41 protein-coding genes (2 of these 41 running past the window's edge) are annotated in these 57671 nt (G+C 46.7%); 16 read left to right on the forward strand and 25 right to left on the reverse strand.

The features are described 5' to 3' along the window. The 6 genes from ACFVS2_RS11060 to ACFVS2_RS11085 all read right to left on the reverse strand — a co-directional run. A protein-coding gene (locus ACFVS2_RS11060) for an Ig-like domain-containing protein (RefSeq protein WP_390233724.1) crosses the window boundary here: on the reverse strand, positions 1 to 3137 show its 5' portion. Its footprint begins 6922 nt before the window's first position; only the first 3137 of its 10059 coding nucleotides appear in the window; the start codon lies at positions 3135 to 3137; its stop codon lies beyond the left edge, outside the window. A gap of 700 nt (positions 3138 to 3837) precedes the next feature. Continuing rightward, entirely contained in the window at positions 3838 to 4179 is a 342-nt protein-coding gene (locus ACFVS2_RS11065; RefSeq protein ID WP_390233727.1) for a hypothetical protein, read from the reverse strand. A 282-nt stretch (positions 4180 to 4461) separates the two neighbouring features. Next, positions 4462 to 5004, reverse strand: a complete 543-nt coding sequence (locus ACFVS2_RS11070) for a hypothetical protein (protein WP_144616818.1) — start codon at positions 5002 to 5004, stop codon at positions 4462 to 4464. Position 5005: 1 nt separating this feature from the next. Continuing rightward, positions 5006 to 10825 (reverse strand): polymorphic toxin-type HINT domain-containing protein, encoded by a 5820-nt coding sequence (locus ACFVS2_RS11075; protein WP_390233729.1) that lies wholly within the window; start codon positions 10823 to 10825, stop codon positions 5006 to 5008. A gap of 62 nt (positions 10826 to 10887) precedes the next feature. Next, entirely contained in the window at positions 10888 to 18630 is a 7743-nt protein-coding gene (locus tag ACFVS2_RS11080; protein ID WP_390233731.1) for a S8 family serine peptidase, read from the reverse strand. Between the two features lie 182 nt (positions 18631 to 18812). Continuing rightward, positions 18813 to 19706 (reverse strand): PhzF family phenazine biosynthesis protein, encoded by an 894-nt coding sequence (locus ACFVS2_RS11085; RefSeq protein WP_390233733.1) that lies wholly within the window; start codon positions 19704 to 19706, stop codon positions 18813 to 18815. A 127-nt stretch (positions 19707 to 19833) separates the two neighbouring features. Here ACFVS2_RS11085 and ACFVS2_RS11090 point away from each other — a divergent pair, with 127 nt between their 5' ends. Further along, positions 19834 to 20703 (forward strand): LysR family transcriptional regulator, encoded by an 870-nt coding sequence (locus ACFVS2_RS11090; protein ID WP_390233735.1) that lies wholly within the window; start codon positions 19834 to 19836, stop codon positions 20701 to 20703. 18 nt (positions 20704 to 20721) lie between these two features. Then, entirely contained in the window at positions 20722 to 21099 is a 378-nt protein-coding gene (locus tag ACFVS2_RS11095; RefSeq protein ID WP_056497658.1) for a DUF3899 domain-containing protein, read from the forward strand. Positions 21100 to 21150: 51 nt separating this feature from the next. Here the strand turns inward: ACFVS2_RS11095 and ACFVS2_RS11100 are convergent, their stop codons facing one another. The 9 genes from ACFVS2_RS11100 to gmd all read right to left on the reverse strand — a co-directional run bounded on the left by ACFVS2_RS11100 (position 21151) and on the right by gmd (position 32721). Beyond that, complete coding sequence (locus ACFVS2_RS11100; protein WP_390233738.1) at positions 21151 to 22101, reverse strand: ABC transporter ATP-binding protein; 951 nt, start codon at positions 22099 to 22101, stop codon at positions 21151 to 21153. After that, entirely contained in the window at positions 22098 to 23120 is a 1023-nt protein-coding gene (locus ACFVS2_RS11105) for an ABC transporter ATP-binding protein (protein ID WP_173618990.1), read from the reverse strand. Before ACFVS2_RS11105 ends, ACFVS2_RS11100 begins: the two co-directional genes overlap by 4 nt. A gap of 20 nt (positions 23121 to 23140) precedes the next feature. Beyond that, positions 23141 to 24076: an ABC transporter permease gene (locus tag ACFVS2_RS11110; protein WP_390234517.1), complete on the reverse strand. Its 936-nt coding sequence runs from the start codon at positions 24074 to 24076 to the stop codon at positions 23141 to 23143. A 9-nt stretch (positions 24077 to 24085) separates the two neighbouring features. Continuing rightward, the gene (locus tag ACFVS2_RS11115) at positions 24086 to 25018 is read right to left on the reverse strand and encodes an ABC transporter permease (protein WP_390233742.1); all 933 of its coding nucleotides are present in this window, start codon (positions 25016 to 25018) and stop codon (positions 24086 to 24088) included. Positions 25019 to 25033: 15 nt separating this feature from the next. Further along, positions 25034 to 26467, reverse strand: coding sequence for a dipeptidase PepV (gene pepV / locus ACFVS2_RS11120; protein ID WP_390233745.1), 1434 nt, complete (start codon positions 26465 to 26467; stop codon positions 25034 to 25036). Beyond that, positions 26464 to 28539: a sigma-54 interaction domain-containing protein gene (locus ACFVS2_RS11125; protein ID WP_390233748.1), complete on the reverse strand. Its 2076-nt coding sequence runs from the start codon at positions 28537 to 28539 to the stop codon at positions 26464 to 26466. The genes pepV and ACFVS2_RS11125 overlap by 4 nt, the downstream gene beginning before the upstream one ends. A 75-nt stretch (positions 28540 to 28614) precedes the next feature. Then, positions 28615 to 30285 carry a peptide ABC transporter substrate-binding protein gene (locus ACFVS2_RS11130; protein WP_390233751.1) on the reverse strand — a complete coding sequence of 557 codons (1671 nt, stop codon included), beginning with the start codon at positions 30283 to 30285 and terminating at the stop codon, positions 28615 to 28617. An 81-nt stretch (positions 30286 to 30366) separates the two neighbouring features. Then, positions 30367 to 31392: an asparaginase gene (locus ACFVS2_RS11135; RefSeq protein ID WP_390233754.1), complete on the reverse strand. Its 1026-nt coding sequence runs from the start codon at positions 31390 to 31392 to the stop codon at positions 30367 to 30369. 360 nt (positions 31393 to 31752) lie between these two features. Beyond that, entirely contained in the window at positions 31753 to 32721 is a 969-nt protein-coding gene (gmd, locus tag ACFVS2_RS11140) for a GDP-mannose 4,6-dehydratase (protein ID WP_390233756.1), read from the reverse strand. A gap of 201 nt (positions 32722 to 32922) precedes the next feature. On the opposite strand from gmd, the gene ACFVS2_RS11145 reads away from it, so the two are divergent. Continuing rightward, a complete protein-coding gene (locus ACFVS2_RS11145) occupies positions 32923 to 33330 on the forward strand; it encodes an adenylyl-sulfate kinase (RefSeq protein WP_390234518.1) in 408 nt (135 codons plus the stop codon). Here ACFVS2_RS11145 and ACFVS2_RS11150 read toward each other — a convergent pair. Further along, positions 33261 to 34148, reverse strand: coding sequence for a DUF4915 domain-containing protein (locus ACFVS2_RS11150; RefSeq protein ID WP_390233758.1), 888 nt, complete (start codon positions 34146 to 34148; stop codon positions 33261 to 33263). The two genes, ACFVS2_RS11145 and ACFVS2_RS11150, sit on opposite strands and share 70 nt — an antisense overlap. Positions 34149 to 34218: 70 nt before the next feature. Here ACFVS2_RS11150 and ACFVS2_RS11155 point away from each other — a divergent pair, with 70 nt between their 5' ends. Further along, positions 34219 to 35013: a glycosyltransferase family 2 protein gene (locus tag ACFVS2_RS11155; protein ID WP_390233760.1), complete on the forward strand. Its 795-nt coding sequence runs from the start codon at positions 34219 to 34221 to the stop codon at positions 35011 to 35013. Here the strand turns inward: ACFVS2_RS11155 and glf are convergent, their stop codons facing one another. Next, complete coding sequence (gene glf / locus ACFVS2_RS11160; RefSeq protein WP_390233763.1) at positions 35014 to 36135, reverse strand: UDP-galactopyranose mutase; 1122 nt, start codon at positions 36133 to 36135, stop codon at positions 35014 to 35016. A 106-nt stretch (positions 36136 to 36241) separates the two neighbouring features. Between glf and ACFVS2_RS11165 the strand changes: the two genes are divergently transcribed. The 7 genes from ACFVS2_RS11165 to ACFVS2_RS11195 all read left to right on the forward strand — a co-directional run bounded on the left by ACFVS2_RS11165 (position 36242) and on the right by ACFVS2_RS11195 (position 44914). Further along, on the forward strand, positions 36242 to 37987 hold the full coding sequence (locus tag ACFVS2_RS11165; RefSeq protein ID WP_390233766.1) for a phospho-sugar mutase: 1746 nt from the start codon (positions 36242 to 36244) through the stop codon (positions 37985 to 37987). A 124-nt stretch (positions 37988 to 38111) separates the two neighbouring features. Continuing rightward, positions 38112 to 38981 (forward strand): hypothetical protein, encoded by an 870-nt coding sequence (locus tag ACFVS2_RS11170; protein ID WP_390233769.1) that lies wholly within the window; start codon positions 38112 to 38114, stop codon positions 38979 to 38981. Between the two features lie 126 nt (positions 38982 to 39107). Next, a complete protein-coding gene (locus ACFVS2_RS11175) occupies positions 39108 to 40079 on the forward strand; it encodes a GDP-mannose 4,6-dehydratase (protein ID WP_390233771.1) in 972 nt (323 codons plus the stop codon). Positions 40080 to 40121: 42 nt separating this feature from the next. Then, entirely contained in the window at positions 40122 to 41357 is a 1236-nt protein-coding gene (locus ACFVS2_RS11180; protein WP_390233774.1) for a glycosyltransferase family 2 protein, read from the forward strand. Positions 41358 to 41387: 30 nt separating this feature from the next. Beyond that, positions 41388 to 42344, forward strand: coding sequence for a GDP-L-fucose synthase family protein (locus ACFVS2_RS11185; RefSeq protein ID WP_173619006.1), 957 nt, complete (start codon positions 41388 to 41390; stop codon positions 42342 to 42344). Next, positions 42341 to 43447 carry a glycosyltransferase family 4 protein gene (locus ACFVS2_RS11190; protein WP_390233776.1) on the forward strand — a complete coding sequence of 369 codons (1107 nt, stop codon included), beginning with the start codon at positions 42341 to 42343 and terminating at the stop codon, positions 43445 to 43447. The genes ACFVS2_RS11185 and ACFVS2_RS11190 overlap by 4 nt, the downstream gene beginning before the upstream one ends. A gap of 27 nt (positions 43448 to 43474) precedes the next feature. Beyond that, positions 43475 to 44914 (forward strand): FkbM family methyltransferase, encoded by a 1440-nt coding sequence (locus tag ACFVS2_RS11195; RefSeq protein ID WP_390233779.1) that lies wholly within the window; start codon positions 43475 to 43477, stop codon positions 44912 to 44914. A 52-nt stretch (positions 44915 to 44966) separates the two neighbouring features. Here ACFVS2_RS11195 and ACFVS2_RS11200 read toward each other — a convergent pair whose 3' ends face one another. The 6 genes from ACFVS2_RS11200 to ACFVS2_RS11225 form a co-directional block, all read right to left on the reverse strand. Beyond that, on the reverse strand, positions 44967 to 45854 hold the full coding sequence (locus ACFVS2_RS11200; protein WP_390233782.1) for an NAD-dependent epimerase/dehydratase family protein: 888 nt from the start codon (positions 45852 to 45854) through the stop codon (positions 44967 to 44969). A 36-nt stretch (positions 45855 to 45890) separates the two neighbouring features. Beyond that, the gene (locus ACFVS2_RS11205) at positions 45891 to 46484 is read right to left on the reverse strand and encodes an FkbM family methyltransferase (RefSeq protein WP_390233784.1); all 594 of its coding nucleotides are present in this window, start codon (positions 46482 to 46484) and stop codon (positions 45891 to 45893) included. Positions 46485 to 46498: 14 nt separating this feature from the next. Continuing rightward, positions 46499 to 47278 carry a glucose-1-phosphate cytidylyltransferase gene (gene rfbF / locus ACFVS2_RS11210; protein WP_390233786.1) on the reverse strand — a complete coding sequence of 260 codons (780 nt, stop codon included), beginning with the start codon at positions 47276 to 47278 and terminating at the stop codon, positions 46499 to 46501. Positions 47279 to 47302: 24 nt separating this feature from the next. Beyond that, the gene (rfbG, locus tag ACFVS2_RS11215) at positions 47303 to 48394 is read right to left on the reverse strand and encodes a CDP-glucose 4,6-dehydratase (RefSeq protein ID WP_390234520.1); all 1092 of its coding nucleotides are present in this window, start codon (positions 48392 to 48394) and stop codon (positions 47303 to 47305) included. Continuing rightward, on the reverse strand, positions 48387 to 49790 hold the full coding sequence (locus ACFVS2_RS11220; protein ID WP_390233789.1) for a sugar phosphate nucleotidyltransferase: 1404 nt from the start codon (positions 49788 to 49790) through the stop codon (positions 48387 to 48389). Before ACFVS2_RS11220 ends, rfbG begins: the two co-directional genes overlap by 8 nt. 113 nt (positions 49791 to 49903) lie before the next feature. Further along, the gene (locus ACFVS2_RS11225) at positions 49904 to 50749 is read right to left on the reverse strand and encodes a hypothetical protein (RefSeq protein ID WP_390233791.1); all 846 of its coding nucleotides are present in this window, start codon (positions 50747 to 50749) and stop codon (positions 49904 to 49906) included. Positions 50750 to 50956: 207 nt separating this feature from the next. Here ACFVS2_RS11225 and ACFVS2_RS11230 point away from each other — a divergent pair, with 207 nt between their 5' ends. Beyond that, entirely contained in the window at positions 50957 to 51805 is an 849-nt protein-coding gene (locus ACFVS2_RS11230) for a DUF1698 domain-containing protein (protein ID WP_390233793.1), read from the forward strand. A gap of 123 nt (positions 51806 to 51928) precedes the next feature. Beyond that, the gene (locus ACFVS2_RS11235; protein WP_390233795.1) at positions 51929 to 53116 is read left to right on the forward strand and encodes a glycosyltransferase family 2 protein; all 1188 of its coding nucleotides are present in this window, start codon (positions 51929 to 51931) and stop codon (positions 53114 to 53116) included. A 4-nt stretch (positions 53117 to 53120) separates the two neighbouring features. On the opposite strand, the gene ACFVS2_RS11240 is transcribed toward ACFVS2_RS11235, so the two are convergent. Further along, the gene (locus ACFVS2_RS11240) at positions 53121 to 53468 is read right to left on the reverse strand and encodes a DUF1360 domain-containing protein (RefSeq protein ID WP_390233797.1); all 348 of its coding nucleotides are present in this window, start codon (positions 53466 to 53468) and stop codon (positions 53121 to 53123) included. 95 nt (positions 53469 to 53563) lie between these two features. Between ACFVS2_RS11240 and ACFVS2_RS11245 the strand changes: the two genes are divergently transcribed. Beyond that, positions 53564 to 54661 carry a peptidoglycan-binding protein gene (locus ACFVS2_RS11245; RefSeq protein WP_390233799.1) on the forward strand — a complete coding sequence of 366 codons (1098 nt, stop codon included), beginning with the start codon at positions 53564 to 53566 and terminating at the stop codon, positions 54659 to 54661. Between the two features lie 55 nt (positions 54662 to 54716). On the opposite strand, the gene ACFVS2_RS11250 is transcribed toward ACFVS2_RS11245, so the two are convergent. Next, positions 54717 to 56087, reverse strand: coding sequence for a hypothetical protein (locus tag ACFVS2_RS11250; protein ID WP_390233801.1), 1371 nt, complete (start codon positions 56085 to 56087; stop codon positions 54717 to 54719). Positions 56088 to 56223: 136 nt separating this feature from the next. On the opposite strand from ACFVS2_RS11250, the gene ACFVS2_RS11255 reads away from it, so the two are divergent. Both ACFVS2_RS11255 and ACFVS2_RS11260 read left to right on the forward strand, forming a co-directional pair. Further along, positions 56224 to 57108: a glycosyltransferase family 2 protein gene (locus ACFVS2_RS11255; RefSeq protein ID WP_390233803.1), complete on the forward strand. Its 885-nt coding sequence runs from the start codon at positions 56224 to 56226 to the stop codon at positions 57106 to 57108. A gap of 108 nt (positions 57109 to 57216) precedes the next feature. Next, positions 57217 to 57671 carry the beginning of a BMQ_0737 family morphogenetic spore coat protein gene (locus ACFVS2_RS11260; RefSeq protein ID WP_390233804.1) on the forward strand. Its footprint extends 748 nt past the window's final position, so the window shows 455 of its 1203 coding nt (coding positions 1–455); the start codon lies at positions 57217 to 57219; its stop codon lies off the right edge, out of view.

Consider the following 57671-nt stretch of genomic DNA (forward strand, 5'->3'; position numbering starts at 1 on the left):
GTAAGACTCGTACTTCCTTGGGCTAGAGCCGCGACCAAGCCATCTGTGCTCACCTTTGCGACAGAAGAATTCTCTATGTTGTATAGGGCCAGCTTGGTGACATCATGACTGCTCTGATCCTCTAGTACTGCCATGACAGTAAACTGATGCGTTTTTCCTTGAGGAACGATTAACTCTGTAACGTTTGCCTTTAATCCTATTGCTGGTAGCAAGGTAACGACTTGTATCGTTCTGTTCCCCAGCATTACCTGATTTCCACCCTTGCCTGTTCCTCTAACAGAAAGAGTATGTGTGCCTTCCCGCAATTGTCCTGTATCGAGATTATAGTGGAACCCTACGTTTCCATCAGGTTTAGAAGCATCCATGATTTCTATTTCCGGACGAGAAATGCCATAGGTTGCTTCACCACTTACGGCTCCATCGACCAGTACTTCAATCTTTTCAACACCATTGGAGTCAATAAACCAGCCTGTGACAGGGTAAACACCGCTGATTAATGCGTGGTCTGCGGGACTGTCAATGCCTCCCCGAGCCAGACCCGCTACTGCTTTGACCCAGACAGGTATCGTAAGCGTTTGGTCCTGGTATTTCACGATGATATTTGCTTGACCGATTTCAATTCCCGTAACGATACCTTTATCTGAAATGCTAATGACCGAAGGATTCTCAACCGTATATTGAGCCTCTCTCGTCACATCTTTCGTTTGTTGATTCAGTAAAACAGCAGAAATGGATAATTGCTGTGTATTCCCTTGTATTACATCTACTTTGCTTATATTTGCCACAATACTTGTTGCTGGTTCTGCACGACCGATGAAAACAGCTCGCTCTGCTAGAACTTGCTCAGCGCCTTCTTTCGTAACAGCCGTTACCTTAATCGAATGCTGCCCTTCCATTAGCTGCGTTGTATCTAAACGGTACTCAAATCCGGCTTTAGCATTCTGATATTGGGGATAAGAAGATTCAATATCAGGGCGGGTATGCCCATAAGAAGCTTCCCCTACTACTGTTCCATCCACATGAACCTCTATCTTGGAAACACCTGATGGATCTAGGTACCAACCTTTGATGAGTGTGACGCCTGCCATCATGGAATTATTTGTTGGCGCCTCTAACTCCCAACGCGGTATCAGTGGCTCATCCTTTTTTATCGTAACGGGGATCATGATTGATTGACCTTCATATCGAATGGTAACAATCGCCGTTCCATCCCCCATTGCTTTTACAAGCCCAGTAGAATCTACTGTAGCGATGCTCTCATCTGATGAAGCATATTCAGTAAGACTTGTAACGTCTTTCAGGGTGTTATCTTCTAAAACCGTAGATACCACCAACTGATGTGAGCCTTCATTCGTTAATTCCAGCTTGGTGACATCGGCATGCAGACCATTCACAGGCTCCATGTTACCAATGTAAAATGTCGTTCCTTCTATCATGGTTTGTTGACCATTAGTTTCTTGAACTTCCACAGTAATCATATGAGTGCCTGCGGTTAAATTCCCAGTGTCCAGTTGATAGTGAAATCCAGCATTGCTATTCTGATAAGCTGGATATTTCGCTTCAATATCCGGTCTCGGGTCGCCATAAGATGCTTCTCCCACATTCATACCATCAATCAGGATACTGATTTTCGATACTCCCACTGGATTGAGATGCCATCCCTTAATGGTATACGTACCACTGATTAACTCGCCCTTTTCAGGGGTGTCGAGCCCACCTCTTGGTATCAGGGGCGCTCGCTCCGTCACAACTATCGGAATCTCAATCGTTTTGTCACCCAACGTGGCGATCAGTTGTGTGTCTCCCATTCCACTTCCGGTGACTAAACCTGAAGGTGTAACCGTAGCAATTTTTTCATCCTTACTCTTATAAATAACTTCCTTACTGACATCTCTGGTGTTGCCATCTGTCATGTTCGCCGTAATTTTCAGTTGATAATTCTCACCTTCGGAAAGTCGCAATTCGTTAGGCTTGGATTCCAATGAGATAATCTCAGCGGAGTCTTCATCCCCTAGTCCCAACGCTTTCTCTAGGTTTACAAGCCCTTTTCCGTAAAACCGCGATTCCCCTAAAGGTGTTGCATGATCGACTAAACTATCACGCACTTCGCGATTCGTGGCTCCACCCTTTTTTGACCAAATAACAGCTGCTGCACCGGCTACGTGAGGAGCTGCTAAAGAAGTGCCTGAACGTTGCTCATAGTCTCCATGGAGAGATGTACTTAGAATATCAACCCCAGGAGCCATCACGTCTAACCCACTACCAACGCTTGAAAAATCAGCCCGTTGATTGTCCTGATTAATGGCACCAATGGACAATGCCTCTGGATATTTCGCAGGATATAACTGGGTATCCTCACCCATTCCCTTATTTCCTGCTGATGCAATAACCAGTATCCCTTGTTGATTCGCTCTTTTAATCTGGTCGTGTAAAGCTTGACTGTCAATTCTACCACCAGCACTAATGGAAACGATGTTCATGTCATTCTGTATCGCCCATTCTATCCCCTGAATCATGCTGGAATAAGTACCGTGACCTTTTTCATCAAGGACTCTAATTGCATAGATTTCAGCTTCTGGCGCAACACCAACGATCCCAACATCATTATCTTTACCAGCGATAACGCCAGCCACCGCAGTTCCATGCCCGTGCTCATCATCAAAATCTGATTTTCCTTCTACATAGGAAATGCCTCCTTTTACTTGGAGGTCTTCATGATTGGATATACCTGTATCTATAATTCCAATTTTGATGTTTTGGCCTTTGTAATTTTTTTCGTGAGCTTGATTTGCCTTTATGTGTTCAATTCCCCACGGGATTTTCTGCTTTTCTGATAAGTTTGTTTCTGCTAACTCTATTTCACTATCTTCCTCAATATAGGCTACATTCTCATCCTGAGACATTACCTCCATTTCACTCTCTGTTAATTGAGCAACCATCACTTTCGTGCTAAGTTGCTGTACCGATGATCTTTGAATAGCCCTTACTTTTGCTTTCTTGTTTTCTTTAAAACCAATTAAATACGTCTTACTATTAGCGCTTGCGATAGCATGCTCAGGGACAAGTTGTAAAAACAGTAAAGCAAGCAGTAGGAATAGATTGAAACTACTGATTGAGCGGATGAATCTAGGGTTCATTCCTGTAACTCCTTGTCATAATTGTCATGAACTTTGGTATCATTCCCTTTTTAAAAATAATTCAACGTGCGCCAGTTACTTTTCATCTCCTTCCCAATAATAAGTACAGATAAAAAATGTAAATTTTACCTAAACAGCATTTAGAATTATAGTGAATTCCTTATATTGGAGCAATAGGAACTTACCTATAAGTTTTGACTAACAAATTACTAGTCAGCCAATATTGATGATTATCAGAAGTAATTTCCAAGTTAAAATATGTTTGGCTCTACCTAGTATTTTCTTCCTACTTACAAAAACAAGACTGTCCCTTGTAGTAGATACCTCTACCAACGAGACAGTCTTGCTCTAGTTCTTCAGCTCTATTGTTGTACGGTTAACCATTACTACTCATGATTCACTTCGGAAAGAGCTTTTTTGTTTGAATTGCTTAGCGTTTAGTTTGTTGGTCGTATTGTACGATCTTTTACCGAAAGTAAACCTAAGGCAATCGATTAATCGTAAGCAATAAATACCCTGGGAGCGTAACTTGTTTGCCAAAGCATTGGCATACAATTGGCGTAGAAAAACTGGTAGTCCTTGCCCATCATCCGGGGATTAAGGGCAAGTTCTTCGGTATGTGCAGCCCGATTAAATCAACACTGGTGGAGAAAAAAAACCTTGGGGACATGGCCCCAAGGCATAATTCCAATGACAATACTTATTTATACATCCCAAAATATTCATCTGAAAACTCACCATCAATTGTATACTCAATATCATAGTAATACCATTGAATCTCTGTTTCTGGATGAAGTAATTCAAGGCAAACTCTAAAAAACGGATATATTCTATCGTGGTTATTAATAAATAGCTGTGTGCACTTATAACGTATAATAAAATCTTTTAGTTTCATGTTAGTTGGTAATTTGTCTTCTTCTTCCTTCAGATAATTTGAATCACTATTTAAAATTAGTTTCTCCAGTAATTGGACAGACTTAAATTTTATATCTTCAAAAAGATATGCTTCATTAAAATTTTTCTCAATATCTAATAATTTCATTTTTTAACTCCTTTCTTTCCACTTGTAATGTAATCAACTAGTAAATTACCTTTATCATCTATCCTCACATTTACTCTCACATGATTGGCGGCATTGGCGGCTTTTAACTTATATGTGTATAAGTTACCTCTGTGTCTTACTTGTTCATTTTCTTTTGGAAATAATTCCATCATCATTTGAACTAGGATTAGCTAAACTTTTTTTATCGCTGTCTGGTTCATTCTACACTTGTGGAGGGGAAAGAAAAACCCTGAGAGATTTTCCCCTCAGAGTTATATAGTGTTAGTGTTTTCCTTTTAGCACATCGAATACCTCATCACAATATATCGGCTTGGCTATTATACCGATTGGTAAGTCGAATGTAGAATAAAACTTCTCTTTCTTTTCTTGAAACTTCTTTTTGCTTCTCATCAACTGAAGCTCATTTCCAAAATCCAGTATCTCTTGCAATTTCATATCTAAAACATTCATATCAAGTTTAATTGCTAATTCGTTACATATCTCTAGAGCCTTTTCAAATGTGCCCTCCGGATTACATACAGCAAACCTTACTGAAATTTCATCAACTTCTTCCGCCATTACTCCCAAGCCAATCTGAACTTCAATAATGCTAGTTTCATCACTATATGAGTAGTAGCATTCTGCATCGTCAGTCGCCCACATATCTTTTGGAGTGTAAGGAAGAAAATTTAACATAGAGTCTAGAACATTTTTCACATTAGTGAACAGAACTGACTCCTCACCAAATGTCTCCCAACCTTCATCAGTGAGGCTGGATTTGTTCTTTTTGGGGTAAAGTAAAAAATTATACGATTCTAACCCCATTTTATCTGCCCCCTGCTTCGTAAGTCTGTTTTAACAAATCATCAGGCGTTACTTTCCATGTATGTTTTAACTCTGCTTCTGTAATATATTCGACTGGCACATTTTTAAGCCCTGCATGTTTTGCCGCCGCCGCACGATGATGTCCATCAACGATAATTGTCTTTCCATCAACTACATACGCTTTGATTGGAGGACCGTCCCAACCATTTTGTTGCATTGATTTAGTCAACTTTTTAATTTGATTTTTACTCATTTCATCCCTAGTTTGACGTCCTATCAAATCAAATGGACTTAGTACATCACAACCAGTATTATGAACCCAAATGCCCAAGTCACTTACAAAGTACGTATGGAAGTCTGCAACAGTAAAGTTATACACCTTAACTTTTTCATCATGTTTAACAATGTTAATGCTGTCAATCCTCAAGGTATTTCCATTGCTCTGCTGTAACTTATCCCCAACCTGCAAGTCAGCCACGAGTACCCAACCTTTTCCTTCAACCCAAAACGGATGATTATCGGTAGTCTCAATGACTTGGTCTCCTACTGTAAGTTCATAGATAATTTTCTTATCATTTCGATACAGGTGCGTAACTTCCTTGTATGCCTGCTCACCAGTCTCTTCATTTTTCGAGAGAACCCTATCTCCGACTTCAATGTCTTCGATATTTTTCTCCCCTTCGTCTGTTTGAACCTTTGTGCCTGCTGTAAAGCAATTACATCCAATAAGGTTTTTCACTAACTTCGTCTCAACAGTTTTAACTCCTGCTTTTGCCGCTTTACTAGCTGTAGCTTTTACTACCCCACCAACACCAGTAACGTAAGTAAAAGGATCTTCATACCATTCTGGCTCTCGTGTGTTTCCATTAATTTCTAACCGAATTTCCTCTGGGACTTCATCAACAGAAGCATTCCTATAATAATCCCAATAGACATTACCTTTACCGTCGTGCGTCCTCAAAACACCGTTAGAGTCTTTCCGAATTCCACCGTTACCCCACGGTTCACTGACCGTCCGCCCACTTGGATCAACAAACCGCAACGGATTATTATGTGTATACGTATACCTATTCAAGCTCAACGGATTATCCACTTGCCCCTTATACGTATCCTCCGAAATGAACCTCCCTATCTTAGGATCGTAGTATCGTGCACGCAGGTAGTAAAAACCGCTCTCCTTGTCATACATTTCCCCTGCATACATAAACGGGTTAGAAATCGTTTCCTTGACCTTATCTGGGATCAAGTTACCCCAAATATCATAGTCATACGTATTCAAGACGTTACCGTTCGAATCCTTGATCTTAACAACATCCCCGTGGCTATTGTAATAGTAATTGCCTTCAAGATTCGACGCATAGTCTTTTCGCCAGATCAACTGATTTCCAAACACATTCCGTGCCTTCACTCTACCATCTTGCGTCAGCTCTTCAATCACTTGCCCATTCAGATAGACGTAGTTGGTCGTGTCGGTCACGCTGCCAGTCTGTTGCTTCGACGCCCGCAGTCCACCTGGGTAATACGTGTACGTCGTTGTCCCTTTCTCGTCCTTGTACTCCTGCAAACGATTAAACAAATCGTGCTTCATTTCATAGGAGCCCAAGATATTTGCCGGAGCATTGGCATACACTTGGCGGTTGCCGCGTTTGTCGTACGCGTATTGCTTGACGTTTCCTTCGACCGATTCTTCCTTAATCCGGGAAAGCTTGTCGTACACAAACAACCCATAATTGGTCCCAGCGCGCTTTTGACTGGTGATATTGCCAAACAGATCGTAGCCATTTGTCTCATTCCAGCCGTCTGCGTGATTCAAGGCTGTTTTTTCACCAAACGAGCTGACCGATTGCTGCATGGCTGTCGGTTGTCCCGGATACGATATAGCATTGGTTTCCCCTGTATTGCTGATATCGTACGTGTACGTGGTCGTTCCCACTCCTGGAATCGCCACCGCGTTCAATCTGTTCGCGTTGTCATAGGTGTATTCGACTCTCATCGATGGGGCTGAACCAGATACTGCACCTCTTGCTGGGTAAACAAGAGTATCCACCGTATCATCGCTGTCTGAATAGAGCAGTTGGTAGTCTTTGCCCATCATCGTCTGGCGATTCTTCCGATGGAATCCATCGTAGCCATAGCTGATGGCGTTTCCGGCGTTATTATTTTCGCTCAAAAGCAGACCAGATTGTGGATCATACACGCGCTCTTCATAGAAGGCAGTACCGGAAGAAACTTTCGTCAGTTCATGGAAAGGCGAATAGTCATAGTTGAACATGACTCCGTTTTTATCCTTGTAACTTTTCACAAGGCCGCTTTTATCGTAGGTGTACGTCTCTGCTCTTGTTTCCGGATTCTTCTCCGAGAGCTTCCATGCCAAACTGTTGTAGGTATACTCTGCCGTAGTCGTCCCATTTTCCAAAACACTAGTGAGATTGCCTAGCGTATCGTAGCCATATACGTTTACGTTATTTTCTGGGTCCTGCAAATATACTAGATTGTCGTTATGATCGAAGCGCATACTCCACACTTGGGAAGTCTTGCCGTCAGAGATTTCCTTGTTGGTTACTTTCCCAAATCGATCCGTCTGATAGGTTGTCACTCGATGGTGACTGCCGCTTTGGGTCGTCTCCTCTGTGCTCTCCACTTTTCCATACAAGTCGCGGTAAGTGGTTACGATGAAACCATTTGGAGAGAGCGTTTGTTCCGTCAAACGCGGCAAATATTTCGATCCATCTGAGTAGGCATTGTTTCGATGGTTTTTAATGGTTCCCAGGGAATTCGTAGCTTGGTACAGAAATCCGTCCCAGTCATATAGATACGAGGTGCTTTCCCCCTGCTTCCCGTAAGGAACCGTGCGGCTGATCTCCAATCCATCCGGCGTGAACTCGTTTTCTATCAAAGGACGTTTCGCACCTGTTGTGCCTACCTGCTCTTGATAGGCGGTATCTCCATATGGCGTGTAGTAGGTGATGAGTCTCGATGAATCCGGTGCAATTTTCTCAACGATTCCCGGTCCATCTGTCGTCGCCCCAGAACCTTCACCGTCCCGATAGACATACGTAATGGTTCGTTTTGCACCTTGATTGTGAAAAGTCTCCGATAGAGGTCTTCCTAATTCATCGTATTCATACGTAGCCTTACTTCCATTCGGATAGGTCTGGCTTTTGATTTGACCTTTGTCATCGATGTCGTAGGAAAAATTCAGCACATCCGATTTTCCGCTTTCCAACTCCACTCCAGCGAGTGCAATCTGCGTGGGCTGAACTCCGTATTGATCATAAGCGGTAAAGGTCTGCGTCCGTGTCTTTCCTGCGCCAAAGTTCTCCGTTATCGAATAAAGCTGTTTGTTTGTGTACTCGTAGGTTCGTTCAACCGATTGACTCTTGGGAGTATTGATTAAATTGGCAGGGAACGAGTTGATCTCCGTTTCCTTTCGGAGCAAATATTGATCGTTGTACTCAAAGGTGGTATTCGAATAGTAAGGATCACCAGAAGCTGCTGTTGACTGCGTTCTGGCTGCCTTCAAAACGGAGAAGGTCCGGAACCCCCATGGATTCAGCGCCACCTCATCATATGTCCATGTGCTCATAATCCCGTCTGGCGCAATCTGCTTGATCAGTTGTCCATAATGGTTGTATTCCAGGTACGTCTCTTGTGCGTAATTGTTGATCTTGGCAGCATACTGTGCGCGATTGGAAACATTCGGGTCTTTCAAATAGTGATTGTATACATCCAGATCGCTAACAGCCGATGTCGGTTCGAGGAAAACGTACTGATACGTCGGATTCGTATTTCGACCGGTGTAGGCGTAGCTCGTGTAGGTAGTTGGATTATACTCGACCCGATACTTCGCGCCAGATACATTCGTTCCGCCTTTACTAATACCTGTTGTCTTCTCACTTCTCAGCAAAGGATTTCCGTCTTGATTGACCTTGTACCGTTTATTTTTCGTGTAACGGGATGCCTCTGATTCGGTGACATGAATGGTATCCCCATGTCGATCCGCAAAATTCTTCAGTCTGGGCAGCTGTTCTTTTGGCACCTTCCATATCTCACGGAAATTGCCGTTATCTGTATAGCTTTTTTCCAGCTTATACGTATTCGTACCGCTCGGTGTTTTCTGCGTATAGCTGTACGATACTTTATTGACAGGATGGTAGGATACATAGCTCAAGGCATACTTGTCTTGAAAAATCCGTACGAGTCCGTCATTGAAGGTATTCTGACCTAATTGATAGGGACGGTAATCGTAATTGATTTTCAAGCCTTGCAAAGGATAAAACGCTTCTTGCATGAGCAAGTAATCGATTTCCGCGCGCTTGGCTACATCGGACTCCCAAAACTTCGCTGAATCCTGTAGGGTTTGATCTGTAGGCAGCTTTTCCAGCGTATAGTTTTTGTTTAAATTGAAATAAGCAATGCCCTTCGTTTTTGGATCATGATAGGCATACCGCGCGACTGTATATGCGCTGCTTCCGCTTCCTGCTGTCGGCAGGACTTCTACGCGAACAAGCTGATGGTAACCGCTCAATGCGAACTTTCGTTCAAAATGGTAGCGAATGTGCTTGAGCACAGTAGTCTCGGTCTTGTCTTTATAGACAATCAAATCCTGCGTGGTGTCGTTTTGCTTTCGTTTCAGCACCACATAACGGCCGACACTGTCTTCAATGCTGACCGGCTCTCCGTCGCTATTCAGGTTGTACTTGATCGTGTCCCCATAAATATTGGATTTGACGACCGTTCCCAACGTGACATCAAACTCGTACTTCAAATTACGGTAATGCAGCGTGTACTTCCGATTCACTTCGTCAATCGTGAAGAAGATGTCTTGATACGGATAATTCACAAACTTGTTGAACCGGTATTCTAAAGATGTGCCGTCCTCTAAAGTAATGTAATACCGATTACTCGATGGATCCTTATCTACTTTGGTAGAGTAAATTTGTTGACTTGGATTATTGGGGTCGTCCCTTACCGTTACGGCCTGCTCCCGTGTGACGATATCCAATCTCGGCATATTAAAATCCCAGCCGGTTGCAAATTTCTCATTGGCCTTCAGTGCTTCATTCTTGGAAAAGTCCTCATCCCAGTTTGGCGCACTGATTTTACTGCTCAGGGAGTGGTATCTGCGCTTTATGTCCAGATCCAGTCCATGCTTTCCTGGCAAGTAGAGATCTTGCTCGACCAGGTTCGCAGCACGGTATAGATCATCGACGGATTGCTCTGTTTTTGATCGAGCAAATCGAAACTCCTGATCCTTTTCGGTGTATTTTACCGGAGGAGGCGTAGTGGATTGGACCTCCATCTGCTCGTCCAGTTGCTTGATTTCATTGATTTTAGATAGAACGAGAGGGGTTAACCGCTGTAAAAGATCTTTGCTTTCCTGACTGAGATTCTCGAATTGGGAGATGATCTGCTCAGAGGAAAGGCGTTTGATTTCCTCTTGTTCTTCTGCTGTTAGTAATTGCAGCAGCTCGGAATAGAAATAAGCTGCGAATTTTAACAATGCTCTGTCAAAACTGCGATGAATTTCAATAACAGTGCCAGTCTCTAGCTGCGTCCATGTAAGAGAAGAAATATCCGCTTCCGTGTACTCGGTCGGATTTTTTGCTTCTCCTTTGTCATTGGTGATTGGCTCGCCCATGGATTGTTGAATCTCTTCGATTGCCGTGTCAGGAGTTGCTGCTTTCTCACCTGAGGTTACATGAGAGATGGACACGGGGGAGGATTCATTTGCGAACGTCGTTCCAAGCGGCAGCATCGTCGTACATAATGCAAGGCAAAGCACAACGATCATGAGTGATTTTATGGAAAAATGTTTCATAATGCCTCCGTTAGAGATATTCGTCCCCCCATGATGCGAAGGAGGGACTGCATGAACATGGATTAGGGTACAACCGTAATCGTTATCGTTTTAAACTGTCCGCCGTAAAACACCCTAGCCTCTGTTGTTCCAGGGTTCATCCCATGCACAACGCCTTTCACGATAAATCCAACCCTAGAATCTACCACCGAGTAAATGCCTTGTGCTGTTACATCCAGCGTACTGCCGTCCTCCAATGTTGCTGTGACCTTAATCGGTCGTGTGCTGCCAGCTCGTACCTCCACCTTTTCCATATCCACATGTAATACGGTTCCTTTTGGTGGAAGCGTCACTGCATGCTTGACACTTTTTAAAATGTTTCCATTATCATCATGAATGAACGTTACGGATTCTACGCCATTTTCTTTAATCGCCTTTATCCGATTGTTTTGATCGTAAACGTACTCATAAAGAGTTCCACCAGGGAGGGGAGCAAAAACAGTAAAGGAAACACTCACCGGATAACTTTCGGTATTGGTCAATTTGATCGTGTAGCTGCCCATCCCCAGCTCATAATTGATTTCGGAAGGAGTTGGCGTCTCTTTTGGTGTTACAGCATTTCCATTAGACAGTACCGTGACAACCGGATATTTATGTGTCTGATTTTTCAATTGTGTCACCATGCGATACTTGCCAGGAATGGTCGTATTCATGGCCATCTCTACCGTTTGACCAGGCTGAAGCGTAATTTCCTTTGGTTGGTTAAAGGTAAAGGCCTCTCCTCCCGGCTTTGCCAGAAGCGTAGCGTAGAAGGAATCCTTTGCGACAATCTTTACATAATAGGTTTTTCCTGCAACAAATACGGGGTTGACTCTTCCATTCGCTCCCGCCGCAATCTCCTCATGTGGCTGCAAGCTGGCCGCTTTATAGACGGAGAGCGTTGCATTTGCAGGTGAACCCGCATCGTTATTTAACGTGAATGAATAGCTTCCATTTATTCCTGCAACGATTTTCATGTATTTCGCCTCATTTGCAGGGAAATACATTCGCACTGGGCTATTCTCGACCATTCCGTTAAAATTGCCTTCTGCTGGTTTCGTTTCAACCGTAATCGAACTGCTGTAGCTGCTAATCCCGGCTGAAGTATACGCCCAAAGTCTGATGGTATAAACACGAGCAGGCTGAAGCCCCGTGATCGTATGGTTAGTGACGTCGCCCACTTTTTTGATACCGCCGCCATCGACTTGGACTCCGTAGTCAATGGCACCTACAGATGGGCTCCAATAGATTTTGAGTGAATTCGTTTCAGCCTCCGCGTTCACGATACTTGGAGCATCCGGCTTGTCTTCTACTGTTAAGCTTCCGTAGTAGTAGACTACAGTCGGCTCTGTCACTTGGATACTTTCGTACGTACCTGATCCGATTTCACGCCCCGTCCAGTTCAGCTCCCACTGACCGGCAGTTCCTGTTGTCGTGAATTTTTTGGCAGGATCAGAGAGGTCGACCTTTGCTGCAATCATTTCTCCGGAGGTAAGCTTCGTGTATGTTCCATCCAATGTAAAGGTGTCATCAAGGTCCATGACTCTTTTGGCAACCGGCGTGTAGATCACGATTTTCGGAAGTGCCTCTTCCAGTCGGACGGAATAGTTAACAGCTGGTGTCCAAGCTCCCCGGTTATCCTGCGCCTGCACTGTCCAGTAAATGGTCTGGTGCAGCATATCTTTGGTAAGGGGGAAGGAATATCTGCTAACAACCTGTCTGTTTTGGGAAGCCTCCGGGATCAGCTCTTCCTTTTCACCAAGCTCGTTTCCACCTGGCGTGAAGCCTACCCGTAATTTTGTCGCAACGATTTTGTCCGTGACATCATTTTCATTGAGCGTATAGTTGATGACTCCTGTAAGCCCTCTGTCCAATGTGACAAACTCCGTACTTTGTACGACAGGAGCTTGATTGGCAGCCAGAACACTGAAATTCAACTTCGCAGTTCCACCATAAACATAAACAGGCGTCTTCGGCATAATCGAGCGAATTCGTGCTTCCACTCGGGCATTTTTCTCGATCACACTTGTATCAAACACGTAGGAACGTGCTGTGCCTGTCAATTTTTCGCGGATCGTTGAGGTGACATGCCCACCTTCGCTAATATAAATGAGCAATTCTTGCGATTCGATTTTACTGGAGTGCCCACCGTAGCTTGCATATTCCCAAGTCAGTGAAACCTTTTCTCCTTTTGAAATTTCGGTTCCATCTTTCGGAGATTTCCACTTCGCGACAACCACAATGTCTTCCTTTTCGGCTTGCGCTCTCATGTCCAAGGTGAAGTCTACTTTTTCACTGAGTGATCTTCCGGACTTTTGATCGACTGCCCAGACACGGAGAGAATACAAAACATCCGGTTTCAGGTGATGGGTGGTCAAGTTGAACAAAAATGGTTGGTGCTTTTCCGAAGCCGTAAACCTCGTCAACTCTTGTGGATCTTCATCATCCATCTGGTACCAAATGTTTACCTGATCCCCCACATTCGGGTCCATGGCAAAACCTGAGATCGCAACAACATCTTTGCCATCGACGGTAGAGACTGCTGCTCCCACAGCGGGAGAGGTCAAATAGATTTGAGGAGCCGCATTATCCTTAACGGCATTACTCATGTAGGTAATTTCAGGTGTCCATTTTAGTAAATCGCCGATGCTATTTTCTTTTTGATCCACTTGAAACAAGAGCGCATCTCCTTGCTCTACCTCAAGTTCTTCTTGGATTTCCACACCAATTTCATCGTTGAATTCGATGGCTTGCCAGCCAGTAGCCGGCCAAATTTGATCATCGTTTTTCAGCAATCGGACGTTTACCCCATCGCCCTCATCGACTTGAATTTTGGAAATCCAACCGCTGACCTGGATTTTTCCTGATCGTGGTGCTTCCCATTTGATGACAGGGTTTGAGCTGCCAACTCTTATCCATGTATTCCCGATGGCCGTATCGTGATTACTCTTCCATTCTTCTGTTTGCTTGTTCCACGTCAAATCAGCTTGACGATCCCCTGACACCTCTTGATAGGACCAATTGTCCTTGCCTTGCTGATCTGAAAATTGCAGCCAATAGGTGTACTTGTCATGAATCGGCTTCACAATCGTGATCGCCTTTTCCATACTGGTCTGTTTCCCGTCTTTTTCCGTTACTAGCACAGTCAGCTGATGTTGACCCAAGTCGACATCATTCACTTCTAACAGATACGAAAAACCGGGTTTTACAGGGGGTGCCTCTGGGTACATTCGCAAAATATCCGGGCGTTCCAGTCCATACTTCGCCTCACCCAATGCAACGCCATCCATCAGCACTTCGATTTTTTCCACTTCACCAGGAGTCATGAACCAGCCTGTTATGTTATAGCTTCCACTAATCTGTTCATTCTCTCCTGGAGCATCAATCGCACCTGTCGTTATCAAAGCGCCGCCTTTTACATGAACAGGCACTTGCTGGACGATGCCAGAAAAAGTGACGGACAGAACGGTATTCCCTGACGCTAGGCCCGTTATCACACCAGTTGCGTCTATTTTTGCAATGGCTGGATCTTGAATCGCGTAGGTGACTTCGCCCGTTACGTCCTTCGTACTCTTGTCGCGATAAGACGCAACAACAGTGAGAGAAGCGGTCTTTTCTTTCTCAAGATCCATTTTGGAAAGATTGGTAGTAAGCCCTGTTACCGGGCCAACTGTTACTTCTTTATCGAAAACGAGGCTTTCTACTCCCTTTTTGTTGGTTACTCGTACGGTTATTTTGTGCTCGCCTTCATTGAAGCGCATTGTATCGAGCAGATATTGAAATCCTGCATTTGCATTTTCATAGCGCGGATACAGGGCAAAAATGTCTGGGCGAGGCCCGCCATATACTGCCGTTCCTTGTAGCTGCCCATCCACCAACACTTCTATTTTGGCTACACCGTCCGGATCAAGGAGCCACCCCTGAATCGTTGTGGTTCCTCCAATTTCTGCTTTGTCTATCGGAATGTCGAACTGTCCTTTTGCAACCAGTGGGCCAGATTCTGTTTCCGTCACAACCACTGGAATGGTTAGGGTCTGACCTCCATAGCTGACTACGATCTTGGTCATTCCCACTTCGAGTCCTGTGACGATCCCCAGTGGACTCACGTGGATCACATTGGAATTCTCGTACGAATATACGGCTTGGGTAGTCACATCTCTTGGACTTTGACCGGCTGAAGTTGCGGTAATCTGTAGCTTCTGCATCGATGATTTTGCTAAGCTGATGCCCGATTCCGTATGCTTCAAACTATCCGCCGGAGCTACTTCTCCAACCACGAAGCTTTTCTCTGGCAACGGGTACTGTTTTCCTTCGCTATCCGTCACCACGACAGATACCGTATGAGGGCCAGCTTGCAATTCGGACAGATCCACCGTATAACTGAATCCTGCATGCGTATTCTTATAGTCTGGATGCAGCAAGGCAATGTCAGGACGAGCTATACCCAAATTGGCTTGTCCGACTTCTTTTCCATCAAGGAAGACTTGATAACGCGAAGGCGTAGAAGGATGCAAAAACCAGCCCGCTATCGTATACGTACCATTGATAATCGCGTCATTTGCTGGCGTTTCTATTTCGCCGATTGGGCTTAGCACTTCTGCTATTGTAATGACGACTGGTATCTTGATACTCTGATTTCCGTATTTGATTGTAAGGCTCGTATTGCCTTGCGCCAGAGCCGTAACCACTCCGTCTGGACTCACCTTTGCAACAGTTGGATCTTCTATGGTGTAAAGGGCTAGCTTGGTCACATCCTGCTTGCTCTGATCCTCCAGCTCTGCTTTGACAGTGAGTGGATGTGTCTTTCCTTGAGAAAGCTGCAGCTCGGCGATATCTACGTGCAATCCAATTGCCGGTAGCAATTCGACCACCTGAACGTTTCTTGACCCCAGCATCGTTTGATTACCATCCTTGGCTGTTCCGCGAACAGAAATGGTATGCCTTCCTTTCTGGAAAAGGCCTGTGTCGAGGCTGTAATGAAATCCAACGTTGCTACCCGGTAAAGAAATATCGGTAATCTCGATTTCGGGACGAGGAACTCCATACGTGGCTTCCCCGATTACAACGCCATCCACCAACACCTCAATGCTCGAGACACCGCTTGAAGCGATAAACCAGCCTGTTACAGGGTAGACTCCGCTAATCGTCGCATTGTCGACAGGACTGTCCATTCCCCCTTGGGAAACTCCAGCAGCTGCTTTAACCGAGATCGGTATTGTCAGCACTTGTCCCTGATAGTCGACAATCACCGTGGTCTGTCCGATCCGAACACCAGTGACGATTCCATGCTCGGAAATGCTGGCAACCGTAGGATCCTCAAGGGTGTACTTCGCTTCTCTTGTTACATCTCTCATTTGGTCATTTTGCAAAACAGCCGAAATGATAAGTTGCTGTGTATTCCCTTGTGATAGTTCGACCTTGCTTACATTTGCAGCTATACTCTTGGCTGGTTGTGCACGCTCGATGGACACGGAGCGCTCTGCCAGGACTTGCTCTTTGCCTTCCTGATTCACAGCCATCACCGTAATAGTGTGCTGCCCTTCCGTTATTGGGGCCGTATCCAAAAAATACTGAAAACCAGAAGTAGCATTTTGATAAGCTGGATACGCCTGCGCAATATCAGGTCGCGGTTGCCCGTAAAGAGCTTCCCCGACTAATTTCCCATCTATATGAACCTCTATCTTTGATACACCTGCTAGATCTAAATACCAGCCTTTAATGAGAGAGGCTCCCGTCATTGTGGAATGATCAATTGGACTCTCTACTTCCCAGCGTGGTATAAGCGCGATTTTTTCTTGGATCGTGACAGGAATTGTGATGGTCTGTCCTTCATAGCGAATCGTAACAATCGCTGTTCCCATTCCTGTTCCTTTTACGAAACCAGCTGGAGATACCGTTACGATATTTTCATCCGAAGAAGTGTATGCAGCCAGCATCGTGACATCTTTTAGCGTTTTATCTTCGAGAATCGTAGAGACAACGAGCTGATGCGTATTCCCGGCCGTTAGCTCTAGCTTGGAAACATCAGCATGGAGGCCCTCTACTGGCTGCTTGTTGCCAATATAGAACGTATTTCCTTCGATAACCGTCTGCTCTCCATTCTTGTTTTGAATGGCAAGCGTAATCGTATGCAATCCTACGCTCATTTCTCTTGTATCTAGGTTAAAATGAAAACCTGCGTTTCCATTTTGATACGCTGGATACTTGGCCTCAATATCGGGTCTTGGGTCACCATAGATTGCCTCTCCAACCTTTATGCCATCAACCATGATACTGATTTGAGGCACTCCTGCTGGATCTAGGTACCATCCTTTCATTTCATACGTACCGACAATCAATTCACCATTTTCTGGAGTATCAAGACCGCCACGTGGGGTCAAAGGTACATTTTCACTAACCACTACTGGGATTTCGATCGTCTTGTCTTCAAACTTTACGATCAATCGCGTCTCACCAATGCCAGTCGCAGTCACCAGTCCTGTTGGCTTTACTGTTGCGATTTTTTCATCGTTACTGGCATATTTTGCTTCCTCGGTAATGTCTTTGGTCGTGTCATCTGTCATCTTTGCCTTGATCTTCAATGGATAGCTTTGCCCTACGGAAATAGCCAGTTCGCTACGAGAAGATTCAATCGACTGAATCCCGATAGACTCTGTATTTCCTAGATCCAAAGCTTTTTCCAGGTTCACCAGCCCTTTGCCATAAAAACGCGGCTCCCCTAGAGGTGTTGCACTCTCTACCAAAATATCCCGCACTTCATTGTTGGTTACCTTTCCCTTCTTCGACCAAATGACTGCTGCGGCACCAGCCACATGAGGAGCAGCTAAAGAAGTACCCGAGCGCAATTCATATCCTTTTTGAAGGGAAGTGCTTAAAATATCCACGCCCGGAGCCATCAGGTCCAAACCCGTTCCTACACTGGAGGTATCAGCACGCTGGTTATCCCGATCAACGGAACCTACCGACAAGGTTTCCGGATAATGTGCCGGGAATAATTGAGTATCCTCCCCGAGACCCCGATTTCCTGCTGCTGCAATGACCAGAATTCCATGCTCATTTGCCCTTTTTATTTGGTCATGCAACGCGCGACTGTCCACGGAGCCACCCGCACTGATCGAGATGATATTCATGTCATTCTGGATGGCCCATTCTATTCCCTGAATCATACTTGAATACTTGCCATGACCTTTTTCATCAAGAACTTTGATCGAATAGATTTCCGCTTCTGGCGCGACTCCTACTATTCCAAGATGATTGTCTTTGCCAGAGATCACCCCAGCCACAGCGGTACCATGACCATGGGCATCATCATAATCCGCTTCATCTTCTACATAGGAAATGCCGCCACTCACTTTCAAATCCTCATGACGAGAGATTCCGGTATCTAAAATTCCTATTTTGATATTTTTACCTAAGTAATTTCTACTATGCGCTTGAAGTGCACCTACATGCTCGACTCCCCATGGAATCTCCTGTTTTTCTGTCAGGTCGATCTCTGCTAACTCTATGTCACTATCTTCTTCTATGTACGCGACATTTCGATCTTGAGATAATTCCTCCCTTTCACTTTCAGTTAAGGTAGCGACCATCATGTTGGAACTGAGTTGTTGCACAGACATTCCCTGGATAGCGCTCCTTTTCGTTCGTTTACTGTCCTTGAAACCAATCAAGTATGTTTTGCTTTTTTCCGTTGCACGCACCTGCTCAGGAATCGTTTGCAAAAACAGTAAAGAGAGCAATATAAATACGTTGCAAATACTAATGGAACGGATGAATTTACTGTTCATCTCTAAGACTCCCTTCCCCGTACCGGTTCAAAACCGAAAGAAAATAAGTACAGGTAAAATTATTGAAATATTCCTTAAACACACAATTCGAATTATAATGAATTCCTTATATTGGATCAACAGGAAATAAAGACAAAAAAAGACGTTCTTAGACAAGAACGCCTTCCATCTTTCCTTATTTATCACCTCATCTGCCCCGCAATCGTCAAATGCGCCTCACCTGCTACACGAATAACAGGCTCCTCTCCAGATCGATCAACCGTTACATACAGCTTTCCTGCTCGACCAATCGCATGGCCTTGCCCTACGACAAGCTGTGTCACTTTTCCAGCAGGCAGCAACTCTTCCAATGCCAGATAGCCAGCCAGTGCCCCGTTTGCAGCACCTGTTACGGGATCTTCCGCAATCCCGATCGCAGGCGCAAAATCCCTTGTATACAAGTCATAGCCTTCAGGCGCATCCCACGTAAACAAATGGGTGGTTGTGATGCCGTGTTCCCTGTTCATTTCTGCTAGCGACGAAAACAATGGCTGCGCTGCATCGATTGCCCGACGGGTGCGGACTGGAACGAGTAGATGCCTATTGCCAGTGGAAGCGAGCTTCATCGGATAGCGATCGTCCAGATCAGCCGATGTTATGCCAACCAACCTCGCTACCTCTTCTCTGTCTAAATCAATCTCCTTCACAGAAGGCTTGATTTGGGTCATTTCCACTCGCTGTAACTGACCATCCTCCATCACCAATTGAACAGGAATCAAGCCGACGTTGGTCTCAAACACGATATGGCTACCCTTTTCCAACCATCCGCGCTCTGTTGCCAATAGCCAAGCAGAACTGACTGTCGCATGGCCGCAGAAATCAATCTCAACCGAGGGAGAAAAGTAACGAATACGAAAATCGGCTTCTGGATGGTCGGACGGCATCAAAAAGGCAGACTCAGGAAGATTCAACTCATTGGCAATTTTCTGCATTTGTTGTAAAGTCAAAGTACCTGCTTCCGGGATGACACCTGCGGGATTTCCTGCAAACGGCTCTCTCGTAAAGGCGTCCACATGGTATACACTCACATGATTCATGGTTGTTTCTCTCCTTTTGTTAAACGAATGCTTCTCATGCTTTTCATCTTAAAGTGATGCAACCGCGCTGTAAAATGAAGCTTTCGCATACCAACCATGATAAAAACTTCATGAAAGGAGGAGATCCATGACTTTGTTTCAAATGGAAGTCCTTGTGGCTGTCACGAACGCTGGCAATTTCACACGAGCTGGAGAACAAATCGGATTGAGCCAGTCGGGAGTGAGTCATACCATCGGCGCACTAGAGAAAGAGCTCGGTATTTCCTTGTTCACCCGAAATCGTAGCGGGGTTAAGTTGACCGTAGCTGGCGAAAAAATCGTCGCCTCTGCCCGGACCATATTGGAAAACGTCTCGCTAATCAAACAGGTGGCTGCCGAATCAAGCGAGCATTTGGAGGCAACGCTCCGGATTGCTTCTTTTCCCAGCGTAACCGCCGAGCTTCTGCCAAAATTGCTAAAGGCGATGCAGAGTCACTATCCGCATATACAAACAAAGCTATATGAAGGAAGCTATCAAGAAATAAAAGAGTGGGTTCGCTCAGGGGTTGTCGATGTCGGTTTTCATGTGTGGCCCGATGACGAGCTGGAAGGAATCCTGCTGACGACAGACGCCCTGCATGCTGTCGTTCCAGCTAATCATCCTCTGGCAAAAGAGCGCTCTCTTACCTTGGAGCAATTAGCCCGCGAATCGTTTCTCATGCCCATGGCGGGTTGTCACTTGTTGATTGGCGCGGAGTTTTCCAAGGCTGGGCTTACGCCGAATGTTTCCTATGAAATCGCCGACAATACAACGATACTGGCCATGGTAGAAAGCGGTGTTGGAGTGACAGTCGTTCCGTCACTGACTCTACCAGCACAACTACCCGATGTCGCTGTCAAAGAAATCACACCGCCTCTCTCTCGGCAAATCGGCTTGGCTGTACGCTCACTTCGTGAAGCCCCGCCTGCCGTTCAAGCATTTTTGCGGGAAGCAGAGCGCATTGCACCCACATTATAAAAAGGACGTGCTTCTTCGTTGAAAAAATGGCTCATTCTACTACTTGCTCTCTCCGTGATCAGCAGTGTGATTTTAGGAATTACCATTCAAGCCGGTACGTTGGTGCCATTGATTAACCAGAGCTTTTTAATCGGTCTTTTCCTATTGATCGTTGGGAGTATTGCCGTCGTTACACGTTCTGGATTTTTCACTATTTTTCTGCGTGGATTCAAGCAGTTGAAAGGGATGTTTTTTCGCAAGCCGCGCATGATGGACAGTGACATCGTTCAAGCTAACGACCCTGCTTTCGAGGAAAAGAAGGAGTCGTTCGTGCGAATCGGAACCTCGCTTTTTCTCACATCAGGCACTGGACTGATTGTCTTCTCAATTGTTCTTACCTGTTTCTACTATCTATAATTGCACAAGAAAGGGCTGTCCCACCGATCGGGAACAGCCCTTCTTCTACTCTTACGACTCTATCAAATGACATGCCACCCAATGCCCAGGTTGCGCCTCCTGCCACCTCGGCACTTCTTCCGCACAACGAGGTTGTACGAGTGGGCAGCGTGTACGAAAACCGCAACCACTCGGCTTGTTGGCTGGACTCGGCAAATCTCCCTGCAAAACAATACGCTCTCGCTTCACCGTCGGGTCCGGCACTGGTACAGAAGAGAGCAAAGCCTGCGTATAGGGGTGTAACGGACGAGCGTACAGCTCATAGCTCGATGCAAGCTCGACCATTTTGCCGAGATACATGACGCCAATCCGGTTGGAAATATGTTTGACCATGGACAGATCATGCGCGATGAACAAATAGGTCAATCCGCGATCATGCTGCAAGTCCTCCAATAAATTGACGACTTGCGCTTGAATCGAGACGTCGAGTGCGGAGATCGGCTCATCGGCAATGATAAATTCCGGTTCTACTGCCAACGCCCGCGCGATACCGATCCGTTGGCGCTGTCCCCCACTGAATTCATGCGGAAAACGCTGCGCATGATCCTTATGCAAGCCAACTAGATGGAGTAGTTCCGCCACACGCTCTCGTCTCATCCCGCGATTCAAATGGTGGATGTCCAAGCCCTCTGCAATGATGTCCTCTACGGTCATACGCGGATTCAGACTTGCTTGTGGGTCCTGGAAAATCATCTGGGCATCCCGATTGAACTGCCCCGCTTCTTTTCCCCGAAGCTGATGGACATTCTTCCCTTTGTACAACACTTCGCCATCTGTATGTTCATACAGACGAATAATCGTCCGGCCTAGCGTAGACTTCCCGCAGCCACTTTCGCCGACCAGACCAAACGTCTCCCCTTTGTTGATCGTAAACGAAACACCATCGACTGCTTTCAAATCAAATCCCGTTCCAACTGAAAAATACTTCTTCAAATCGCGAACATCAAGCAAAGCTTCTGTCATACTCCCTGCCTCCCTGCTGCCACCAGCTCCTCTATTCGCGGTGCCCGTGGATCGTGGAGCCAGCAAGCTGCCTGATGTCCACGCCCGAATTCGCTCGTCACGGGCATCTGCTGTTCGCATATCTCCATCGCAAAATCACAGCGGGCAGCAAACGGACAGCCGACTGGCGGATTGAACAAATCTGGAGGGCTGCCTTCGATGGGAATCAGCCGTTGCTTTTCACCCTCATCCAGACGAGGGAGGGAGCGCATCAGTCCCCATGTATACGGGTGACGAGGATTCGCAAAAACGTCCTCAACCGTGCCTGTCTCAACTACCATCCCCGCATACATGACAACCATACGATGAGCGATCTCAGCCACTACCCCCAAATCATGCGTAATAATCACGACCGATAACTCCTGTTCCTCTTGCAGTCGCCTGAGCAAATCCAAAATTTGCGCCTGAATCGTCACATCCAGTGCTGTCGTCGGCTCATCAGCAATCACCAGCTTGGGTTGGCAAGCAAGAGCAATCGCAATGACCACACGCTGACGCATCCCTCCGCTGAATTGGTGTGGGTACTGATCGATTCGCTTTTCCGGATCGGGAATTCCTACGAGTGAAAGCATCTCTATCGCTCTCTTTCGCGCTTCCTCTTTTGATACTTGGTGACTGCGAACGAACCCCTCTACGATTTGTGTCCCTACCTTCATCGTCGGATTGAGCGCTGTCATCGGGTCTTGAAAAACCATGCCGATCTGCGTTCCGCGAATACCCAGCAGCTCTTTTTTGGGCAGGTGACTGATTTGGGCTCCTTCAAATACAACCTTTCCCCCGACAATTTTTCCAGGTGGATTGGGGATCAATCCCATAATCGCTTGAGCCGTAACACTCTTGCCACATCCACTCTCTCCTACGATGGCAACCGTCTCCCCCTTATCCACGTAAAAGGAAACGCCCCGTACGGCTTGAACCTCGCCACCATACGTCTTGAAATTCACCCGCAAGTTATCGATTGTCAGCAAATGCTGATTCATCCTCATTCCCCCTGTCGTCTCTAATCGCGTAGACGCGGATCAAGCGCATCCTGCAAACCGTCGCCGAATACGTTGAAGGCGAACATCGTCAGCGAGATCATCCATGCTGGGAAAAACAGTCGCCACCAATCGCCCGTCAAAATAACGCCCAAGCCATCGTTTGTCATCGTCCCCCAACTGGCGACGGGAGCTTGTACACCAAGTCCAAGAAAGCTAAGAAAAGATTCCGCAAAAATCGCGGATGGAATCGTAAAGGTCAAATTGACGATAATGACGCCAAATGTGTTGGGAATCAGATGCTTTAGCAAAATTCGTGAAAACTTTGCTCCCAGTACTTGGGCAGCCAGAATGAACTCTTGATTTTTCAATTGCAGGATTTGTCCGCGCACCAACCGCGCCATGCCGACCCAACCAGTAGCAGACAGAGCAATAATAATCGTCAACATTCCTGGCTCCATCACGACCATGAGCAAAATGACGACTAGCAAATACGGCAACCCATACAAAACCTCGATAATACGCATAATGATCGTATCGATGCGATCCCCTCGTTTGCCTCGTCCTGCCATATAGCCTGCAATTCCCCCGACTGTCACTCCGATGACCAGGTCGATGAATGCCGCGACAATGCCAATCGTCAAAGAAATCCTCGCCCCATACCACGTACGGGCAAACATGTCTCGTCCCAGCTCATCCGTACCGAACCAATGCTCTGCGGAGATTTCCTGATTTTTGGTCAGCAAGCTCTGATCTGAATAACTATACGGCACGAGGTTCGGTCCAATGATCGCCATGCCAACCAAAGCGAGAATAATGAAAAGGCCGAGCATAGCCAGCTTGTTTTTCAGCAGCTTCCGAATGACCTGCTGCCCATTGCTGAGACTCGGTCGTGCAATGACATTCGCCTGCGTATTTTTCGCCATCGGGCGAAATAACGGGTCCACTTTGTGCTCCATCGCCACAGTTTATCTCTCCTTGTTGGTCAGCTTGATCCGCGGGTCAATCAGGGTGTATGAGATATCAATCAGGAAAATGGTAAAAATCAGAATCGCACTGTAAAAAATAGTCGTACCCAAAATGACCGGATAGTCACGGTTGAAAATGCCGTCTACGAAATACTTGCCAATGCCTGGAATTGCAAAGATTTTCTCCACGACAAAGGTACCCGTTATCAAACTGGCAATCAAAGGTCCGAGAAAGGTGACCACAGGCAGTATCGCATTGCGAATTCCATGTCTGACGACGATGATAAAAATGGGAATCCCCTTTGCCTCTGCTGTTCGAATGTAGTTCTGGTTCATGACTTCAATCATGCTGGCACGCATGTAGCGGGTAATGACCGCAACTGGACCAAAGGCGAGCGCCAGTGACGGAAGTATCGTATGCATCCAGGTACCCCATGTCGCAACGGGAAAGAGCGGCAGCTTGATCGCGAAAAAATTGATCAAAAGCGGTGCCATAATGAAGCTCGGGATCGCTACCCCCAATACGGCAAGCGCCATGGCAACGTAGTCAAGCCATTTGTTGCGATTGAGCGCTGCGATGATACCCAATGATATTCCGAAAAGGAGTGCGATCCCGATCGCTTGCACACCCAACCACGCAGATGCAGCAAAGCCGTCGGAAATCATGTCATTGACTCCACGAGAGTCTGATTTGATGGATGGGCCCAAGTCGAGCATTAACAGATTTTTCAGATATAAAACATATTGAACAGGTAACGGCTCGTCCAAGTTGTATTTGGCGCGTAAATTATTGAGAATTTGCTCTGGCAGCTGATCCGACTCGGAGGCAAACGGATTCCCCGGAATGGCATGCATCAAGGCAAACGTCAGCGTCACGATAATCCAGAGGGTGACGAACATCATCAAAATACGTTTTACCAGATAGTTTGACATAGAAGTCCTCCTCGTTTACTTAGCCAGCTCGTAAATGGCATGCGCGTATATCGCCATGGCACGCAGCAGGTCGTCAATCTCGGCGTATTCATCAGTCAGATGGGCCATGGATTCCTTGCCTGGAAAGAGCGGCCCGAAAGCAACACCATACGGCATGATTTTGGCATAGGTAGCTCCTCCTGAGGAAAGAAGGGTAGCTGGTTCTCCCGTGTGCTCCTCGTACACCTGCGACAAGGTTTGGATCACAGGATGATCTTTGGGTACATAATGCGACTTGGATGTCCGCAAAGCAGAAATCGTCCAGCCCAGCTCTACCGTCCTTTGCTTCAATTTCTCGACGTACTCCTCACAGGAGACAGTCGCCGGATAGCGTATATTGAGCCGAACTGTCCCCCCTTCGCTGGAATCGTAACGCAAAATCCCCGCGTTGACCGTCAGCTTGCCTGACACTTCATCCTCGCAAGCCATATGTAGATGGTGAGCAAAATAATCTTCATGCAGGACATCAGCCAACATCGTAAGAAAGGACAAACAGGAGCCACCAAACGGGTACGAGCGCAAAAAAGTAGCCAACACGGTTCCCGCATTCACGCCCTGGAATGGCGCCATCCCATGAGCTGGCTTTCCTGCGAGCGTGAATTGCAACTGTCCCAGCCCTACCAGTTCCATACGACCAGTTGTGTGGTTTTCATTCAGAAATATTTCCCACTCTTCCGCCAATCGAGAAAGGACGACCTCCTGCCGTGCCTGAGAGTCCAGTCGTACAAGAGCGACTGCTTTTTCAGGAACACTGTTGCCTTGATCACCGGAGACAAATGACGCTAACTGCCATGCTCCATTTCGCTCGATTGCTTCCATCACTGGAATCGTCAATGTCGGGTTGATCTGTCCCTTCTCTGCATGTGTCATCGGGAAGGAGGAATCTGGTGAAAAGCCAATCAGCGGGATACGATCATGCCGGGCAAAATGCTTCATGCACAACCAGCCGCTCTCTTCATCTGTTCCGATGATCATTCGCACACGTTTGGTCAGTAGCAAACCTGAATCCTTGACCAGCTTCAACGCATAGTAAGCAGCCATCGCTGGGCCTTTGTCGTCAATCGCTCCCCGCGCATAGATGCGACCGTCGCGAATGCTCGGTTCAAATGGTGGGGTCGTCCAACCTTCTCCCACAGTGACGACGTCGATATGAACGAGCACACCGATCTCTTCTTCCCCGTCACCGAACTCGATTGTCCCTGCGTAACCATCCAGGTTTTTGGTCTGGAAGCCATCCAGCTCACCGCGTGCGAGCATTGCTTCAAGCGCCGCTGCAACACCTTCGCCAAATGGCTTTCCTTCTTTTGCCGTCGTCATGTCTTCGATGCTGTTAATGGAAAGAAAGGATTTCAAATCATCCAGGTACTGCTCTTTTTGCAGAAGCGCTAGCTGCCTCCAGTAATCGCTCATATGCGTTCCCCTGCTTTCATCCGATGTAGATAGGCAAGAAACGATTCACCTTTCGAGGAAATCTGACTCCCTTGTCTTCCTTTTCCCACTTGAATCAGCTCATCCTGCTGCAAAAGCTTCAGGCGATAGCGCAGCTGTTGCAACGTAACCGAGTGACCTCTTTCTTGCAACTGCGCAAGTAGCGTATAGCGTCCACCGCTTCCTTGCCCCAGCTCCTGCAAAATAGCGATGATTTCATCCAGAAATCCTCGTTTTTTATATTCAGTGACGATGCTTTCACATTCGTTGTTTAGACCATCTACAGGCAACGGTGCTTCCGGTATTTCCCGCAGAAACGGCAAATGATACGGATACGCTTCATCCTCTACGACGTGTGCTAAATACTCGATCACATTTTCGAGCTCGCGAATATTTCCAGGCCAATCGTACTCATGGAGCGCCCGCATGGCTTCATTGGTCAACGTAAACGGTGGGCGGCGCAAATCATAGGAGTATTTCTTCATAAATTGATGGGCCAACCACGGGATATCCTCCCGTCTGTTCCGCAGCGGCGGCAAATGAATCGGCAAGATATTCAGGCGATAATACAAATCAGCACGGAAGGCACCTTCCGTAATCATCCGCTGCAAATCTTGATTCGTTGCTGCGATGACGCGAATATCTGTCGGGATGATCTTGCTGCCGCCTACACGCATAATCTGGCGTTCTTGTAATACACGCAGCAATCGATTTTGAATAGCCGCGCTGGCATCTCCGATCTCATCAAGAAATATGGTTCCTTTGTGGGCTAATTCAAACCAGCCGATATGTCCACCTTTACGCGCTCCGGTAAAAGCTCCTTCTTCATAGCCGAACAGCTCGCTTTCCAAAAGAGATTCCGATATGGCAGCAAAGTTGACCCCAACAAATGGCTCTCTTCGACGTGGCGAAGCATTGTGGATAGCCTGGGCGAGCAATTCCTTCCCTGTCCCTGTTTCTCCCAGCAGCAGCACAGTGGAGTTGCTTCTTGCGATTTTGCGAGCAATCTGAATAACTTTTTGTACAGGCGCACTCTCCCCATAGAAATCATCAAATTGGTATTTGGCTACCAATCCTTTGCTGTAAAGGCGCATGCGATAATCATGCTCCAGCTTTTCAATTTCTGCGGCCTGGCGAAACAAGAGCAGACTCCCGAGAAAGCTTCCTTCCATGACGATGTGCATTTTGCGGAAAAAGTAGGTTTTGTTCGCCCAATCTACCAAAACATCCTTGTTCTCTTCACACTGCCGGATCAACTGATAAAAATTCGCAGGCAAGCAATTGGACGCCCGCTCACCGACGACTTCATTCCCTTCCATCTGTAACGTATCGATTGCTTTCTGATTGACAAAACGGATGTTTTCTTTTTCATCCATAGCAATCACTGCGTCCTCGATCCGATTGACGATGGCCTCCAAATATTTGCTCAACAGATGCGCATGCTGAATCTCGTTGTTCAGCTCTTTGGTGATATCGACCAACGATTGCATGGCTCGTGCGGTCACCTTTTGAAAATTGCCGTATTTAAAATGAGAGTAGATGGCAAGCCACGTAGATAAATCGATGATCCGATACCCGATATCGACAACTTTACGAATATGCGGAGGGACATGCTCTGCCTCTCCTGGCGTTACCGCAATCTCGATGTCAGATGGATAGTCAGAACCTGGATAGTAGGGATACAGTTCAAAATCCATCCCAGAGGCACGCAGCAATTCCACATTTTCTTCAGCAGTCTCCTTGGTGTCACTGACGAGAAGTACTTTCACGCCTTTCGGAATCTCCAGCATGCCGCGCAAATTATGGTACGGCAGCATTCGCTTGGCAATGATGATGCTGGATTCTTTCGGCACATACGGTTGTACAAGTGGGACGATGCTTTTGGTAGATACAATGACGAGGGCACCAGGCGTGATCGGGCGTAGCGGAAGCTGGTCGACTCGCATCGCCTCGACATGGATATCATCGCCGATTCCCAATTCATGATACTGACTAACGACGGACTGTAGAAACTCATCCATTCTCGCAATAAATATGATCGATTTTTTGTCCATATCAGCCGCTCCAAGATGTAAAGTGAAGACAAGAACGTTTCGAATATTCGCTCTTGTCTTCACTTATTTTACTTATTATTTATTGCCGATTTCTACCCATTTGTAATCAATCGTGCCGACTGGATGGCGAATGATGCCTTTTATGTTTGGTTGCTCCATAAACACTTTTGTCCCGAAATAGATAGGTACGAGTGGCATATCATCCATGAAAATTTTCTCCGCGTCATGCATGAGCTTGAAGCGCTCTGTTTCGTCGGCAGTGTTGCGAATCTTCTCGACCAGGGCGTCATACTCTTTGTTGCTGTAGTTGACACGGTTTCCAGGATGGTCAGTCACGAACAGTTCAAGGTAATTGACCGGGTCTCCGTAGTCGGCAGGGATCGTCGAGCGGGAGAATTGAAGACTGCGGGCACGTTGTTCAGCCAGGAATACTTTCCACTCTTTGTTTTCCAGCTTCACATCTACCCCGAGATTTTTCTTGTACATTTCCTGCAAAACTTGCGCGATGGCCTTGTGCGCATCACTGGTGTTATACGTCATGGTGACAGGCGGGAGGGTTGTCCAGCCTTCTTCTTCCATCCCTTTTTTCAGCAGTGCTTTTGCTTGCTCTACATCGTTATCCTTGAAGAAATCCCCGCCCTTTGTGCGGAAATCCGCTCCGTCTGGCTCAGGGAAGCCCAATGGCACGTGAGCCATAGCAGGTGTTTGTTTCCCTTGCACGACATTGTCGATCAAGGTTTTGCGATCGATGGCCAGCGCAAATGCTTTCCGAATGTTGGCGTTAGTGAATGGAGGCATTGTAGTGTTCATCCGGTAGTAGTAGATGGACGCTTCCGTCTCTACCTTTGCTTCTCCAGAATCAATCAACTGTTTCTTCATATCATTGGGAACGGTCTGGATCATGTCGAGCTGACCTGTTTTGTACATTTGGAATTGCGTATTTTCGTCGTTGACCATGACAAACTCGATTCCCGCATATTTGATCGAATCACGGTCCCAGTAGCCGTCGTTTTTCACCAGCTTCACTGATTGATCATGAACCCAATCTTCCATTTTGAACGGTCCATTCGTCACGATGCTTGCAGCGCCTTCCGCCCATTTTGGATTACTCTCCACGACTTTTTTATTCACCGGGAAGAAGGTCGGCTGCGTCAGGATGTGGAGGAAGTAACCTGTTGGAGCCTTCAGCTTTACCTCAAACGTCTTCTCGTCTACGGCTTTTACCAGTACGCTGTCTGCATTTCCTGTTCCTTTGTTGAACGCTTCTGCTCCATCGATGTAATAGGCGAGGAAAGCAGAAGGGAATGCATTGTTCGGATCGACAATGCGCTTAAACGCAAACTCGAAATCCTGCGCTGTCACTGGTTCACCATTCGACCATTTGCTATCGCGCAGTGTAAAGGTATACGTTTTCCCATCCTCACTCACTGCCCATTTCTCGGCCATGGCTGCTTGCGGCTTGTGATCCTTGTCCAGTCGGACCAAGCCTTCCATTGTGGCATTCAACACTTCGTTGGAAGTACTGTCAAAGCCCTTTGGCGGATCGAGAGAAGGTGGCTCGGTCTTCAGGTTGAGCTTGAGTTTTGCAGCAACATTTGCTTGTCCACCTGTATCTGTGGACGCTTGACCTGCTGTCCCTCCCCCTGCTGGCTGTGTCGGCGTTGTCGACTGACTACAACCTGTAATGGCGAGGACAGTGACAAGTGCAGCGGTACTAAGCAGCTTCCATCCTTTTCGCATGTTCATTGCATGTGACCCCCTTTTCTTTTTTAAACAACAAGTAGCCTTTGTTGCTTTATGAATAAACGGCACTGCTGGGAATGCCATTTATACACGTAAAGAAAAATCTGTCTTGGCGAGACGGAAGGAAGTCTCGATCCGTCCAACAACGTTACCACTCATGTTTGTAATGGGCGGGTTGGTATATTCCCCGAGCGCATCCAAAGGACCGTCTAGGCCGATTCCCAGTTGACGAAGCACTTCATTGACGACCGGGTTGATCGCCCGTGGTCCTCCATCCTCGATTTTGATGGCAATGCCCAATCCTGTTTCTCTATCGCCCAGGCAATACACCGACTCAGCGCCCGCCTTCCCTACGATCCGACCACCAAAGGCTGACATGAGGTCTGTGCAATATCGATGCTCGCCTCCGACCATTTCGGGATGAGCGGTCATGGCATCCGTAATACGCTGAACGGCTTTTCGTCGCTCGGGATTCTCGATCACCTCAGGTCTCGCCAGCTTGGCGAATGCCCACGCGTAATGGGCAAGCGGCAACTGATGGACAGGAACTCCACATCCATCTGTTCCGAGGTTGATTTTGTCTTTGGGGTAGCCTGTTATGTCCTCGACTACTTCGAGAATCCGCTGCTGCACTGGATGCGTAGGCAAATGATAGGTAGTCACGTCCTCCCCCATATGTGTCGCGGTGGCAATCATACCGGAGTGCTTGCCGGAGCAATTCGAGAATATAGGCGTAAGCGGCTTGCCCTCCCGAATCAGCTGTTTGTAGCTCTCCTCATGACGTGGCACATGTGTCCCGCATTGCAATGCCGTTTCTTGCTGACCTGCTCGCGCAAGCATAGAGAGCGCCCGCGTGCGATGGCGTGGCTCTCCACTATGAGAAGCGCAACAGAGCGAAAGATCAGCCGGCTCAAGACCATACCGATCTGCCGTCCCCGTCTCGATTACCGGAATTGTCTGCAACGGCTTCATACTGGAGCGTGCATATGTAAGGCGATGGGGATCACCGTACGAATAGAGCAATGTCCCCTGCGAATCAACGACTGCGATATGTCCGAGATGTGAGCTCTCTACCTGTTCTCCCCGGTATACGTTGGCAACGACGTTCATAGCAAGTCTCCTTTGAGTGCGAAAGTTTGAATGTTTGTACTTTTCTAAATAAGCAAATAGTGTGCCAATAACTGAAAAAAGAACGCAACAGGCGGAGTTTGGCTATTTTCCAGCGAAAAAGATCAGCCCTTTCTCTAGTATGGAACAAGAACAGGCTAACTCGTTGAAAGAAATAGGTTCACCTTAAAAAGTAACAGGGTGATCATTTCCATTTTCATTTCATAAAGGAGTTTTGTCAGATCACTGCCATAAGTCTATGAGCCACCGCGTTTTAGCAGAAAGTTTTATATGTGCAACAAAAAAGAAAGACGTCCCGTAGGCAGGACGCCTCGTCACTCGGTCATAGACCTTTTGATGCCGCTATGCTTTTGCCACCCGCTGCATATCCGCTTCGACCATCATATGAATTAGCTTTTCCAGCTTTGTTTTCGGTGTCCAGCCGAGCTCTCTTTTCGCTTTTTCCGGATTGCCCAACAAAATGTCCACTTCTGCTGGCCGATACAATTCCGGGTCGATCACGACGTAATCTAGGTAGTTCAACCCAACATAATCGAAGGCGATTTTGCACATCTCTTCCACCGTCGAAGTTTTTCCTGTCGCAATGACATAGTCATCCGGCTTATCCTGCTGGAGCATCAGCCACATCGCTTCTACGAAATCGCCCGCAAAGCCCCAATCCCGCTTCGCCTGAATATTCCCCAGCCGCAGTTCCTTTTGCTTGTTCGCAGCAATTCTTGCGACAGCATGCGTCACTTTCCTCGTAACGAATTCCAGCCCACGTAAAGGTGATTCATGATTGAATAAAATGCCGTTGGTGCTAAACATCTGAAAGCTTTCCCGATAGTTTTTGGTCGTCCAGTAGCCAAACAGCTTGGAGACTGCATATGGGCTTCTTGGGTAAAAAGGCGTTTGCTCCGATTGCTGTGGCTCCTGGATTAATCCGTACAGCTCACTTGATGAAGCCTGATACATTTTGATGGCTGGGTCCGTTTCCCGAATCGCCTCCAGAACATGCAGGACACCCATTCCTGTTACTTGCGCGGTCAAAATAGGCTGTTCCCACGACGAACCGACAAAGCTCTGCGCACCTAAATGATACACTTCCTCTGGTTTACATGCCTTCAGTGCACGCGTCAACGACGACACATCCAGTAGATCACCGTCCTTGTACTCTACGTGATCTGCGATGTTCAAATACTCCAGCCGCCACCTGTCCACCGTGCTCCGGCGTGGTACTAGTCCTACCACATGGTACCCCTTCTCAAGCAAAAATTTTGCCAGATAAGCGCCGTCCTGACCTGTGATTCCTGTAAGGAAAGCTGTTTTCATCCGCTTCTACTCCCCTTCTTCAGGCTGTGCTGTAATGTTCATTCCGGTAAGTTCCCTTGAGCATCTCTTAAGCTTATGCCGGACCATGTTCATACGTTCAGTTGTCAGAGTGAGGGTCAAGAATAGAAGTCCGTAATAAACTAATGAAAGCAAACTGTTGTCATTGATCAAGGAGGAGGTAGACAGGTGACAGATCGTTGGATGCCAAGTCCACAAAAAAGCGGTGTGATTTGGCTTACCGGATTATCTGGCTCTGGTAAATCTACGCTGGCAGACGCACTGAAAGCGTCTCTTGATTCGCTGAGAATTCGCAGCTGCATACTGGACGGTGATGCACTGCGCAGCGGTCTCAACAAAGACCTGGGTTTTGGACCTCGCGACCGGCAAGAGAACATCCGTCGGGCTGGGGAAGTATCAGACAGCACGATCCCAAAGGGCTGTACCAAACAAAAGGCAGAAGCAGGACAGATCAATAACTTTACAGGGATATCCGCCCCGTACGAACCACCTCTCACTCCCGAATTAATCATTCCCACCCATCAGCTTGGCGTCGAAGAATGCGTGGAACGAATCTTGTCTTCTTTCTTATCTACCATTAACAAGCAATAAGGCTGGGAGTCAGGGATTGGAATCATCATGCTTACTTTGTTGACTCGATCAAAAACATGGATTCCGCTATCTAATGAGACATTCAGATGATGTCGTACATCTTTTTCATGGGCAACCGTTATTTTCTTGGTAACACTTTGACCAATGAATAGCACATCACCGGATATCTCCATCCCTCTGGTAAAACCATTACATCGGAAGATAGCCTCCTTGTCTTTTTTCACTTCGAATTCCAAGGAATTGCAGTAGTACAATCCATCCTCGCCAAGAATAACTGTATGCGGCTTACTCAGTTTTTGATTATGGATATGAGTGATTTGCCCTTTATCCAGGCAGTACTCCAGCACGACCCCAGACGGCCCCTCTGTTGATCTCCACTCTGTTTCCAAGGAAAACATAGATAGAAACAGCCTGTTCCCATGAATCCACAGATCGTTTATGTGATGGATATCCCGCTTCTCTTGGGAAAATCGGATTTCATCGTCTCTGGTTAATGTCAACGGATTGAATATCCCGATTGAGTTCGTCCTTGTTTCCACAATGTACGCTTTCTTGTTGTGGACGAACACTCCGTGGTAATCCAATGGGGTTCGCTGGCTGCGCAAAAGAATACGACCATTCGCGTCTACGAGATTGATTTCATCATAGGTCGCCATCACGAAGTGCTCTCCCCATCTCGCAATTCCCCTGCAATTGTTCGTCAGCAATTTCGTGAGCTGATAATTCTCTTCCTTTACATCTAGAACATACAGTCCTCCATTCACATTGCTACACGTGACGAGCAGCTTGCATTTCCCGATTCCAAAAATGGTACGCACCCTCTTTCTTCCCGCTTACATGTGTTTCTATGCTCGTTTGAAAATGACCAAAAGAGGTGTTTCGACCGCTATGTCGCGCATTACTGTCGTGATTCCAACCTATAATCGGGAAAAGTATCTTCCCACAGCCATCGAAAGTGTGTTGAACCAAACGCACAAGGAATGGAAGCTCCTCATTGTAGATGACGCTTCTACTGATCAAACGCATGCCATCGTAGAAAAGTATCTCGATGATCCCCGCATTCACTACGTGCTACTCCCTGAAAATTCAGGGATCGGTAAAACAATGGCTGCTGCTCTGGAACGTATTGACACGCCCTACTTCGTCTCACTTGACTCGGATGACTGGTTCGACGAAAAGACCTTAGAAATTTTGTTGGATGAAATGGAACGCCAGCCCGAAACCACGAACCTCCTGTTCTCCAACACCGTTTTTTGGAAGGAAGTAGGTGACACGCGAGAACTGTCCGAAATCATGCGGCCTCCGTTCTATGAAGATAAGTATTCTTACCTGGAAGCTCCGATGGTTTGGCCTCGTTTTTATCGGACACAAGCGGTTCGTGATGTAGGCGGATTTGAATGTGATGATCCGATGCAGGGAAGGTTTTCTCATGACAAGTACATGTTATTAAAATTGATCGGAACAGGTGATATTCACTGGGTCGATGCGAACCTCTATCATTATTTGATTCACGAGAGCAACAATTCCCACACAAAAAACTGGCCGCAATGGACAAAAGCAAGAAAGTACATCCTTACGAAAATCTTGAAACTGTGGGGAGACGAGTACGAGCCTATTTTTGTGTACACACCCGAGGGATGGATCTATGTGAACGAGCTCATTCCGAAAGAAAAGCACTCTTAACTATTCGGCGACAATCTGCTTAAACAAGGTCAATGCCCGCGCCACTGCTTGATCCATGTTGTAGTATTGATAGTCCGCGAGTCTCCCGGCAAAAAGTACTTGATCGCGGATTTGCTCCGCTTCTTGTTTATAGAGGCTGTACCGTTGGCTGTTTTCCTTGCGAGGAATTGGATAATAAGGCTCGTTTTCGCCAGGTGAATACGGCTGTGGATATACGAAGGATATGGTTGTATGAGGAACGACTTGGCCTGTGAGGTGCTTTTGTTCGAGGATTCTGGTGAAATCATACTCATTGGGATAATTGACAGTCCCCACTTCTTGGTACCAAGCCTTTTGATGCGTTTCAAAATGAAAGCGCAGGCTTCGATAAGGCAATCGTCCATGCTTATAGCCAAAGAAGGTATCGATCGGGCCTGTGTATATCATGCGTTTATACCTAATTTCATCCGCGATTTCTTGATAGTCCGTATTGAGGAGCACCTTTATATTCGGATGATCAAGCATGCGATGAAACATTGCCGTAAAGCCATGCAAAGGAATTCCTTGATACGTGTCCTGAAAATACCGATTGTCCCTGCTGACATACACAGGAACCCTTGCGGAAACAGATTGATCTAGCTCCTCCGGCTTCAAATCCCATTGCTTGATCGTATACCGATGAAAGACTTTTTGATAAATGTACTCAGCCAAAAAACCAAGCTCTTCATGAGCACTATCCCGGAGCTTCAGAATCGGAATCTTCGCTCCGAATCCATATTGACGGATCAATAAGCTCTCCAGTTTCTGCGCATATTGTGGGGAAAACAAAGCGGACAATGCATTCAGATTGAAAGGCAATGGTATTTTTATGCCATCGACATAGGCACGCACCTCATGGAAATACGGCCGCCACTGCGTAAAACGCGACAAATAGTCCCAGACCAGCTTGGAATTCGTATGAAAGGTGTGCGAACCGTATTTGTGAATCAGTACCCCCTGCTCGTCATAGCAATCATAGGCATTTCCTCCGATATGATTGCGCTCCTCTACCACCAACACTTTCTGATCAAGCTCATTGGCAATCCGCTCTGCGAGTGTAGCACCCGTGAATCCAGCTCCGACAATCAGCCAATCCACCTTCATGTTAGACTCACATCCTCCAGTCTTAATCACATCCACTCACTCACTTACCATTTTGTTAATACCCTAGTAAATGATGTCGTACTCTACACGCGGGAGTGAACTCTACATGAATGCAAACTGGCACGCACACTACACACGCTGGAACGAGTGTGAATCCCTCGATCCAGAGCTTCGTCAGCAGTTAACCGCCATGCACGCTGATGAAAAGCAGCTTGCGGATTGCTTCTCTGCTCCGATTGCATTTGGAACCGGAGGCATGCGCGGGGTCATGGAGCCGGGAATAAACCGCATCAACTTATACACGATTCGCAAAGCAAGCGCAGGGCTGGCTCTTTATTTGCTCGAAACATACCCGGATCTGGCCGTCAAAAAAGTTGTCATTGCCTATGATTCACGGAAACACTCACAGTTGTTTGCCAAGGAAACCGCCAAAGTTCTCGGTCAGTATGGGATTACTACATGTATATTCAAACAGCTGACTCCTACCCCTCTGCTTTCTTTTGCCGTGCGCCACTATTCTGCGTGTGCAGGCATTGTCATTACAGCAAGCCACAATCCGCCAGAATATAACGGCTACAAAATTTATGGCGCAGACGGGGGGCAAATTACGCTCGCGACAGCCGAACGACTGATGGAACAGATCGTTGCGTCCGGAAATGAACTCGAAATCACTCCGGCAGATGAGCAAGAGCTGTACAAAAATGGACTTCTCCACTACATTGACGATTCTCTCTTGCATGCGTATTTGGAAAAAGTAAAGCAATTACGCGTCCATCCAGACTTATCTCCTGCGATCCGAGAGCAAGTGAAGATCGTCTTTACTCCCCTGCACGGTACAACGCATGACTCGATCACACGCGGATTGGACTTGTTTGGGTATACACAAGTGAGTGTCGTGGAAGAGCAAGCTGTCCCCGATCCTAACTTTTCGACCGTAGCCTCGCCTAATCCCGAAGAGCCTGAAGCCTTTCAATTAGCGATTTCATACGCCAAACAGGTGGATGCCGACGTGATCATGGGGACGGACCCTGATGGAGATCGCCTCGGTGTGCTCGTCAAAAATCAGGCAAGAGACTACAGCATCCTGACAGGGAATCAGTTGGGTGCCTTGCTTCTTCATTACTTGCTGGATTCCAAACAAAAAAAGGGGGAGCTCCCCTCTAACGGCATTGTATTGAAAACAATCGTCACGTCTGAAATGGGCAGGGCCATCGCGGCAGACTTCGGCGTATCGACAGAAGACACTTTGACCGGCTTCAAATATATTGGCGAAAAAATCGAAGCCTACAAAACGAGTGGAGCGTATGTCTTCCAATTTGGTTACGAAGAAAGCTACGGATACTTAATCGGCGATTTTGTCCGGGATAAGGATGCCGTACAACCTGCCTTGTTGCTTGCTGACATGTGCGCGTATTACAAATCTCAGCACAAAAGCCTCGATGACACACTGAATGACTTATTCAACCGTTACGGTCATTATGCGGAAGAGCTGATTTCTTTTACCTGCAAAGGAGGAGATGGCATGCAAAAAATATCGGCCACGATGTCTTCCCTACGCAATCAGCCACCTTCCCTAATCGCCTCCCACCCCATCATAGCCATCGAAGATTATGCCAGCGGAATCCGCACAGATTGTCAAACACGTACATCCACACCACTCACCTTGCCCGCCTCGGATACGATCAAATACTTTTTCCACGATCAGTCTTGGTTTTGTGTCAGACCATCAGGAACGGAGCCCAAAATTAAAATTTATATCGGAGTGAAAGGAACCACCCAGCTCGATGCGCACGAAAAGCTTGCCGCCTTGAAACAGTCTGCTTTAAAAGAGCTCGGATTTAACACAGACTAAAAAAGAATAAGGTTCCCAAATCTGTCGTAGGGGGGCAGCTGCCGTTTCGTGGTAATCCACGGCACATATACTAGGAAAGAGTTTTTTCGCAGGAGCCTAGTAGGCATTTTGAAAGACAGAGGAGATGTGTATCGTGAGTTTACCCATCGTGTTTATCCACAGAGATAATGAAGAGCATGTCAGGATTTGTATGCAACAGGCCAAAACCAGCAACCCTTCTTCTCGTGTCATTTTGATTGGAAGTCCTGAAAACAAGCATCTTTGTGGCAATAACATTGAGCATTTCCTATTGAGTAAGTACAACCAAAGTGCCCAAACCTTCTCCACTCATTACAAGCACTCCTCCCACCTGACCAGCTTCGCTTATAATTTGTTCTGCTTTTTGCGCTGGTTCGCCCTACGTGATTTTATGAGGAGTCAAGGTATCGAGCGCTGTTGGTATTTCGACTCCGACGTGATGCTCTACACCGATATTAACCAGTTGAACGCCGCTGATCTCTCCAATTTTGAGATTGAGTACACATGGACAACGCCCTGCAATTTGAGCATGCTCGATCAATTATGCGATTACATGATCAAATTTTTCCGTGAGCATCTTCACTATCAAACCCTGCTTGCCTATGCAAAAGAAAACGGAGATGTGCCCGTGTCAGATATGGTGCTGTTTGTTCTTTTCCACAATCACGCCCTTCGTCGCAGCGCTACGTACGGACAGATTGCCGCTGGTTTTTTTGATCATAATCTAAACTGTCCGTTCCCTCCTTTCACCGCGCAAATCCACAGCCTGGATAATAAAAAGCAAATTTATCAAAAGGATGGTGTTCTTTATTGTAAATTCATTGAGAAGGAGGATTACATCAAGGTTCATACTCTACACTTTCAAGGACATTCGAAAGCATATATCCCCTACTTTCGCTCACAGGATATACCGAACACAGATGATTTCATGTATTTCGACTATCCGACCTGCAAATGGGTGCGAGCCGAGCCCTGATCCCAATAAAATTCCCTTTAGAAACGAGCTGTGCGCCGTGCCATTTTTTCACGTTTTTCCATATTCATAATATGTTAAGCTGTTCATCCTTCGCTATGAGCATCATGGACAGGGGGGATTCGACTCATGAAGGCATTGATTACCGGAGTAACAGGATTTGCCGGCAGTCACTTGGCTGAGTATCTACTGTCGCGGGGAGATGTAGATGTTTACGGCACATTCCGGTCCCTTACCAAAAAAGAGCAGCTGGGGCACCTGATGGACCAAGTGCATATGGAAAACTGTGAATTAAAAGATCCCCAATCTGTAAATGAACTCATCCAGAGAATAAAGCCTGATCTCATTTTTCACTTGGCTGCTCAAAGCTTCGTCCCCACCTCGGTGTCTTCTCCTGCAGATACGATGGTGAACAATATTGTCCCACAGTTAAATTTGTTCGATGCTGTACGTAACCATGCTGTTCCGTGCAAGATTCAAATCGCTTGCTCCAGTGAGGAATACGGTTTGGTCTATCCTGAGGAAATCCCCATTAAGGAGAGCAATCCCCTCCGTCCTCTCAATCCATACGCGGTCAGTAAAATTGCCCAGGATTATCTGGGGTATCAATATCATCACAGTTATGGTCTGGCGATCATCCGAACCCGTACGTTTCACCATACAGGTCCGAGAAGAGGCGAAAGCTATGTGACCTCTAATTTTGCTAAACAAATAGCCCAGATTGAACTAGGCCTGCAAGAACCAAAAGTAAACGTCGGGAATCTCAGTGCGATTCGAGACTTCACAGATGTCCGTGATATTGTCAGGGCGTACTGGTTGGCGCTTACTCGAGGCGAACCAGGCGATGTATACAACATATCCGCTGGTACTCGCTATACCATCGAGGACATGTTGAAGACGTTGCTGGCGCTGACAGATGTACAGGTGGAAATACATGTCGACACTGATCGACTAAGACCCTCCGATGTAGACATCGTATTGGGCGATTCCTCGCTGTTTCGAAAAAAGACTGGGTGGGAGCCCGAAATCTCCTTCCAGCAAACGATGGAAGATTTATTGAATTACTGGCGCTCTGTGCTACGCCAACATAACAGCTCTTGAAAACGTCGAGTGGATGTTTAGAAAAAATCAGGAGGAACCTCTATGTCCATGCAATCCCTTCCTCTCGTGAGTGTTATCACCCCTTCATACAACCAAGCAAAATTCATCAAACGAACAATTGATAGCGTACTGACGCAAGACTATCCCCATATTGAGCTTATCGTGGTTGATGGCGCCTCAACGGACGGTACAGTGGGCATCTTGCAGCAGTATAGCCATCTGCAAGACCGCTTCCGCTACGTTTCCGAACCAGATCGCGGTCAATCCCATGCCATCAATAAAGGATTGCAAATGGCACGTGGTGAGATTATCGGTTGGCTCAATTCGGATGACACGTATTTTCCCGGTGCCATTCGAAAGGCTGTGGCAGCCTTGCAGCAGCATCCTGATTGGGGTGTGGTATACGGAAAAGGGCTCCACATTGATGAGAATGACAAAGTAAAGTATCCGTACATTTGGGTAGAGTTTGACAGAAAAAAATTGTTTAATTTCAACATCATCTGCCAACCCGCTGCTTTCCTGCGCAAGCATGCCTTTGAAGCAGTTGGTGGTGTAAATGAAGAACATGACTGGTGCATGGATTACGATTTGTGGAACCGGATTTCCCAGCATTATCCGATTGGAACGATACCGGAATTCTTGGCTAACTCACGCTTATATGACGCATGCAAAACGTTTGTCTATGAATTGGAGCCAGGGTTTTCTGAAATTTTGAAAACAAGCGTGAAGCATCATGGCACCATCTCAAATGAATGGCTCTATCACTACACGCAAAAGCATTATAAGCAAGGAGCATTTTGGTTTCTCCACAAGCTGAAAACGTATCATGCATTCGGACCCTCTCCCCAAATCATTGCATCCAACCGCTACTCGGACGCATGGGCTCCCCAAAACCTGCGAATGACCATCGAAGCCAGCCATGGACCGATGCACGCTTTGCTTATCAAAGGAAGCAACCATAATACCGCCCCTCTCCTGCATTTTCATGTTATGAGGAATGGGAAACTCGTACACAATTTCCAAGTTACCCAGGCGCGTTTTCAAGTCGTGATTCCCATTACCTCAGAGGGCCAGCAATGTGAAGTGAGTATTTTTTGCAGCCAGCAGATCCTTCAGAGCCACCCCAACAATCCTAAAGTCAAACGATCTATCAGCTACCACTTAGAAGAAGTCCTCCCTCTCTCCTATGAGGAGTACCAATTTTATCAGGAGTTTACCAATGGCAAGGCCGATATCGAAAATTGGGTAAATCGCAGAGTCCCATCGCCTCGAACATGAATGCGGACGAGAAAGGCAGGTTGACACGAATTGAATCTGGCGAAAAAACGGATTGTGGTTACTGGTGGATCAGGATTTCTAGGAAGCCACGTCGTTCATCAATTGCGCAAGCTGGACTGTACGGACATCTTCATCCCTAGAAGCCATGAATACGATCTTCGCAAAGAACATGATGTAAACAAGATGTTGCAAGATTTCCATCCCGATATCATTCTTCACTTGGCTGCCGTCGTCGGCGGAATCGGCGCGAATCAAAAAAATCCCGGAAAATACTTTTACGATAATTTGATCATGGGGACCCAGCTTATAGAGCAATCCCGGTTATTCGGTGTCGAAAAATTCGTAGCCATCGGAACCATTTGCTCCTATCCGAAGCATGCGCCCGTCCCGTTCCAGGAAGAAGATATATGGAATGGTTACCCTGAAGAAACCAATGCTCCGTATGGCTTAGCCAAGAAAATGATGCTGGTGCAATCGCAAGCCTATCGCGAGCAATACGGGTTCAATTCCATTTATTTGCTTCCTGTCAATTTGTACGGTCCGGGCGACAACTTCGATTTGGAAACCTCACACGTCATCCCTGCCATCATTCGAAAATGTGTGGACGCTATTCGCAATGACGAGAAAAAGATCGTTCTCTGGGGAACAGGCAGCGTCACACGCGAGTTCATTTATGTCGAAGATGCCGCACAGGCAATTATTGCTGCAACCATGAGCTATGATCAATCTGAACCGGTCAATATCGGTTCTGGTCATGAAATCTCCATCAAAAGCTTAGCGGAGACGATCAAGCAGCTAAGCGGCTTCCAAGGGGAGATCGAATGGGATAAAACCAAGCCAGACGGACAACCGCGTCGCCTTTTAGATGTGACCAAAGCAAAAGAATTGTTCGGCTTCGTGGCACAAACTTCCTTACTTGCTGGCTTGGAGAAAACGATTGCTTGGTACATGGCACATCCTCACGCGCAAGGGAGGATCCCTACATGAGAGTCGGAATAAACCTGATGTCAGTGATTCCTGGCAAAATCGGCGGGATGGAACAGTATGTCAGGAACTTGCTGGCCTACTCGATGAATGCTGGGGACGGCCATCAGTGGTTTCTTTTTTTATCCTCTCACAATTTCCATACCTTTGAGGCGCAAAAAAATGTGCGCAAATTCATGGTCCCCGACCATGGTAATGCATACGCGTTGCTTCATTTCTGGATTAACTCTCTACAGTTGAATTTGTGGTTTTGTCCGCTGCTTGTATTGAATCCATCCGATGTCACAATCCCTTCTGTTATCAACATTCCTGATATCCAACACGAGTATTACCCAGAGTTTTTCGATGAACATTCCTTACGCTGGCGACTAGACAACTACAAATCGTCTGCAGAGCGTTGCAGTGCCGTGCTGACTCTCTCGGAGTTTTCCAAGCAAACGATCCTCCAAAAATTCGGGCTTCCTCCGCAAAAAGTACATGCGATCCACCTGGATGCCTCGCGGGAATTTTCCTTGCCGCATAATGAGGCGCTCAACCAACAGGTCATACAAAAGTATAAGCTGCCCAGCAAATACGGCTTTTTCCCCGCGAATACATGGCATCACAAAAATCACCTGAATGTATTCAAAGCACTCGTCACTTTGCGGGATAAACACAATATACGAATTCCCATGGTTTTCACCGGTTTTGCTCAAGAGGCTCATCAAAACGTCATGAATTACATCACAAATAACCAGCTGTGGGACCAAGTCAAATGGCTCCATTACTTACCGCAGGAAGAAATGCCTTACTTGTATCGGAATGCCCAGTTCCTTTGCTTCCCTTCCCTCTTCGAAGGCTTTGGCATTCCGCTGGTGGAAGCCATGAAGTCCAACATTCCAATCGTATGCTCCAATGCAGGGAGCATTCCTGAAGTGGTCGGTGACGCTGCTCTCACCTTCGACCCGAATATTTCTGATGATATCGCGGTGAAGCTCGCCCATCTTTATTTGACACCTGAGGCAAGGGCAGACTTGGTTGCCAAGGGCATCCATCAAGCCAAGCATTTTTCGTGGGAGAAATGCGCGCGTGAAACACTGGCTGTCTTTTCTTCCATCGCACGATAATGTCATTTGAAAGGAGGTCATCTTTGTATGTCACGCATGCAGCAAATTCGAGAGACGTGGAGGAAGGAGCGCCGAATCCCGTTTCCATTAACAGAACAAGAGACTTGGGATTTTTGGCTGTTGGAAGCACCGACAAACGATTTGAAAAAGTCGAAGATCAAGCATATAGCAAAAACGACAGGCATACGCACCTTGATCGAGACAGGTACGTTTAAGGGCGACATGTTGCAAGCGATGAAAAACCATTTCGACTTGCTCGTTTCCATCGAGCTGAATGAAGCCTTGTTTATAGCGGCAAAAGAGAGATTTTCAGGCGACAGCCACATCCATATCCTCCACGGTGACAGTGGAGAAATATTGACCAACCTGATGTACTCTGTCACAACACCTTGTCTGTTTTGGCTGGACGGCCATTACATTCCCCGCTCATCTGAGGCAGCCAAAGGAGACTTGGACACCCCCATCTTGCAGGAACTTGCTGCCATTTTGCAGCATTCCGTCCAAAATCACGTCATTTTGATTGATGATGCTCGTTGCTTTATTGGTCCCAATCCATTGTTGAACGATTATCCCACTATCCAAGAACTACGAGAATTCGTTCATTCTCTTCGTCCCGACCTCTTATTCGTCGTAGGAAATGACATCATCATGATCTACAATCCACTTGAAGGAGCAACGAATTCGATGAAGAAAGTTGACTTTCACCTGCCGTTTGACAATCAAACCTTTACCGTCTATGGGGACGACTCCGATCAAAGCGTCCTGTACTTTTTGGAGTATTACAAAGGATACTATGAAGACTACGTTATCCTTCCTCTGAAAAAAATCGTACAACCTGACCATATTTGCCTAGACATCGGTGCGAACATCGGTCCGATCTCACTCGCTCTGAGCTATCTTGCGCCCCAAGGCAAGGTGTACGCATTCGAACCCTCCGATGTCAATTATCCTTATCTCCTGCGAAACCTGTCCGAGAATCATATCACCAATGTCGAGCCACTTCAGCTCGGAATGGCAGACCGGAACGGGAACATCCATTTTAAAGACGACCCGCGTGGAGGCGGATGGTCTTATATCCCGCATGAGCCAGAAGACGTGGAGAAATCCACCCAATTCATATCATGTGTCAGGCTGGATGACTGGGTAGAGCAGAATATGATCTCGCGCATCGACCTCATTAAAATTGACGTGGAAGGCTCGGAAGTCGTTGTCTTGGAAAATGCCATGCGAACGCTTAAGCAGTGGGACCCGGATGTGATCATTGAATTCAACCCAGAAAGCATCAAAGAAAACTTCGGCAGACATCCACTCGTGCTATACACACTGCTGGAGAAATTGTTTACCCATCTGTATATGTTTAAACGGGACAATACGGTGGTAAAAGTGAAGAACTACAACCACTTACTAGACGAAATGAAACCTTTCCACGCTGATCTGTTCTGTACGAACAAGACTTTCCTCGATTAAGCGCACATGATAAAAACATGGCTGCAGGCTCGCCATGTTTTTTGTTTCGTTGTTATTTGAAAGTGGCCATTACCTTTCTCAATCCATCCTCCAGCTTTACTTGATGATTCCACCCTAGAGCTTGCAGCGGTTTAATATCTGCTTGTGAATGCATGATTTCCATGTCGGTATACGCAATCGATCCGAACTTCAGAACCGTGCTTGATTGAGTCATCTGGTGAACCAGTTCTACAAACTCTCGGATCGAGGTTGCCGTACCTGTCCCTACCTGGTATTCCGTAAATCCAGCGGGTATACGGGTAGCATGCGCCAACAACACACGAAAGGCAGAAACAACATCATCCACATAAATAAAGTCCCTTGCTTGCTTTCCCTCTGTAAGCCTTAGTTCGGGCTTATTTTCGAGACAGCTTTTGATGACAAAAGAGACAAATTTATTCGTATTGTCATACGGACCATACACATGCTCCAGCCTGACGTTGATGAATGGCAGGGAAGATGAATCTGCTAGGCATTTTCCCCATTCACGAAACTGGCGCTTCGTCAAATTGTATGGTTGTAGATGTTTGGATAATCGGACGGGCACACTGGAAAACGTATCCGTATTCAGAAAAACAGGGGTGTCGAAGCGCATAGCCGCATCCAGCAGTTTCAGCGGAAAGGTCACATTGGCATCTACCATCGTGGCATTGCTCTCGTTGTTTCGTCCATAACAGGTTGCCGTATGGATGATCGCATCGATTCTCCCCTGCTCGAAAAAAGGAGCTTCCCATTGACCGCGATCCGTATCATACGTAATCAAATCAGGCAATATGTCCTGGATACGCGAGCAATCGGAAGTGCTCCTTTTCAAAATGATGACAGTATGTCCGTCCAATCGCAGCGCTTTTACGAGCTGGCTTCCGAGAAAGCCTGTCGCGCCGGTCACTAGTATCTTCATCTGGGATCGCTCCCCTTCACCTGCTTGGCACTCTTCTTATACCCAGTTCAAGTCGATGTTGTGAATTTGTTTTTCTTGCATGACCCTCCGAAAGTGATCGGCTTTCGTTTTCAAGTCTTCGATCAGCCATTCATGATTTTCTACGACGATTTTTTCTACTTGCAGATGTAAATTTTGCTCCACGATTTTTTCCAACAGTTCAAATTCTGCTCCTTCAATATCCATTTTGATCAATTTGATCGGACGATTGAGCATTTGGATAAACTGTGTCAAATCAATTACCTCTACCTCTACATACTTATCGGGATTCGTAACTGGATGATTAGTCAATAGAGAAGAGGCATAAGCAGACCCTGCCGGATCCGTATGGTAAAGATCATGCAAATGCAAGCGTAGCTTATCGTTTTTATGCCAAACCGCTTTGTTTATACATATAACATTAGGATAGGAGTCCACCCTTTTTTTCAATTCCTCAAATACGTATGGATTCGGTTCAAACGCAAAGACGAGGGCGCCTTTATCCGCCATTTTTTGAGAAATGAGCCCGTGGTTTGCCCCACAATCGATCGTTATGTCCCCGTATCCGATCGGAGAAAAAACTTCTTCACTGTTCTCGTTTAATTCACCCACTCCTGCTTCCTCCTTCATGTTCGGCTGGTTGCCCATGCTGCCTTTCCGGATTTCCACAGTTCTTCCAAGTAGTTTTTATCTCTGAGCGTATCCATCGGATGCCAAAACCCGGTATGCTTGAAGGCCATCAGTTGATTTGCCTTGGCCAAGCTCTCCAGCGGCTCTTTTTCCAATACTGTCTCATCACCCGCAATATAGTCAAATACGCCCGGCTCCATGACAAAAAAACCAGCATTGATCCACCCACCGTCCCCCTTTGGCTTCTCCTGGAATCCTGTTACGGTGCCCCCATCGGCAATATCCAATGCTCCGAATCTGCCTGGCGGTTGAGTCGTGGTGATCGTTGCGAGTTTTTTATGCGTGCGATGAAATTTTACCAGCTGTTCAATATCAATGTCGGATAAGCCATCTCCGTACGTCAGCATGAATGTTTCTTCTCCCACATACTTCTGTATTCGCTTCACCCTTCCACCTGTCCCTGTGTCTTTCCCCGTATCAATCAATGTGACTCGCCACGGAGCAGCATTATGGTTGTGAAAAGTGACCTGATTGTCGTTACGAAAATCAAAGGTCACATCAGAATGGTGAAGGAAGTAGTGCGCGAAGTACTCCTTGATCATATAGCCTTTGTACCCGAGACAGATGATGAAATCATGGAAACCGTACTTGGAATAAATGGACATGATATGACAAATGATGGGCCATTCACCGATCTCAATGAGCGGCTTCGGACGAAGATGCGTTTCTTCTCCAATACGTGTGCCATACCCTCCTGCTAGGATGACGACTTTCATTGGCTGCCCTCCTTCCTCTCGTGTTCACTGGACCCTATCTGTATACGCTGCGATTTGGGCCAAACAGATCTCCCTTACGTCTTGCTTTTGCTGATAGGCCTTATGCCAAGAAATGATACTGTCCAAGGTCTGCTCGAGTGACCACTTGGGCTTCCAGCCTATTACGCTTTTGGCTTTGGAACAGTCCAGCTTTAAATATTGAGCTTCGTGCCATTGTGGATCGGTTCGCTCTGCTTCAAAACTGGCACCAGCTCCCCATCGCTCACACAATTGCTGGACGATCCACTCTACCGATTTGGCATCTTCCTCATTCGGACCGAAATTCCAGCTCTGGGCATAATTCTTGCCATTTCCCCACATTTTTTCAGCGAGCATCAAATACCCTGTTAATGGCTCAAGGACGTGCTGCCACGGTCGAATGGCTTTGGGATTTCGGGTGGTGATTTTCTCTCCGTTTATCAGGGCACGCAGGCAATCCGGTATCAAGCGATCAAGAGCCCAATCACCGCCGCCGATTACATTGCCTGCTCGCGCTGAAGCAACTGCTACCCCATGCTGGTGATACTGGTCGGGGTGAAAGAAAGCATTGCGATAGGAGGCAGTCACTTGCTCCGAACATGCTTTGCTGTTGGAGTACGGGTCGTAGCCGCCCAACACATCCTGCTCCCGGTATCCCCACACCCACTCCCGGTTTTCGTAAACCTTATCCGTCGTAACATTGATGATTGCTTTCATTTTCATTCCGTTCTGTACAGCCACTCTCGCCGCCTCGAGTACATTCACCGTACCCATGACATTGATTTCGTAGGTTTCCGCCGGATATTGATACGACAAACGCACCAGCGGCTGAGCGGCCATATGAATGATGATATCCGGGTTTGCTTGGTTGATCGCTTTTTGAACGCTTTCCTTCGATCTGACATCATCAATGATCGAATCAACCAATGAGCTGATTTGGGCACACTCAAAAATACTCGGATTTGTCGGCGGCGACAGCGCATACCCTGTTACCTTCGCCCCTAAATGATGCAGCCATAGGCACAGCCATGCCCCTTTGAACCCCGTATGACCTGTGATCAACACTTTTTTGTCTCGCCAGAACGCTGGATCAATCATCGTGATCACCGTGCTTCCCAATCTGCTCCAGAATCGCTGACCACGTCATTCCAAGTCGAACGATATCTTCTTCCACCAACTGACTTCCCATCTGTACCTCGATGAATTCCAGCTCGGTCGTAGCTTTGATTGCATGCTTGGCTCCTACCGGGATTTGCAATACGTCACCTGGTCCAACCTGGTTCAGCTGATCATCCAAGATGAACTCGCCGCAGCCCTCTACGATGATCCATACTTCGCTACGGTGGTGATGGTACTGATAGCTCAAATTTTTCCCGGCGTATACATGGATTCTTTTCGTTAATACTTCCACGTCGTCTTCATTCTTCTGAAAATGCATAACCTGATACCTTCCCCAGCGCCGCTCTTCATACATTGGGCGCTTTGTCCAATCCAAAGCCAAATTTTTGACCATATGACTTTGTTCCTTGGAAGAAACGAGGATGCCATCAGGACTGGCAGCCACAATCATATCCGATAAACCAATGGACACGATAGGTATGTCCAATTCGTTGATAACGTGTGTATTCGTGCAACTCTCATCGAGCAAAACCTTACCGATTGCATTCCTTCTCATTTCTTCCGCTAGCGTATTCCATGTCCCTAAGTCCTTCCAGTTTCCGTCATACGGGAGAACGACTACTTTCTCTGCCTTTTCTACAATCTCATAGTCAAAGCTGATGGCAGGCATTTGGCTATATTGCTCAAGCATGCGGTTGTATTCAGTAGGCAATCCTTTTTGCTCTAATTCGCGAATCAGATACCCCAATCGAAAAGCAAAAATCCCACAATTCCATAGGGCCTTCTTTTCTACTAAATCCTGCGCTTGCTCAAGTGACGGCTTTTCTTTGAAGCTTTTTACTTTTTGATAGGCATGAGGCCTCTTACCTTGATCCGATTGTGATTCTAGCTGTGGAACAATGTAACCGTATTTCGTAGATGGATACGTAGGCTTTACTCCAATTAATGCGAGATTCGCGCCTGATCTAAGTATGACATTCTCCAGCTCCTTGATCCTGTCCATGAAGCGATCCTCAACGAATGGATCTACAGGCATGATGGCAATGACTTCATCCGGGGCCATCGTTAAAGCAGAGTACAAATAAGTCACCGCTAAAGCAATGGCAGGGAAGGTATCTCTTTTTTCCGGCTCCACGATCAAGGGAACGTCTTCTCCAAGTTGGCTTTGAAGCAAGTCAACATGTGAACGGCCTGTTGAAATATAAACAGGCTCCGACCAATTGCGGGAGGTCAGCTGCCTCCACACTCGTTGAACCATCGCCTCTGGTTGGGCATGTGCATTGCCTATCAACTTCAAGAACTGTTTGGACCTGACATCATTGGAGAGCGGCCACAGCCTTTTCCCTGAACCACCCGATAGCAATATCAGTTTCACTCAGGCCACCTCTATCCGTTTATCGTGTTGTATGCACCATCTTATGCGTTTGTCGCAGTCGATGCTCTATGATCCAATGAAAATGGTCAAATAACACGAGGGATGATAGAAGCCTATAAAAACTGAATCCATCGATTGGAAATATAATCGAAAATGTAAGAACCTGCTTGTGGGAGATAAGGAGCCGTGAAAAACTTCATATGGTGCTTCGTGTATCCTTGAAAATGAAGAGAAAACAACTGCAGATAATGACTCGTTGCCTTATCCTTGCAGCACAGGACACCATTTATCGAGTAAATTTTCTTATAGCCATACAAATTCTCCACCGAAGCAGACTGCTGAATATTGCCGTCAATAAAGCCATCATGAAACAAGCCGTTCGTCATTTGGTAATCCTTGAAATGTGCAAGAAATAGCAAGGCCAGCACCATATCTGTAATTAAAGGCTGATTGAATCTGACATGTTCCTTTCTCTGCATCGTGTAATGAACGACTTTCGCAAATGTTATCGGATTGGCAAACTGAGACGTCATAAACTCGCAAAACTGTTCTAGCTTCTGCCTATCTAAGAAATTGGTCCATACGAATTCCATCATAAAGTTGTCAAAGCGCGGATGGTTCACGTCGGTAAACAGCATGACATCCGTATCGATATAACAGCATTTCGAAATCTGATGCTTTTTCATAAACGCCAACAAAATAAACCATCTTTGAAAACAAAACAGATTGTACTCATAGGGCATGAAATGAATATGTTTATAGACTCTCGTCATTTCGATAGCGGCATGCATGTAATCGTCTATCATCTCATGAATGATGCCGTTCATAGCATACCTTCTGTTTCCTCCATTCCCGATCAGATAGACGGGCGAATGGGGATTACTTCTTTTCGCTTGCTGCAAGCTGTATGTGAGATAATCATCGTCCCCTCGATGGATGATCACAATGGGTAAGGGCATACTCTTTCCGCCTCCTTTTTCTCCCCATACTTTATGTATGTGACAGACAACGAGAAACGGGCATATGCCTTTTTTCCGAAAACCTGCTTGTTGCCAAGCAACTTTAGACGTGAATAGGACGAAATTTATGCATTTATATCATTTCCCCCAGCACGGTCCGAACATATCGTATAGGGCAAGCACTCTGCAATGAAGGGGGACATGTCGATGGGAAGATTTTGGACAGATCAGGAAATCCTCGATGAGATCAGCAAACGACGATGGTACCATAAAATCGCGCTGCGACCCGGTATTATCACTCCCGGGATTACGCTTCTGGAAAATATATGGAATATGACGAGACAATCCAGAGAATACATCCAATATTCGGGGAAACGCGTCCTTGATCTCGCTAGCTTTGACGGAATGTGGGCGTTTGAAGCGGAGCAAAGAGGGGCAAGTCTTGTCGTGGCTACGGACTGTATGCAGCCGCTCTATTTGAATTTTGAGTTTTGCAAGAACATCCTGCAAAGCAAAGTTTTGCCGCTGTATAATACCAGCCCTTATAAACTATGGGAAGGGCTGCAAGTTTTGCTGATGGACGATTTTATAGTACCACTGCCATTTCCTCAACAAATACGGCACAATCAATTTGATGTCGTCCAGCATCTTGGATTGCTCTATCATCTGCGTGATCCAATGTGGACATTGTCGCAATGCCGAAGCGTAATTAAACCAGGTGGGCACCTCTTGTTGGAAACTGCCTGTATTTTGGATACGAATCAATCCATCATGGTCTACAACGGAGCTCCTGGACAAATGAACCGGATTTATAAGGACGATACGACTTGGTGGTTGCCGTCCGTCCTTTGCATCGAGGAGATGCTCAGAGGCACACTGTTTGAAATCATTCCTGAATCGGTTCGGACCATCCCTTCTGGCAAAATCAACAATTACGATGCGGGTCGTATCAGCCTCGTGGCAAGAGCCATTTCTGGCAACGAGATCGACCCTAACTGTCACGCGGAATTGCTCCGTATCTTCCGCAATCCAGGGATCATTCCAGACTACCTGTAATATCCGGTTAAAATGAAATCGGGTGCACAAGATCAACGATGCTTGTGTACCCGATTTTCCATTCTTTCATAGTCTGATGGTAGTGCATGCATTTTTTATGATGGAAAGATGGGAGTGAATCTCGTGTCCCACTCACAGCAACCATTAGTGAGTATCATTACCCCCTCTTACAACCAAGGCCGGTTTATTCGTGAGACGATAAATAGCATATTGACCCAGGACTATGCAAACCTTGAGCATATCGTGGTAGATGGAGGCTCGACTGACGATACGCTCTCCATCTTGCAAGAATATGCACAAAAAGATCCGCGCTTCCGTTATATTTCCGAACCGGATCGCGGACAGTCTCATGCGCTTAACAAAGGCTTGGCAATGGCAAGAGGCGAAATCATCGGCTGGCTGAATTCAGACGACACCTATGTACCTGGCGCCATTATGAAGGCTGTTCACGCTTTTGCGGGTAACCCAGCCTGGGGAATGCTTCACGGCAATTGCCATGTAATGAACGAGTACGGTCAAGTATCCACCACTTACCCGTCAGAACAAGCTGATTCCAAGAAGTTGTATCAAAGCTGTGTGATTTGCCAGCCATCCGCTTTCATCAGAGCCCACGTCTTCAGGCACATGGGGGGCGTTGATGAAAAATTGCAATTTTGCATGGATTACGACCTGTGGATGCGCATCGCCAAATTTTATCCCATCGGTTATCTGCCTCACTATTTAGGAAACGCTCGAATCCACACGGCTTGCAAATCAGCTACCCAATGGCATTCCGTCGGCGTACCCGAAGTCATACGATCTCTTGCAAAAAATTATTCGTCCATACCCAGCCACTGGATATCGTACGTTCCACAATACAAAGGCATGGGTGTACTCGACCTGTTGAGGCTCTATAAGTCCTTTCCATCCAATACAACCAGAATCACAAGCATGAATCGGGGGATGGACTTGTGGGCGCCTCCTGTCCTACGTGCGATTGTTGAATCAGATCCATCTGCACCGGCTCAAATGTTGTTAGTGAAGGGCAAAGTCCCTGGCTCCCCCGTAAAATTGCCGAAGCCCATTGTTTTGACTGCGCTCGTGAATGGCGTAAACGTAAAAAGTTATACCGTTGATAAACCCACCTTTGCCCTCGAAATTCCACTCGATCCGAATGCCACGACGATTCGTGTGGACATCGCGTCTTCTTGTGTCGGTATACCGAGCACTCCTCAAGTCCAGCAAAGAATGGCAGGAGGATACATGGCCGAAGAGATCATTCCTCTTTCGTATGACGAAGTGATCGTGTACAAAGCTTTTTCGAGGAGCTAACCTTTCAACTCGAGTATAATTTCGTCTCAATGACAGCCGCCGCTCCGGCTATGGCAAGCAGGAGCAGCAACGGATAGGCGGCTGGCACATACATATACAACCCAACGATCAGAGCGCCCACCCAAATCCCCACGCACCAATGGCAGCTCAACAATCTGCCTATCCATTGGCGCACCCTCCCGCCTTTAAATTGAAAGTCCCGCACCATTTGCCCCGACTCATCGGGTACATATAACACCTGGTAAAATGGGTTTCGCAGAAAAGACGTGATCTCATCAAAAACAATCAAATGCGTGAGACGAAAGCTTGCCAGCACAAGAATGATTAGGTCGATCCAAGAGAGGTCAAACATTCCACCTCCACCTCTTTCCAATATTTTGTGCTTTTCTCATTTGTTCCACATTTAGTACCATTGTGGTGCGACAAACCAGAGAAAGGCGTGATGAGATGAATCGCAACATAAAGAAAATGGCAACCATCCTTTCCCTGTCCGTCCTCGTAACCATGATCGGACAACCTGCATTCGCGAAAACAAGCTTTACCTCTTTGAAAAAAGGGATGAAAAACTCGCGCGTGCTTGAAGTGGAAAAGATGCTCGATGCACTCCATTACGACTACAAGCTGGTGGTGGACAAGATCTACAACAGCAACACAGCTTATAACGTCAAAGCGTTCCAGAAAAAATACAAGCTGCCGCAAACCGGAATTGTAAACAAAACCACTTACGATAAACTGAAGAGCGTGTACCAAACTCGCAAGCAAGAGCAGCCGACACAGCCAAGCACACCGTCCAAACCTAGCAAGCCTGCTGAGTCCAATGATTACGCTACGCTGAAATTGGGTGCTAGTGGTGAACGCGTGAAGGAATTGCAAACGATGCTCGCTGGCCTCGGTTACAAAGTAACGGCATCGGGCCAATATGATGAATCTACGCGTTTTGCCGTCATGCTGTTCCAGTCGCGCAATAAACAAACCTTGACTGGTGAAGCTGATGCCAAAACCTATACTGCCATTCAAACGCAATACAAGAACAATCCAGTGCAACCCAAACCAGATACAAAGCCAACCACTCCAACAAATCCAACGACTCCCGTAACACCAAGCAAGCCTGAGCAACCGCAAAACCCTGGTGCTGGCACGCAAGTTCCTCTTCCTGCTGGTTTGACGGCTGAGGAAAAAGAAATGGTTCAACTCGTGAATCAAGAGCGCACCAGCCGCGGACTCGCACCTTATCAAGTGGACATGCAGTTGGTGAATGTTGCACGCGTAAAAGCCCAAGAGATGGTAAACAAAGGGTACTTTAGCCACACCTCTCCCACTTACGGCTCACCGTTTCAAATGATGGATACTTTTGGTATTCGCTATTTGGCTGCTGCTGAAAATATTGCTCAAAACTACTCTGTAAGCAGCGCCCATCAAATGTTTATGAATTCCTCCGGGCACAAAGCCAATATCATGAGTCCGACATACGACTACGTAGCCATTGCTGTTGTGAATGGCGGTCCACACGGGAAAACGTTCGTACAAATGTTCTTAAAAAAATAGAGGCGCGGAACGGAAAAGCCATCATTTCTACTGAAATGGTGGCTTTTCTTCCATATTAGAAAGACACAGCGATCCGGTTATTGGCGGAAAAGTGTACGGTCTGATCGTTGCAAAGCACGACACCCTCGACGACGATTCCCTTCCCCGCTTCTTGTTTCATAAATGAAATCTGGAAGTTTTGGAACGATTCCGTCGATTCCGGCACGATGGTTACAGGCTGGATCGGCGCTATCCAGTATTCCCCTCTCTCCATCGCTTGGGCAAACCAATCGTCTTCCAAGTATCTCCATCCTTTTAAACCCGATGTACCTTGCACAGCCATCGTCTCCACGAGCTTCGGCGGCAATACCTGCCCTCCCATTTTGATCGAATCGACAGGCGAGACGCGCAGGCAAACGATTGGATTTTTCAGTTCAAGGTTCCCCGTATTCTTCACCTGAAGTGTCCCAATCAACAGGTATGGCTTCTCAACTGATTCAGAGTGAATCAACGTGTAATCAAAATACACTTCTGCCGCTGTACGCAATTCAACCTGTTCAGACACTTCTTCGATCGGATGAATGGTCACTACATGTTCCAGCAGTTTTTCTTCTGCCAAGATCGACAGCTCTTCTCTTTCACTGTTTAATTCGCTGTTTTCTTCACTGTTTACTTCACTATTTGAGTCACTGGCCTCAACACTCGGCTGGTCACTTTCCTGAATCGTGCTTTGTTCCTCTGCTATTGGCTTTTCATCTGCTCCCTTCTGACTTTCCTCATCAGAGGCAAAGAGCATAGTGGAATAAAACAGCTTTAAAATATTGGGTGGTAAAAACGCCATTGGTTGAATGTGCAATCCATTTTGGAAATACTCCAAAACCCCTGACGCTAAGTGTAGCGAAATTTTTTCCGCATAGATCTTACGCTTGCTCACGTCCGTATAAAGCGGCAACTGCAACTGGATGTGAACGATTGATGATTGCTTTTGGTTTTTGATTACTTTATAGAGACACGGGATTCCTGACTGCTGCATTTCTGTACGCAAGCACTTGACCAGATCTTGCCGCTTTTCATCCTCCGACTGAAAGAAAATCAGTCTCGGTTTTTCTAGGGCTCGCATTTCCTTTAAGCTGAAACGTATGGCCACATCCGTATTTTTCGCCAGAGACGGATTGTTTTGGCTTAAGACAACCTCCATCCCACTATCAGAGAGAAATTTTTGGACGTTCCCCAATACCTCCCACTCGTAGGCGGTCCCTTCTGAAGACATGCCTGTAAAAAGAACGCAAACTTTTCCTTTCAACCCCGAATCCAGGTCCACTCTTTTATTCGTCGAATCCCACTTCAATTGAAAGCCATTTTGCTTGCAAAATAAACGGAACGCTGGCAGAGCCGCGTACGGCATGGTCCCGCCACGTTGACCACTGTAATATACCTCAACATCCATTCCCATCTCTCCTCACGACACTTTCCGTCAGTCCGCGATATTGTATGAATGCCCAGTGTCCAAAGTGAACATTTTTGGCGATGACTGTTCCGAAGAAGCGCGTTGTGCATACGATGCTACAGAAAGGAGTGGTCATATGCCCACCTCACAGATGCCCCTGATCTCCATTATCATTCCTGTGAAAAATGAGGGGGACAATGTGCGTTCTACCATCACTTCCCTTTTGAATACAAGAACCACGTATCCATATGAAGTGATCGTAGTCGATGATGCCTCAACTGATAACGGTTGTCACTTTCTACAAGGTCAAGGGCAAAATGAAAAAATAAAATTAATCACAACAGAAGGCATTGGTGCTGCTGCAGCACGAAACTTGGGCGTGAATCACGCACGCGGCAACTACTTCATTTTTTGCGATGCCCATCTGTCTTTTGAAAACTTTTGGATTGATCGCATGATGGAGCTCATTCTTACAAAAAAAGCAGATGGCGTTGCTCCCGGAATCGCTTCCATGACGGAGCCACATAAAATTGGTTATGGGCAAAATCTGAATCAAAAGCTCGAGATCACCTGGTATCCAAAGCCAGCAGGCACGGCACCGGTTGCTATATTGCCAGGGGGATGCTTCCTGGTCACCAGAGAAGCTTTTATGAAAGTCGGGGGTTTTGACCGCGGTTTTCGCATATGGGGATTTGAAGATATCGAGTTTTCCATCAAAATGTGGCTATTCGGATATACGTGTATGGTCCAGCCATCTGTAAAAATCCTACATTTGTTTAGGCAAGTTCACCCTTACACAGTTGCACATGAGCACATTTATTACAATATGCTTCGAATGGCGTACAGCCATTTTAACGAGCAGCGGATTGAGGCTGCGAAAAAACTTGTGCTCTACGCAAATGCGAGTGAAATTGCGGATGACGTGCTGACTTGCGGGGCTGCCGCTCAGCGTGTTCGATACAATGCCCAAAGAAAATTCGACGACAATTGGTTCTTTCAAAAATTTCAAATTCCATTCTGACAAGATAGTGACCTAAAAAATAGGCGCATGCTCAACATGCCAAACTCCCGTTGCCCACATAGTATGTAACTGCAAAGCAAACTCCCTAGGAAAGGAAGGATTCTTACGGTGAAACATCACGTGAAGCCCATTATGGGTCGCCAGCTCCCTACACCGACGCCTACAGCAACTCCTCCTATATCGAACAACCTGCAGGAAGAGTGCATTCGCGTCAACAAGGTGTATGACTGGGTAGTATTAGCGAACAGCTACCGAAACAAGATTGCCCTTCCCGACGATTGTCAAGCTCTGGTAGACGCTGCCATTCGTGCAGGGCAAGATATCACGATCTCCTGCGTTGAGCCAGTTACTCCTGGTCCTACTTGCAGAGTCGTCAGTATTCGCCGCGAGAACATTACAGTCAATGGGACCACTGTTCGGGTCGGAGTCGTTCGCTTTGTGTTCGGAGCCACTGTGCTCGTTCGCGTCTTCGCAGACGGAACACCTCTCTGCGAATTCACAACGACCGTGCAATTCGATCAGGAAGTCGTTCTCTGCCTGCCTGAACCGCTTGATGAGGACAA

This window comes from Brevibacillus sp. NPDC058079, from assembly GCF_042885155.1.
GTDB lineage: Bacteria > Bacillota > Bacilli > Brevibacillales > Brevibacillaceae > Brevibacillus.

What these genes read in the sequence shown, in the direction of transcription:
- ACFVS2_RS11065 (WP_390233727.1), bottom strand. Translation starts at nt 4,179, where the DNA reads ATGAAATTATTAGATATTGAGAAAAATTTTAATGAAGCATATCTTTTT.
- ACFVS2_RS11070 (WP_144616818.1), bottom strand. Translation starts at nt 5,004, where the DNA reads ATGGGGTTAGAATCGTATAATTTTTTACTTTACCCCAAAAAGAACAAA.
- ACFVS2_RS11075 (WP_390233729.1), bottom strand. Translation starts at nt 10,825, where the DNA reads ATGAAACATTTTTCCATAAAATCACTCATGATCGTTGTGCTTTGCCTT.
- ACFVS2_RS11080 (WP_390233731.1), bottom strand. Translation starts at nt 18,630, where the DNA reads ATGAACAGTAAATTCATCCGTTCCATTAGTATTTGCAACGTATTTATA.
- ACFVS2_RS11085 (WP_390233733.1), bottom strand. Translation starts at nt 19,706, where the DNA reads ATGAATCATGTGAGTGTATACCATGTGGACGCCTTTACGAGAGAGCCG.
- ACFVS2_RS11090 (WP_390233735.1), top strand. Translation starts at nt 19,834, where the DNA reads ATGACTTTGTTTCAAATGGAAGTCCTTGTGGCTGTCACGAACGCTGGC.
- ACFVS2_RS11100 (WP_390233738.1), bottom strand. Translation starts at nt 22,101, where the DNA reads ATGACAGAAGCTTTGCTTGATGTTCGCGATTTGAAGAAGTATTTTTCA.
- ACFVS2_RS11105 (WP_173618990.1), bottom strand. Translation starts at nt 23,120, where the DNA reads ATGAATCAGCATTTGCTGACAATCGATAACTTGCGGGTGAATTTCAAG.
- ACFVS2_RS11110 (WP_390234517.1), bottom strand. Translation starts at nt 24,076, where the DNA reads ATGGAGCACAAAGTGGACCCGTTATTTCGCCCGATGGCGAAAAATACG.
- ACFVS2_RS11115 (WP_390233742.1), bottom strand. Translation starts at nt 25,018, where the DNA reads ATGTCAAACTATCTGGTAAAACGTATTTTGATGATGTTCGTCACCCTC.
- pepV (WP_390233745.1), bottom strand. Translation starts at nt 26,467, where the DNA reads ATGAGCGATTACTGGAGGCAGCTAGCGCTTCTGCAAAAAGAGCAGTAC.
- ACFVS2_RS11125 (WP_390233748.1), bottom strand. Translation starts at nt 28,539, where the DNA reads ATGGACAAAAAATCGATCATATTTATTGCGAGAATGGATGAGTTTCTA.
- ACFVS2_RS11130 (WP_390233751.1), bottom strand. Translation starts at nt 30,285, where the DNA reads ATGAACATGCGAAAAGGATGGAAGCTGCTTAGTACCGCTGCACTTGTC.
- ACFVS2_RS11135 (WP_390233754.1), bottom strand. Translation starts at nt 31,392, where the DNA reads ATGAACGTCGTTGCCAACGTATACCGGGGAGAACAGGTAGAGAGCTCA.
- gmd (WP_390233756.1), bottom strand. Translation starts at nt 32,721, where the DNA reads ATGAAAACAGCTTTCCTTACAGGAATCACAGGTCAGGACGGCGCTTAT.
- ACFVS2_RS11145 (WP_390234518.1), top strand. Translation starts at nt 32,923, where the DNA reads ATGCCAAGTCCACAAAAAAGCGGTGTGATTTGGCTTACCGGATTATCT.
- ACFVS2_RS11155 (WP_390233760.1), top strand. Translation starts at nt 34,219, where the DNA reads ATGTCGCGCATTACTGTCGTGATTCCAACCTATAATCGGGAAAAGTAT.
- glf (WP_390233763.1), bottom strand. Translation starts at nt 36,135, where the DNA reads ATGAAGGTGGATTGGCTGATTGTCGGAGCTGGATTCACGGGTGCTACA.
- ACFVS2_RS11165 (WP_390233766.1), top strand. Translation starts at nt 36,242, where the DNA reads ATGAATGCAAACTGGCACGCACACTACACACGCTGGAACGAGTGTGAA.
- ACFVS2_RS11170 (WP_390233769.1), top strand. Translation starts at nt 38,112, where the DNA reads ATGTGTATCGTGAGTTTACCCATCGTGTTTATCCACAGAGATAATGAA.
- ACFVS2_RS11175 (WP_390233771.1), top strand. Translation starts at nt 39,108, where the DNA reads ATGAAGGCATTGATTACCGGAGTAACAGGATTTGCCGGCAGTCACTTG.
- ACFVS2_RS11180 (WP_390233774.1), top strand. Translation starts at nt 40,122, where the DNA reads ATGTCCATGCAATCCCTTCCTCTCGTGAGTGTTATCACCCCTTCATAC.
- ACFVS2_RS11190 (WP_390233776.1), top strand. Translation starts at nt 42,341, where the DNA reads ATGAGAGTCGGAATAAACCTGATGTCAGTGATTCCTGGCAAAATCGGC.
- ACFVS2_RS11195 (WP_390233779.1), top strand. Translation starts at nt 43,475, where the DNA reads ATGTCACGCATGCAGCAAATTCGAGAGACGTGGAGGAAGGAGCGCCGA.
- ACFVS2_RS11200 (WP_390233782.1), bottom strand. Translation starts at nt 45,854, where the DNA reads ATGAAGATACTAGTGACCGGCGCGACAGGCTTTCTCGGAAGCCAGCTC.
- rfbF (WP_390233786.1), bottom strand. Translation starts at nt 47,278, where the DNA reads ATGAAAGTCGTCATCCTAGCAGGAGGGTATGGCACACGTATTGGAGAA.
- rfbG (WP_390234520.1), bottom strand. Translation starts at nt 48,394, where the DNA reads ATGATTGATCCAGCGTTCTGGCGAGACAAAAAAGTGTTGATCACAGGT.
- ACFVS2_RS11225 (WP_390233791.1), bottom strand. Translation starts at nt 50,749, where the DNA reads ATGCCCTTACCCATTGTGATCATCCATCGAGGGGACGATGATTATCTC.
- ACFVS2_RS11230 (WP_390233793.1), top strand. Translation starts at nt 50,957, where the DNA reads ATGGGAAGATTTTGGACAGATCAGGAAATCCTCGATGAGATCAGCAAA.
- ACFVS2_RS11240 (WP_390233797.1), bottom strand. Translation starts at nt 53,468, where the DNA reads ATGTTTGACCTCTCTTGGATCGACCTAATCATTCTTGTGCTGGCAAGC.
- ACFVS2_RS11245 (WP_390233799.1), top strand. Translation starts at nt 53,564, where the DNA reads ATGAATCGCAACATAAAGAAAATGGCAACCATCCTTTCCCTGTCCGTC.
- ACFVS2_RS11250 (WP_390233801.1), bottom strand. Translation starts at nt 56,087, where the DNA reads ATGGATGTTGAGGTATATTACAGTGGTCAACGTGGCGGGACCATGCCG.
- ACFVS2_RS11255 (WP_390233803.1), top strand. Translation starts at nt 56,224, where the DNA reads ATGCCCACCTCACAGATGCCCCTGATCTCCATTATCATTCCTGTGAAA.